The following is a 57,671-nucleotide window of genomic DNA, read 5'->3' as shown; positions in this document are numbered from 1 at the left end:
GCCTTATGTCCCGTTGCTTTTTTTCCATCTTCATGACACGATTCTGTGATTTGAAGCGTATGAATGGTAGAGCCAAGGAGGCTGAGAACGTGCGAAAAGAAAGTAATGGTAACTGGTATACAGCTCGTCTTCGTGTACGTTATCAGGAGAGCGACCAGATGGGGGTTGTCTATCATGCGAACTACCTGAACTGGTTCGAGATCGGCCGTACCGAGATGATTCGCCAAATGGGGTATACATATCGTAAAATGGAAGAACAGGCACTGTTGCTTCCTGTAACCGGTCTGGATGTGAAGTATCATAAACCGGCGCGTTACGATGACGAGATCATCATTTTCACTCGAATCACTGCTTTTAGCGGCTTGCGCCTGAATTACGAGTACGACATAAGACGTATGTCTGAGGAAGATGATGCTTCACTCGCTGTCGGTGAACGGGTGTGGGCACATGATGAATCACTCCCAGGTGAACGATTGGTGACGGGATCTACCCAGCATGTGTGGGTGAATACAGACTGGAAGCCGGTTAGACTGGATAAAGTCGCTTCAGAGCTATACAGCGCGCTTGAAAAGGTGTGGTTCTCAGGAAAGGAGTAACATATCAATGCGAAAATGGATGTGGGCTTTACTTTTATTAATTCCGGTAATTGAGCTGTTTGGTTTCATTCTGATGAGTGATTGGATCGGGGCCGGAAAAACATTGCTTCTTATGATTCTCACGTCCTTGATTGGTATAGCCATGTTGCAGTTTGAAGGGCGTAAGGTATTGATGGACGCCAAACAGGAGATGGAACGCGGCAAGGTGCCTGGGCGGAAAATGGTCGATGGTCTTTTCGTTTTTGTCGGCGGATTCTTGCTGTTGATCCCTGGTTTTGTGACCGATCTCATCGGTTTTACGTTAGTATTTCCGTTAACACGTCCAGTTTATCGGTTATTCTTCCTGGGCTGGTTGGAGAAAAAGATGAGAAACGGCAGCATTACATTTTATCGCCGTCCGAAATAGGAGAGCATCTATCTCGTTTAAACCAAAAGTCTCCGTTCTGCAGACACCTTCTGCTTGGAACGGAGACTTTTTTGCATTAGTTTAACTGGAAAAGGATTGTGATTAATGCTCTTCAATCAGACTCATCGGACTCTGCCATTAATGATATAGGTCCTGAGGTCACGAAGTACATTGGCACGGTTAAAGGCATCGAGAATCACAAGACTCACCGGACCGATAATGAGGCCTAGCACACCAAATAGCTTCAAGCCAACAAACATGCCTACTAACGTTGCGAGTGGGTCTAGCCCCACACTACTGGCAAGAACTTTCGGTTCAATGATCTGCCGGGCAATAAGCAAGATAAGATAGATCACACTAATACCGATGCCAAGATAGATATCCCCGTTCATGAACAAATACGCCGCCCAAGGTACCATGACCAGACCGACACCAAGATAGGGGAGCAGGTCGACCAGACCAATCAGCAGAGCGATCGTGAACGCTGACTTGACTTGAAGGATAAGCAACCCAATCATGACGAACAGCGCTGTAATCGAGATCATGATCAGCTGTGCGCGTACATAACCAAAGAGGGCTTTTTTGAGATCATTCCAGATATCAGAGATCGGTTTGCGAACTGCAGACGGAACCCAACCAGAGACGGTAATGCTATGACGCGTCCAGCCTTTGCTAATGAAGAAGGTAGATAGCAACACCACAATGAGAACTGCACCCATATTAGGTAGCGAGGTCAGCAGGTTTAAAATCAGGTTGAAAAACCCAGTAACAAGGTCACTTACCGCTGTTCCGACGGTCTCTGTTGTTTTGCTGATGTTACTGTTAATGGTTTCTTGATAATTCGGGTTTTCTTTGTAAAAATCGTTAATCTGCGCTATCAAACTTTGGATCGTATCGTTCTGCGTCCAGCGTACAAACGTTTCTTTGATTTCGTCCACATGCAGATCGAAACTGGTGGTTAGTGAAATGACTTCTTTAACCATACGAGTAACAGCCGCAGATAAAATTACAGCGATTGCCCCAAAATACAATAGAAGTGATAAGGTAACCGCGAGCCAGCGTGGAAAACGGAGCCTGTTCTGGAGCAACTTTACGAGCGGATTCATCGCGTAGGCAATAATCCAGGCAATAACAAAAGGATATAACAGCGGGAACAACAGATATACGGCTACGGCGATCAGAAAGGTAGCTACAATAACCCACAGACCGCGAAGCAGACGTTTGAGAATGATTCGATCCAAGGTTCAACTCCCCTTTATTCAATCAAGAGCTTATCTTATTAATATAGAGCAATCGTAAGCTTTTGAAACGCCAAAAAGAACAGTCTCCAACCGTGTGCCGGAATCCTGCTTAGCACATCGTCTGCCTAAAGTATGCCTGAGGTTTACAAATTATAGCAATAGATTTTGTGACTATATTTTGGTTTGATTTCTCTAATGACATAAATTGTTTAGTACACATTAAATCCCAACCCTGCTTGTGTAAAGGTTTTCAAAAATGCTTTATCGGTCCGATAAATATGTTTGATGTGCGAATGAACTCTCATCATGTTCACATAAACGACAAAATCCAGTATGATGATATAAGTAAATACCGATTGACAGATAAGAAAACCGAATTTTGACAACTTAGGTCATTTTTAAAATGAAACGGTTTACAAAAGAGGTTAGGTGCACTTTGGCACTGATATGACTTAGAATGATTTCTGATTTCGCTTATTAAAGGAGAGATGTAATATGACAGCTACCAAAGGTCTGGAAGGCATCGTTGCAACAACCTCTTCGATCAGCTCTATTGTAGACGGTGTGCTTACATACCGTGGATACGATATCGATGATTTGGCTGAACATGCAAGTTTTGAAGAAGTTGCTTATTTGCTCTGGTTTGGCAAATTGCCAACAGCAGATGAATTGAAGTCACTTCGTAAAAGTCTGAGCGATTACGCGCCGATTCCAAACGAATTGATCGCCCAAATCAAGTTGTATCCAAAACACATCAGCACGATGGCAGCTCTACGCTCTGCAGTCTCCGCGCTTGCGCTTTATGATGAGCAAGCCGACGAGATGACAGAGGCTGCGAATGAAAACAAAGCGGTGAAGTTGCAAGCGCAATTGCCAACCATTGTAGCGGCAATCTCACGTATTCGTAAGGGGCAAGAGCCTGTGGCTCCAAAAGAAGGCGCTTCCATCGCTGAGAACTTTTTATACATGATGACAGGAGAAGAGCCGTCCGAAACCGCGGTAAAAGCACTTGATCAGGCACTTGTTCTGCATGCAGATCACGAGCTGAATGCTTCGACGTTTGCTGCCCGCGTTACGGTAGCGACCCTGTCTGATATTTACTCAGGCGTAACTTCTGCGATCGGTGCACTCAAAGGGCCTTTGCATGGTGGTGCAAACGAAGCTGTTATGAAAATGCTGGACGAGATCGGTACACCGGATCGTCTGGAAGCGGCTATTCAGGAAAAACTGAATAACCGTGAGAAAATCATGGGCTTTGGACACCGCGTGTACAAAAATGGTGACCCACGTGCAAAGCATTTGCAGAAGATGTCCAAAGAACTGGGTGAGATGAACAACGATACCCGTTTGTATGAGATGTCCGTGAAGATTGAAGAAATCGTGACAGGCCAAAAAGGTTTGAAGCCAAATGTCGATTTCTATTCCGCTTCCGTATACACTCAACTGAAGATTGATCAGGAATTGTTCACACCGATCTTTGCGATCAGCCGTGTGTCCGGTTGGACAGCGCATATTCTGGAGCAACTTGCAGATAACCGCATTATCCGTCCGCGTGCCGAGTACACGGGCCCAACAGATCAGAAATACGTTTCCATCGATCTTCGCTAAACTTTAGCAAAAACAGTATAATCATATAGATGAGGTGAGGGGCTTGTGAATGCGAGGCTATACTGCCGAGTAGAGACAGCCCTTCCTTCCTGCAAAAATGTGGTATGCTTCATACTGTGAAACCAAAACTTAGGAGGAATTGTAATTATGAAATTGGAAAAATTTGCACTCCCAACTGAAGGCGAAAAAATTCAAATTGACAACGGTACGCTTCAAGTACCTAATAATCCAATCATTCCATTCATCGAAGGTGACGGTACAGGCCGTGACATCTGGAAAGCTTCTGTACGTGTTCTGGATGCAGCAGTAGAAAAAGCATATAACGGTACTAAAAAAATTGCTTGGTATGAAGTGTTTGCTGGTGAGAAAGCATTCAATACATACGGAGAGTGGTTGCCGAACGATACGCTCGAAGCGATTCGTGAGTACATCGTAGCCATCAAAGGACCTCTGACTACGCCAATCGGCGGCGGTATCCGTTCCCTGAACGTGGCACTTCGTCAAGAGCTTGACCTGTACACTTGCCTGCGTCCTGTACGTTATTTCAATGGGGTACCTTCCCCGGTTAAACGTCCTGAGCTGGTTGACATGGTTATTTTCCGTGAAAACACAGAGGACATCTATGCAGGTATCGAGTACGCTGAAGGTTCTGAAGAAGTGAAAAAAATGATCCAGTTCTTGCAACAGGAAATGGGTGTTAACAAAATTCGCTTCCCTGAAACTTCCGGTATCGGTATCAAACCTGTATCTGAGGAAGGTTCGAAACGTTTGGTTCGTGCAGCGGTACAATATGCTGTTGACCATAACCGCAAAACCGTTACTTTGGTACACAAAGGTAATATCATGAAATTCACTGAAGGTGCCTTCAAAAACTGGGGTTACGAAGTGGCTGAAGCAGAATTTGGCGACAAAGTATTCACTTGGGCACAATACGATGTGATCAAAGAAAAAGACGGTACAGATGCAGCTAATGCAGCGCAAAAAGCAGCTGAAGATGCTGGCAAAATCATCGTAAAAGATGCCATTGCTGATATCGCTCTGCAACAAGTATTGACTCGTCCGGGTGAATTCGACGTGATCGCTACATTGAACCTGAACGGTGACTATCTGTCCGATGCTCTCGCAGCGCAAGTTGGCGGAATTGGTATCGCACCTGGTGCGAACATCAACTATGTAACTGGACATGCTATCTTCGAAGCAACACACGGTACTGCACCTAAATACGCAGATAAAGATGTCGTGAACCCTGGTTCCGTAATCCTCTCCGGCGTAATGTTGCTTGAGCACCTGGGCTGGCAAGAAGCGGCTAACCTGATCTACAAAGGCATGGAAACATCCATCAACAATAAAACGGTAACGTATGACTTTGCACGTCTGATGGACGGCGCAACAGAAGTGAAATGTTCCGAATTCGCTGATCAAATCATTAGCAACCTGTAACAAAAACCTGTAAGGGGAGATGTGAATCGTGACTATTCAGCGCAAAAAAATCACAGTCGTTGGTGCCGGTTTTACCGGTGCTACAACTGCACTGATGCTTGCCCAGAAGGAACTCGGGGATGTTGTTCTGGTTGATATTCCTCAACTGGAGAATCCGACCAAGGGTAAAGCACTCGATCTGCTGGAGGCTAGCCCTGTGCAAGGGTTCGACAGTCATATCGTGGGAACTTCCAACTACGAGGATACAGCTGGTTCAGACATTGTGATCATTACAGCCGGAATTGCCCGCAAACCGGGCATGAGCCGTGACGATCTGGTGAATACGAATGCAGGTATCGTGAAGTCCGTGTGTGAAAATGTGAAAACATATTGCCCTGAGTCCATTGTCATTATTCTGAGCAACCCGGTAGATGCAATGACGTATGCAGCGTATCAGACACTCGGTTTTCCGAAAAACCGCGTGATCGGACAGTCGGGTGTTCTCGACACTGCCCGATACTGTACGTTCATTGCGCAGGAGTTAAATGTATCCGTAGAGGATGTACGTGGCTTTGTGCTGGGTGGTCATGGTGACGATATGGTACCGCTCGTTCGTTATTCGAGTGTAGGCGGTATTCCAATCGATACCCTGATTCCAGCAGATCGCATTGATGCGATTGTGCAACGTACCCGTGTAGGCGGCGGTGAGATTGTTAACCTGCTGGGTAATGGCAGTGCATACTATGCTCCGGCAGCTTCACTGGTCCAGATGACGGAGGCCATTTTGAAGGACAAAAAACGCATTATTCCGGTTATTGCTTATCTTGAAGGTGAGTATGGATATCAGGATCTCTTCCTCGGTGTGCCAACCGTTCTGGGAGGCAACGGAATTGAGAAGATTTTCGAACTGGAGTTGACAGCCGAAGAAAAAGCAGCGCTTGATACGTCTGCAGATTCGGTGCGTAACGTCATTTCAATCGTTAATATTTAAGTTTTGAAGACTTTTTGAACATGAAAAGTGAGAAAACCTCCGTAAATACGGAGGTTTTCTTTTCTTTGGATAAGTTCCCCAGTATAATAAAATGTGATATACAGCACAGCGAATATGTTGAGGAGGATGAAAATTTTGACAATGATTATGTATTTGCTCCATATCGTCGGAGCACTGGCCATGGGATTTTATCTGATTTTGCCATTCGTGGTAGGTAAAATTCGCACATTGAGCTTGCCAGCACAGGAGGGAGCATTCGCGTCACTTCGTTCCTTAAACAAAGTTGCACAGTATGCGCTTGTTATTCAGCTTCTTACAGGTGGTTATCTGATGACAAAGGGAGATTACTCCCACATCTGGATGGCTGTTGTCGTAGTAATTCTTCTCGCGATTGCAGCCATTGGCGGAATTATGGGTAAACCGTTACGTCTTGCCGCAGAAGGCGTGAAAAGTAATAAGGATGTAACACCATACCAAAGCAAAATTCGTACGTTCAGCACGTTGCTTGCCGTGTTCTTACTCATCATGGTGTACCTGATGGTGGACAGATCCATTTTCTAATAGAAGAATAAGAGGCTTCAGGGTCTAATGTTGATTCTCAAACGATAACTATGAGTATAAGGTGAAGCGTTTGCACATGTTCAGGACAAGGGGTAGCGCTAAAAGCTATTGCTAATGAAACATGTACGCTTTTAACCATGTGGCGTGAGTAACGCCGGGTTCTATTGAATCAAACCGCACAGATATACAAACAAACAGACAGCCTACAAAGGCTGTCTGTTTGCTTTGTGATCTTTTATTCAATGACTGCCGGGAACCTGAATACCCCGCAACTCATCATTAGCTAACACCAGAACCATGAACTCGTACTGCATTTCGGCCATTCCGTTTGGACTCATACAGGGCGTGATCGGCGTCACGTAGCAAAGATTCCAGGGTATCCGACTCGCCAACCGTTTGGGAGACACCAAAGCTGGCGGTGACCGGAATGGACTTGCCCTCTAGGTTGAGCGGTTGATTTAACAAAGCCATTCGCAACTGCTCTGCAAGAGTATATGCTTCCTGGAGTACCATGTTCGGCAAAGCGATAACAAATTCCTCTCCGCCGTAACGGGCGAATAACATTTCACTGTTTAAATAACGATTGCACACGGATACAACATGAACGATGGCTTGGTCACCCGCATCATGACCGTACGTGTCGTTGATACGCTTGAAATGGTCAATGTCAAACAAGATAAAAGAGATGGGGTGAAAATTAAGCCGGGCTTCTTGAAGCCATTCTCTTCCTTTGTTCAAAAATTGAGTCCGATTGTATATTTTGGTTAAACCATCGAAATAAGCTAGTTGTTTCAATTGTTCTTGTAAAAAACGTTGTTCGGTAATGTCGATTAGCATAATGAGAATACCGACAACTTGAGGATTTTTGTTAAATACATAAGACGTCCTGACTTGGTAACAGACGGTTTCTCCGTTTAATTGCCAGTACAAGTCGGTTTGCAGCCCTTCTCTTTCATATTCAACGGGAAAGGTCTCTCCTGCAAGACGAAGCCAGATGTCATTCAAGGGTTGCCCAACCATCGATGTTTCAATCTCAGGTAACATCAGTCTTAGGGATCTGTTGAAATCGACAAGACGATAGGAACTATCCAGCACAAGAACCCCTTCGCGCATACTTTCAAAAATACTTTCTTTGGCGATCGGTACAATGGTTAACAGTCTGGAGGACAGAATAGCCCAGATATACATAGCCGATGTAACACACATCAGTACGGGAACTGGGTCGAGGCCAAACGGAGTCACGCCAAGTAAGTACACAAATGCAGCAACCATCGGAATAATCTGCGACACAATTAACGTAAGCAGTTGACGACGGTACATCTTTTTGGTGTGACGCCATTGCCCAATTAAGATAAGGCCAGCACATAAAAGGCAGGAGAACGTAAATGCACCATGGACAACATACCATTGACCAATATCCATCGCCATGACGGGGACTGTGCTATCCTCACGTAACCATACTCTTTTGTAATAGAGATGATGCCAATCATTCGTAGCAACCAGAAAGACGGTAATGGAAGGAATGATGAATAAGGCTGACGTCAGCCATTTAGACAACTTTTTTCCAGTGTAATGAATCATGAGAAGCAGGCCAAGCGGTGCAGAGATCGGCATACCAATATATTGGACGATATTCCAGAACTTCATCTGTTCCAGTGTATTACTGGCGAGGCCGATGGCATATCCGAAGGTATATACGGACAGGGAAGCCGTGTACAGGATAAAGATGTTGGCGTTTGGAAAATGGGCTCTTCTGAAGTACGTATACATACACAGAAACAGATTCAGCACGGCTGACGTGGTCACAAGTGTAATGTAAGTAGTAATATGCGATTCCATGTTCAGATCTCCATGTCAAATTAGATTGTTGTCGTATTGAAGCAAATGAGATGATGCTGCTAATCACGCTAGGTGACTAAAAAAAGATGAATATAATCTCCACACTGTACATTGTACATCAGCCCTATCTGCTTAGGAACACCATTTGTATGATGAAACAGGTCAATTTCGAAAAAAATTCGAATATTCACAAATGCAGATGGTGACGAAATACAAAGTTTGGATTTCCATATATGTGGTAAATAAGGAATGACAGTAATTATGAGGGTTCGCATTGCTGTCCAGTAGAAGAATAATCTGGTCGGTTCATGCCATCCTACAGAATGAGACTAATGAGAGTTATGACGAATGAGAGACAAGGAAGCATGTTATTTGTGTCCAAGTCTTCTTAAAATCAAACATGTTCATTTTGAAAGGAGAAGGTACAATGTCAAGCACTACCCAGCAAAAACAACAAACGATGCCTGCACAACATCAGGATCAGCGTCCGGGGATTGAATCCAAGATGAATCCCAAGCCTGAATTCGAGAGGGCGCAGTATAAGGCAGCCGGCAAACTATTGGACAAAGTGGCTTTGATTACGGGAGGAGACAGCGGGATTGGACGGGCTGTTGCTGTGACCTATGCCAAGGAAGGCGCCGATGTGGCGATTGTATATCTGAGTGAGCATGAGGACGCCAAGGAAACGAAACGTCAGGTGGAGCAGGAAGGGCGCAAGTGTGTGCTTATCGCAGGTGACATCGGTGATGTGAATTTTGCGAAGAAAAGCGTTCAACAAACGGTCGATGAACTTGGCAAACTCGACATTGTGGTTAACAATGCGGCTGAGCAACATCCGCAACAAAACCTGGAGGATATTACGCCAGAGCAACTGGAAAAAACATTCCGTACCAACATCTTTGGTATGTTTTATGTTACACAGGCGGCTATGCCACATCTGAAACAAGGTAGCACCATCATTAACACAACATCGATAACCGCTTATCGGGGAAGCCCGACGTTACTGGATTATTCGTCGACTAAAGGGGCAATTACATCCTTCACCCGTTCATTGTCGATGAATCTGATTGAAAAGGGGATTCGTGTGAACGCCGTAGCTCCTGGTCCGATCTGGACACCCTTGATTCCTTCGACATTTGATGAGAAAAAAGTAAGTGAATTCGGAGCCACGCAACCGATGAAACGTCCAGGGCAGCCGGATGAATTGGCACCAGCTTATGTGTACCTCGCTTCTGATGACTCTTCTTATGTCAGCGGACAGGTGATGCATGTGAACGGCGGCGAAGTCGTTAACGGCTAGGTGATGCACCGGGCAAATGGCATTGCGGAACGGGCGAGGATAGTCGCTGTTTTGAGAAGAGAAAGACGGGACGCTAAAGCATAGTGGCGTCCCGTCTTTCTTTATATATTTTTTTCAAATAAGAAGAGGGTTTCGAACAGGGGAGGCAGGTTGAAGTCCTATCTATTGTAAGATGTGATTTACAAAAGTCTGTATCTGCGTTGATATATTTATGATACCTTATACAGGTCTGACTTTAAAGCAATGGGGTGAGTCAGAGGGGAAGAAGGCAGATTTATTGCTCATTTTACATGGAAAGATATCTCATTAGATGTGATATGATAAACCGGATAACATATTCGGGAGGCACTCATATGAAGATTAGCAAACAAGAGGCATCACATTATATATGGGGAGCTCAGTGTGATGGTTGGCATCTGGTTCAGGGAGAGACACTTAGTGTGATTCATGAGCGAATGCCCGCAGGCACGACAGAAACAAGGCATGTACATGTGAAGAGTCGCCAATTCTTTTTTGTTCTTAGCGGTGAGGCTTGTATGGAGCTGAATGGAGAGACCTATGTACTGGAAACACATGAAGGCATCGAAATCCCGCCGGGAGCACCCCATCAGATGCAAAATCGAGGTGCACAAGATGTGGAATTTCTAGTTATATCACATCCAACGACACGCGGTGACCGTAACGAACTAAATGGATAAATAATGGTTTGTTTTCATCATTTGAATTTAATATTAACTTATTTACATATGGACGAAGAGTGCAGAAAAAACCTGAAGATAACAGGGATTGGAAGGTTATTCTGTCATCAGAGTGGTTATGTAAATTGTCTTGTTGTTCAACGGACTAAAATATAACAGAAGGAAGAGATTAATGAGACCGTTTCGCATTCGCCTCGCTCTAATCATGATGGTACTCATTGGCGTATCCGTCATTGTAGCCGGATATACGATGGGCAGAGTTTTCAAGACTACTCATATCGCCGCACTGGAACAAACGATGGTGCGTGAAATTAATTTGTTAAAAGCGACATTCCCTTTTCATGATGCTTCCAATCCGACATCAGCGGAAACTCGGAAATATTACTCGGACCGAGCGCTGGAACTGGATCGTCTAACAGACTCGCGAGTAACTTTTATCAATAAAGACGGTATCGTCATTGGCGATTCCGAGAGTGATCCTGCAACGATGGATAATCACTTGAATCGGGAAGAGATTAGGACGGCTAACGAAAATGCTTTCGGACAGTCCATCCGATATAGTGCAACGTTAGGGCAGGACATGCTGTATGTCGCGTTGCCTGTTAATTCGGATCAAAGTGACATGATTGAGATACCAAGTGGCAAATTTGACGGTTATATTCGGTTGTCTATGAGTTTGCAAGCGGTGGATCAAGGACTGCAACGCGGATGGATGATTATGTTTGCTGCGCTGGGCCTGCTTTTTCTCATTGTGGCATTTGTCAGTTACCGGGTAGCTAGAGGTCTAACGTCGCCCATCGAGCATATCACCAAAGTGGCACACCGGATTACAAAGCTGGAGTATGATGCGAGAGTAAAAGTTACACGCAGGGACGAGATCGGCCAGCTGGGTCTGGCGATTAACGGCATGGCAGATAGTCTGCAGTCCCAGCTCAAAACGATTCGGGACAATGAAGCATTGCTTCAAAGTGTGTTGGCGAATATGACGGGTGGGATCGTCATGATTGATGCAACGCAATCGATTGCACTGGTTAATCGGGAAGCAGAGCGTATGCTCGGTATTCAGGCCGTGAAGGTTACAGGAAGACCTTACACGGAACTCAAGCGGCATTACGAGCTGACACGCACGATTGAAGAGAGCGTAGCTAATCAGGAACGGATGCACGAAGAAGTAAGTGTATTTAACCCGGAAGAACGGTTGATAAGGCTGGATGGTGTACCGATGTCAGAAGACAATGGCGGATATCGGGGAATGTTATTCCTGCTACAGGATGTAACTGCGATTCGCAGATTGGAATCCATGCGTAGCGAGTTTGTGGCCAATGTCTCTCATGAACTCAAGACACCTGTTGCAGCAGTGAAGGGATTTGCAGAAACCTTACTAAGCGGCGGTGTACAGGATAAGGAAACGGAACGTTCTTTCCTGCAGATTATTTATGATGAAGGTGATCGACTAAACCGCTTGATTGGAGATATTCTGGAGTTGTCCAAGATTGAATCGAAACGTGCACCGCTGGAATGTTCACCAGTGCATGTGCATTCCTTCTTCGAAATGGTGCTTGGAACTTTGTCCAAGGTAGCGGAGAAAAAGCAGATTCGTCTGGAAATGAATGTACCGGAGGAACTGTATATTGAAGCGGATGAGGATAAAATGAAGCAGATTTTCATTAATCTGTTATCCAACGGCATTAACTATACACCTGAGGGTGGAAGGGTGAAACTCCAGGTGAAGATGGATCAGACGAGTGAGGAAGAGCAGGTGGTTTTCTCGGTGTCCGACACAGGAATTGGTATTCCCAAGAAGGATTTGCCGCGAATCTTTGAACGTTTCTACCGTGTAGACAAAGGCCGATCACGGAATTCGGGAGGAACAGGACTTGGACTCTCTATCGTTAAACACCTGGTGGAGCTTCATCATGGTAAATTGTCGGTCGAAAGTGAACTAGGGATGGGAAGCACCTTCCGGGTAATCCTGCCTTTAATTCAAGAAGAAGAAGTCTAGTTTTACTTTGGAAAGAAAAAGGTAGGCTTAGAGAAGCAAAATGTAAAATGAGCCATTTGCTTTACACAGCGTTAACAAATTAGTGCTATGATAGAAAAAGTGTTGTGGCAACAGACAACCTATGAAGAGAGAAGGGGTATCATGGCACAGCGTTTGCTGGTTATTGAAGATGAACCGACATTATCGAGATTACTTACGTATAACCTGACACAGGAAGGTTATGACGTAACGGCAGAGGATCATGGGTCAGCAGGATATGACCGGGCCTTGTCTCAGGATTTCGATTTGATTCTACTGGATCTGATGCTGCCAGGCATGAATGGTCTGGATATTTTGAACAAACTGCGTATTCAGGGAGTAAGCACTCCTGTCATTATTCTTACCGCCAAGAACGGTGAAGCCGAGGTTGTGCAAGGGCTGAAATCGGGTGCAGATGATTACATTACGAAACCGTTTGGTGTATCCGAGCTTTTGGCACGTGTAGATGCGGTACTCAGACGTTATTCGAATGGCGACGATTTACCGCAGCCTGAGGATAAAGACGGCTCACGTATTATTCTTGGTGAACTTGAAATTTATCCGTTGAAGTATGAAGTGACTTTGGGAGGACAATCGATCAGCCTGCGTCCGAAGGAGTTCGAAGTCCTGTTATATCTCGCTAAAAAGCCTGGCGTGGTGCTCACCCGGGATGACCTTATGAATGCCGTATGGGGTTTTGATTATATCGGAGGTCAGCGGACCGTGGATGTGCACGTCAGTTCATTACGTAAAAAGCTGGAGCTTGACCCTGAATCCGTTCATATCGATTCCATCCGCGGTGTAGGTTATAAATTGGTTGTCAAAAGAAAAACTCCCCATCATTCTAGTTAAATGATCGGGGAGTTTTATTTTACCTCCTTTTTACACAAAGAAAGATTTTTCTTCATTTATGTGGAGTAGGATGAGGTTATCCAAGTGATACTTTGTACCTAAAAACCCACCTTAGGGCGGAGCTAACACGTAAAGGAGAATGTGTAATTATGCCCATGTTGTTAGAGGCTAGACCTGAGAAACTGGATGTCAGTTTACAAAAAGGGGAAGAAACATCGTTCGTGCCGGAGTTGGAATCGAACGAATCAACAAGTGAAGTTCAGGAGGAACATGCCGTTTCTTTGACTGAATATTTCCGTCAGGTGCCTATAGCTAGGGGAGATACTACTTGCGGAGAGGCTGCGGCGATGTTAAGTGATGGACTGGAGCATCCATGTATTGTGCTCTGTAATGAACACATGAAACCGATAGGATTATTGATGCGTGAGAGCTTGTATCGTTTACTGAACGGAAGGTTCGCAGCGGACTTATTTTATCGTAAACCGATTATGAATGTAGCTAACGCATCACCGGTTATTGTAGATATACATATGGAACCCGCCGCTATTATTGACGCCGCGCTTCGGCGGGACGAGGATCATTTTTATGACTGCCTGCTCGTAACGGAACAGGATCGCTTGCTTGGTGTACTCACGATTCGTGATGTGATGTCGCTTTCTCGTAAACTTCAGCAGAAGGCATCCGCAGATCGCATATGCACCGTGACGGAGAGTGGACAGGAAATTTCACGCATTCATGCGGCTGTAACCAAACTGGTTCAAGCGGCGAATCAGACCGTACAGGAAGCAGGGCAAGTTATCCTCTTGTCCAATGAGGGAGAAGGGCGTCTGCGTCAAGTTGAGTCTTCCTACCTTCAGGTTCATGAGCATATGGGGGATCAGGGCAAACACGCAAGTCAGATGCTCGAATCCATCAAAACGGGTGCAGGCATGGCGCGTTCCATTCGAACGCTGGCGGATCAGAGCGGGTTGCTGGCACTGAATGCATCGATAGAGGCTGCGCATGCCGGAGAATACGGCCGGGGGTTCCAGATTGTTGCCGGAGAGATCCGGGCACTTGCCAAACAGACACGAGAAGTGGCTGGAAACATGACCGTATTGCTTCAGGATATTGAAAGTTTAACCCAGCAGACCGTATCCCTCATTCAGGCGAGTGGTACTGAAATCGATGAGAGTGCGCAGTATGTGCAGGAAGGTGCGGCAGCGTTTGGGAAGTTAAATCATGCAGTAAAAGCTTTGTCCTGCATCGTGGAGACCATTGCTGCTGAAGGCGGGGAAGCTGGCAGGGTCGCAGAGAATATCCAGTTGAAGCTGAAGGCCATGATTACGGATCATTCCGAGCTGTGAACTAAAGCACAACCGAGGCACAGCGTATAACGGAAATCGCGCAGATCAAAAAAGAGAGACCTGGGACGTTGATATAACGGACTAGGTCTTCTTCAGGTGTTTTTACATTCCGTTAACATGAAGGTGGTACTGTTTTTACAATGTTACGTTAGGATATTAAAGATGACTGTGCTGATTGGTAGAGAATATGAACGCCGGTCTCAACGTAAAGGGAATCCGATGATCCCTGCAACGAAGGAGAAGTGAGCATCCATGAAAGACCTCATTCACATTGATGGACTTAATTTATACTATGATACGCATCACGCGCTTAAAAATATATCGATGGATCTGCCGGAGAAAACCGTCACAGCGTTTATCGGGCCGTCAGGCTGCGGTAAATCGACATTGCTCCGTACGTTGAACCGGATGAATGACATGATCCCGGGTGTTCGTGTGGAAGGACAAGTTATGCTGAACGGTTCAGATATTTACAGTAATGAAATTGAAGTGGAGACGCTGCGCAAACGGGTAGGAATGGTATTCCAACAGCCGAATCCTTTTCCAAAATCGATCTATGACAACGTGGCGTACGGACCACGTCTGCACGGCGTAACCCAAAAAGCAGAACTGGATAAACTCGTCGAACAGAGTCTGGTTCATGCGGCATTGTGGGATGAAGTGAAGGATGTGCTGAAAAAATCGGCGTTAAGCCTGTCTGGTGGACAGCAACAACGTCTGTGCATCGCACGTGCACTGGCTGTACAGCCGGATGTGTTGTTGATGGACGAAGCAACTTCGGCGCTGGACCCGATCTCCACGCTGAAAATCGAGGAATTGGTCAAAGAGTTGCATCATAAATATACCATCGTCATGGTTACTCACAACATGCATCAGGCAGCACGAGTATCTGGACGAACGGTATTTTTCCTGAATGGTGAGGTGGTGGAGGCAGCTGATACGGAGACGTTATTCTCCACACCGCAAGATTCCCGGACCGAGGACTATATATCCGGTCGGTTTGGTTAAGGCGAGCTGAACAGGATGATCCCGGCTTACCCGGAGATGATGGAGAAGGAGGACATGAAATCTATGATTCGCAGAAAAGAATTTGATCAAGAGCTGGAAGAACTGCGCTCCCTGCTGAAACAAATGGGGGAACATGTAGGAAATGCCTTGGACGGTGCGATTGAGAGTTTGCAGACATTGAATGTAGAAAAAGCTCAGATCATCATTAAGAATGATGCGAATCTCAATGCCCTTGAGGACAAAATCATGGAGCTGGGCTCCAAGCTTATTATCACACAGCAGCCCGTTGCGAAGGATTTAAGACGCATTATCGTGGCCTTCAAAATCTCTAGTGACTTGGAGCGTATGGGCGATCTGGCCCTCGACGTGGCAAAGGTAACGATCCGTATGGAAGGTCAAGAGCTGATCAAGCCGCTGGTGGATATTCCACGTATGGCGGAAGTGGTGAAATCCATGATTGATGAGTCCATTGAGTCCTATTTGAAAGAAAATACCGATCTGGCCTATAAAATGGCACAAACCGATGATCAAGTCGATCAGTTGTACAGCAATATGATTCGTGACCTCTACACATTAATGACTGAACATCCAACGAATGCATCTCAGGCTATGTTGCTCTTGATGGTTGGGCGTTACATTGAACGTATTGGTGATCATGCGACCAACATCGGTGAGAGCACGGTGTATCTGGTGACAGGTCAGCGTCCGGACCTGAACCAGTAAGTTGTTCTGGGCAGGCTATGCTGCACAAGCGAGGAATATTAGACATACAAGATAAAATAATATGATCGAAATGGAGAACTTTCTTCCGGCTGGCCTGTGCACAGGCTGACTGGGAAGGAGGTTCTTTTTTTGCGGAAGAAATGTGGTGAAAAGGGGTGTGAAGTTTTTTTGATGTAGGTGGCAGGTATGGTATCATGAGAGTAGGTATGTAAGTACAGTCTGACCATATGATACGCGAGGTGCTGGAATGGACAAGTTTATTCTTATAGATGGAAATAGCATTATTTATCGGGCATTTTTTGCAATGCCACCCCTGACCAATTCGAAAGGTCTGCACACCAATGCGGTATACGGCTTTACGACGATGTTGCTTCGTTTGTTGGAAGAACACAAGCCTACACACGTGATGGTGGCGTTTGATGCGGGCAAAGTGACGTTCCGTCATGAAGGGTACCAGGAATACAAGGGTGGACGGGAAAAAACACCACCGGAGTTGTCCGAACAGTTCCCATTGCTTAAAGAGTTATTGCAAGGCCTCGGGATCGCGCAGTTTGAACTGGCTGGTTTCGAGGCGGATGATATTATCGGAACACTGACCAAACGCGCGGATGATGCAGGCAGACAGGTTCTCGTTGTATCGGGTGACAAGGATATGTTGCAACTTGCTTCCGAGCATGTACATATCGGGCTGACGCGTAAAGGGGTTACGGAGATTGAACTGTACGACCCGGCTCAGATTAAGGAACGTTACGGTCTGACACCACTACAGATTATTGATCTGAAAGGTCTGATGGGCGATGCTTCCGATAATATTCCGGGTATTCCGGGTGTTGGGGAGAAAACGGCGCTGAAGCTGCTGCATCAGTTTGGATCGGTCGAAGAGGTGCTGAACGGTACGGGTGAACTGAAAGGCAAGATGAAGGAAAAGATTGAAACCCATGCCGAAGATGCACGCATGAGTAAACAGCTGGCGACGATTCACCGTGAGGTTCCGCTCGAGCAGACGTGGGATGATATGCAGTTTGATGGATTGAAAGAAGCGAGTGCAGGGCCTGCACTGGCTAAGCTGGAGTTTAAGTCATTGCTGGAGCGTTTGTCCTTTAGCGGTAGCGTGGCTTCCGAGCAAGAGGCTGTTCCAGCGGCTGAGGTTGAATCTACGATTGCAACAGAAGATAACATAGCTGATCTGATGGATATGTTGGATTCGATCGATGTGCTGCATGTGGAAACGCATGGTGACAATCCGCATCAGGCGAAGCTTGTTGGTCTTGCTGTAGGCGCCGGGGAGAAATATACGTTCATATCTCCGGAATTGCTACAGTCTGAAGCGGCCTCTCCTGTACGGGAATGGCTTGCAAGTGCCGACCAGCCGAAGCGTGGATATGATCTGCATCGCGTGGATTTGGCTTTGCATGCACATGGCATTGAATTCGCAGGTGCATCATTTGATGTGCAGCTTGCTGCTTATTTGCTTGACCCGACCGAGTCGAATCAGACAATCAGCGGGCTGACGTCCAAGTATGGGCTGCCTTCACTGGTTGAAGACGATAGCGTTCTGGGGAAAGGGGCTAAATACAGAGTACCAGAGGCGGATGTTTTGGGCGATTTCTTATGCCGGAAAGCCGCTGCGCTGGCCGCGATTATCCCCCTTCAGGAACAAGCGCTGGAGAGCGATGAGATGAATTCGCTGTTCCATGAGCTCGAAATGCCGTTATCCCGTATTCTTGCCGACATGGAGAAGCAGGGAATCAAGGCGAACACAGAAGACTTACAAGCCCTTGGTCGTGAATTTGAAGGACAGATCGGCAAGCTGATGGCGGAAATCTACAAGTTGTCCGGTACGGAGTTTAATCTGAACTCACCTAGACAACTCGGCGAGATTTTGTTTGACAAGCTGGGCCTGCCTGTCGTGAAGAAAACAAAAACAGGCTACTCCACTGACGCTGAAGTGCTGGAAAAGCTGGCTCCTTATAACGACGTGGTGCAGCATATTTTGCAATATCGCCAGCTTGCCAAGTTGCAATCCACTTATGTGGAAGGTTTGCTGAAAGAGATATCCGACCGGGATGGCAAGGTGCATACGTTCTATCGTCAAACCATTGCAGCAACAGGACGACTGAGTAGCCAGTTCCCGAACTTGCAGAACATTCCGATTCGTATGGAAGAAGGACGCAAAATTCGTAAGGTTTTTGTACCGTCCGAGCCGGGTTGGTCTATTCTCGCAGCCGACTACTCTCAGATTGAACTGCGTGTACTGGCACATATTTCAGATGATGAACGTCTGAAGGAAGCTTTTGTACATGATATGGATATCCATACGAAGACCGCCTCCGATGTATTCGGCGTGAAGCCGGAGGATGTAGACAGCGATATGCGTCGTTCTGCGAAGGCGGTTAACTTCGGAATCGTATACGGAATCAGTGATTATGGTCTATCGCAAAACTTGAACATTACGCGGAAAGAAGCGGCACAGTTCATCGATCAGTATTTTGAGATATTCCAGGGTGTGCGCCGGTATATGGATGATATTGTGAAGGATGCACGCCGGGACGGTTATGTGAAAACGATGCTGGAACGCCGTCGTTATCTGCCCGAAATCAACGCGAGTAATTTCAATCTACGCTCCTTCGCGGAACGTACCGCGATGAACACACCGATCCAAGGTACTGCGGCTGATATCATTAAGCTGGCGATGGTACAGATGGACGAGGCGTTGCGCGAACGTAAGCTACAGAGTCGTATGTTACTTCAGGTACACGATGAGCTCGTGTTTGAAGTGCCGGCGGATGAACTGGAGCTGATGAAGGAGCTTGTGCCTTCGGTGATGGAAAAGGCGCTTCCGCTGTCGGTGCCGCTCAAAGCTGAGGTTAGCTTTGGTGAGAACTGGTATGAAGCAAAATAGATAAGAAAGGGTCCCGCTGAGCGTCATCTTCCGTTATAATATAAGGGAGGTGAGAACATCATGCCGGAACTACCGGAAGTCGAAACAGTCAGAAGAACGTTGAATCAACTTATTGTAGGTAAAACGATTGATCATGTTACCGTTAATTTGCCGCGGATTATTCAGCGGCCTGACGATATAGAAGCATTTGCATTGGAACTGGCAGGACATACCGTGATTGGTGTAGAGCGCCGGGGCAAGTTTTTACGGATTTTGCTGGACGGGCTTGTGCTGGTCTCCCATCTGCGGATGGAGGGACGTTATGGTGTGTATCATCAGCACGAAGAGGTGGAGAAACACACTCATGTCATCTTCCACTTCAATGATGGCACGGAATTGCGATACAAGGATGTTCGTCAGTTTGGAACGATGCATCTGTTCAGCGCAGGTGAAGAGCTGGTTTCGAAACCGCTCATGAAGCTTGGACTGGAACCACTGGATGAAGCTTTTACCGTGGACGCATTCCGCGCTGCAGTGGGGAAACGTACGACCAAAATTAAAGCTGTATTGCTGAATCAGGCATATGTGGTTGGCATCGGGAATATTTATGTGGACGAGGCTCTCTTCCGTGCAGGTATACATCCCGAGACGATTGCGAAGACGCTGACCGAAGCACAGCTGAAGGTTTTGCATGAAGCCATTGTGGCTACGCTGCAGGATGCCGTGAATGCAGGAGGTTCCTCGATCAAGTCATATGTTAATGGGCAAGGCGAGATGGGCATGTTCCAGCATCAGCTGAAAATTTATGGCCGTAAAGCGGAGCCTTGCCATACCTGCGGCACATTGATTGAAAAAAGTGTCGTTGGTGGACGTGGGACGCATTTTTGCCCGAATTGTCAACGACTTTGATCTCCCGAACCAGAACTGAATCAATGAAATGATGAAATCATAGCACCCTTGGATTCCTCCCTCCATATACTGATATGGCAGAAATAAGCGGGCATATACCCATACTGACATCATCAGTTGGCACGTACCGCACAGGGGAGGAATCCGGGGTGCTGCATCATTTTATTTCATTACTGGCGCTTGCTTTTGCAGTGAGTTTAGATGGTTTTGGAGTTGGAATTACATATGGACTTCGGAGGACCAAGATTCCGCTCTTATCCATTGCTATTATTTCGCTTTGTTCGGGATTGGTAATCGCGTTATCTATGCAGGTTGGTGTGCTCTTATCTCATGTTGTGTCCCCAGAAGTAGCTTCAATTGTGGGGGCTGTCATTCTCATTGTGATTGGTGCGTGGTCGCTTTTGCAACTGATCAGGCGGCGGGGCAAAGAACGTGAGGAAGCTGAGAGTGAATTGGTGCAGGAGAGATTGCTTCAAGAAAAGGGAACAACGGAATCGGGGCTTTCATCCAGAAGCAAGAATCAATTAATGGTTCTGGAAGTGCAACCATCGCCAACGGATGGTTCGGTGGAGCGCATGGTATTTACACTGGAATTGCGCAAGCTGGGTGTGGTTATTCAAATTTTGCGCAGCCCGTCCAAGGCGGACATGGATAACTCAGGCAGTATCTCCGCACAGGAAGCGATGTGGCTCGGAATTGCGCTGTCACTGGATGCCTTTGGTGCAGGTCTGGGTGCGGCATTGCTTGGATTTCCTACGCTGTGGACAGCACTGGTGATTGCTTTGTTTAGTGGGGCGTTTCTGTCACTTGGCATGAAGGTAGGATTACGGTTTGCAGCACAGCGCTGGATGCAGAAACTCTCAGTTCTGCCGGCCCTGCTGTTAATGATTATGGGAATATTCAAGTTGTTTTGAGGAGTAATAAAGCTGTTATGAGGTGAGACGATGAATATAGGCTTAACGGGCGGAATCGCAACAGGCAAAAGCAGTGTTTCCGCCTATCTGGCCAGTAAGGGAGCGCTGCTCATCGATGCAGATGTTATTGCCCGGGAAGTTATGTTGCCTGGGCATCCCGTTTTGGCTGCCGCTGTTCAGCGGTTTGGACAAGCTATCTTGAATGAGGACGGAACACTGGATCGGAAAAAGTTAGGGAGTATTGTTTTTCAGCACCCTGAGGAACGTAAAGCGCTTGAGGCCATCACTCATCCGGCGATCCGGAAGGAAATGCGTGAGAGAGCGGCTGCATACGAATTGAAACATCCGGACAAGCTGGTGGTGTCGGATATTCCGTTGCTGTACGAGTCCGGTCTTGAGGAAGGTTTTACGGAAGTTATGGTCGTATATGTACCTAGAGCAGTACAACTGGAGAGACTGATGAATCGGGATCAAATGACCCAGGCTGACGCCGAAGCGCGCATTGCGGCTCAGATGGATATTGAACGCAAAAAAGAGCGGGCAGATATCGTTATTGATAACAGCGGATCATGGGCTCAGACGGAGAAGCAGCTTGAATCATTTTTAACTCATAAGGGTTTATTATGAAAATATTGCGTAAAAAACGTGTACTGCTGATCATGTTTGTTTCCTTTGTACTTGTGTTATTTCTAAATACGAACTGGATGGCCTGGTTTTATCCGATTGAGTATAAGGAAGAGATTCGGGCGCAATCCCAGAGCTATGAGGTTGATCCGTTTCTGATCGCCTCGATTATTAAGGTGGAGACCAATTTCAAAACAAGCAAAGAATCCAAGCGGGGTGCGATCGGACTGATGCAGCTCATGCCGGATACGGCGAACTGGATTTTGGAACAAGCCAAAATTCCGGATACTTCGCTTGATGAATTGAAACATGAACCCGGGCGAAATATTCAACTGGGGACATGGTATCTGCGTAATCTGTCTGACCAGTTCGGTGGCAATGAAATTGTGATGATTGCAGCCTATAATGCAGGACCGGGGAAGGTCAGCAGCTGGTTGAAAAATGGTGTATGGGATGGCACGCTTGAAACGGTGAAGGATATTCCTTTTGGCGAGACACGCCACTATGTACAACGGGTTATTTACTATTATAATCAGTATGTGAAGATCTACGATACGTTCTAGAGCGATTGCTGGGAAAAAGATAAGGAGAAGCACGGAGCAGACCGGTAGTGTACCGGCCGCCCCATGCTCCTCTGTGTAACGTATTACGATGCAGATAATTATTGGTATTGACCTGCCAATTGCTGTTCTGCAATTGTTACCAGACGCTTCGTGATGTATCCACCGATCGAACCGTTCTCGTAAGAAGTCATGTTACCTTGGTACCCATCTTGTGGGATGCTGATTCCGAGTTCTTGAGCTACTTCATATTTCATTTGCTCCAGGGCTGCGGAAGCTTTAGTTACAACCAAGTTGTTGGAATTACCGTTGCTTTGTGCCATTGCTGTTCACCTCCTCGCGGGTTGGTAAAAGTATTATGTGTCGCGAATGCGATTTTCATTACAAGATATGCTCAGGGAATATGTGGTAAAAAGTAAAAGTGGGAAGTGATCTTAGTTGAAATGTCCTTATTGTGGTTATTTAGGTACCAAAGTGTTGGACTCCAGACCAGCGAATGAATCGAAATCCATCCGCCGCCGCCGCGAATGTGAGCAGTGCGCGAGAAGATTTACAACCTTTGAAATGATTGAAGAAACACCGTTGATCGTCATTAAGAAGGACGGTAGCCGGGAAGAGTTCAGCCGTGACAAAATTCTCCGTGGTTTGATCCGTGCGTGTGAGAAGCGTCCGGTCTCTGTAGAAACGCTGGAGATGATGGTATCTGAAGTGGAGAAGTCACTGCGTAACACAGCAGAAGCTGAGGTAGAGAGCCGTCAGATCGGCGAGCTGTTAATGGAGCAGCTGTTTCCGGTTGATGAAGTGGCGTACGTGCGATTTGCTTCTGTGTACCGCCAGTTCAAAGACATTAACATGTTCATGAAAGAACTGAAATCACTGTTGTCCAAAGAAGACCTGGAGGACTAATGTAGTGGGGGAAAAGGAGAAGAGCAATCCGGAGCTGCATCTGGTATATGCCATGCCGTGTGTGCCCGTAACATGAATGTTCTTCTCCATAGATTTCGGTGCTTCAGAAGGGTATTGACAGTCCAGAAGGGATTTTATATGATATAGAAGTCGCCTGTAAAATGAGTTTTTAGCAGTGCTGGACAAGATGTAACATCATATCCTGGGGCCTTAGCTCAGCTGGGAGAGCGCATCGCTGGCAGCGATGAGGTCAGGGGTTCGATCCCCCTAGGCTCCATACTTGTAGAGAACCCGCTGATACAGCGGGTTCTTTCGTTTGTCTAGACGTTGACTGTGCGTGGACAATTCGCAGATCTGCGCTCCACGCATCGCAGATATACGCGCCTAATCCCTCGTTTTCTTACCGTACTTATTATCGAAGGAGACGGTATGGAATGGATAAACGTAAAGGAAGAACAATTAAGAGTGAGCGCACATCAACGCGCTTGCAGTACTCGTTAGACTACTTGTTCGATTATTATTACCAGGCGAAGAAGTCGGAAGGGCGAGCGGAGAATACGCTAAAGACATACGTACAAAATTACAATTACTTCTGCGAATTTCTGGATGAGCGTAAGATCATTCGTGACAGCCGGAATATCAACGTTGAGGTAGGGCGTGACTACATAAATTTGGTTACGGGATGAAAAACGGAGGTTTAGCGATAACTGTAACGTTCCGGAATCTGTTCGCACTGTTGGACTTCTTCCGAAATCAATTAACGTACGCATTAAGAATATGAAGACGATGTTTAAGGTTTTATAAGAAGAGGAAGTAATTGAAGCAGATTCGTTTACGTATCTAAAGAACGTACAGGACATTGCGAAAGATATTGAGGTACTTACCGCGGAGGAAATGAACAACCTACTCAAAGCGCCAAACCAGCGCAAATACAGCGACTTCCGTGATTTCGTAGTCATAAATCTCCTGATCGACGGGATGTTACGTGTAGACGAGACGTTAACATTGCGCATGACAGACGTAGACTTTATCGCATGCTGTGCAACTTTACAACGGGAAGTGACCAAGACGCGTAAGCCTCGAATTGTACCGATCACAAAACGAACAGCTAAGCTGATGCAAGAATTAATCCGCGAATCAACGGAATTTGTGAGTGAATATATCTATTCCTAAACAACTATGGTGAATGCTTGGGGCCTAACCATTTTCGGCATGAATTAAAGAAATACGCAGATCATGCTGGAATTGAGAAACACATTTATCCGCATTTGTTGAGGTATGCTGGGGCGAAATTCTTTCTTGAGTAGAGCGGGTCACAGCATCATCTGTAGGTTATTTTGGGGCACGCCGATGGTCGGATGACCGCTCACTATACACATCTGTCTGTTAAAAACGTGAGGAAGAATTACGACGTCCATTAAACGCGGTTTTCGGTAAGCTAGAGAAGTTAAGTAGAATAAAACGATAATACGATGTAAAGCCGCCGGATAGCTCACTGCAGCAGTTCGGCATTCCTTCTATTTTGCACTATTATATATACGTTTAGTTTCGTTATTTCCAGGCAGATACCCCTTGAGTCCAAATTTTTGCCTCTTTAGGCTTTCCGTAAAATTACCGTGAAATTAGCACATTTAAACGTCGGCCCTAACAAATACCCTCGTGCTATTTGAACAACTAAATCTACGGAGATCTCACGGCGATGATTATGAGGGGGCATGGGGAGATCAGAGGAGAGTATATCGAAAGAAAAACTTAAAATGCGAACGTATGTTTTTTGTTGCGGTAACCGATGGAAATGATATAATAGTTAAATCGTGGTAAGGTTTGAGGAGGGAGGTGTAACCCTCTATGACGATGGAAGCGATTATAACTTTAGTTTTTGTAGCAATGACTTTTGTAGTAAATTTGTTTAATGCATTCATCAATCTTATAAATATAAAGAAAAAGTAGTCGCCCCCCGCCAAGGTTACGACTACTCATTTTGAAGATGTACTACTTTTTTTAAAAATTCGAAACCTTATCACGATAACTGACGAAAAGTCTGAAATATTGTATTTTAGACTGATTGTCAATCATGATTTACATTTTAGTTTATTTTACACCTGTGAGTCAAATGGTTCAAGTATTATATTTGTGTAATTAAAAAAACCCGCATCGGAGACTGTTTCTGATAGTGGGTTTTTTGTCGTTTTTGGGTATCGACAAATTTGAGGGAGTGAGATTTGCGGAGTAGTATTTCGGTCACTAGCACGGTTAACATACGGGAGTACATCGCCGCAACCGTTAATTACGGGTATCTGTGTACTTACGATGGTGTGTTCGCCCGCTATAAATGTCGCGGATATGCGGATAAGGTGGACCATATTTGAGGTAGATGCGAGCATAGTTATGCGGAGATATCTCGTGTTGAGTACAGAAGCGAGTCCATTTGCGAAGGTAACTTTGAAGTAAAAAGAGAAAAGACTTAGCTTGGAATTTTTACGAGTTCTCGTGGTCAATAAGAGGTAATGAATAATTTGTTCGCTAATAACTGATACTGGAATTTAATTGAATTTAAGAAGGAGTGTTTGAGTTAAATGAATAATTTACAGATTAGTCTCTCACAGACCACACTAAATACTTTTTTGAAAAAAAGCCTCTCTCTAGTCAGGCAGTCTGAACCAATTTCTAATGTTATTGTTGAAAAAAACGGAGTGAAGGTTACTGCAAATATCCAGTTAAAATCCATTGAAGTAGATGATTTAAATTTAGCTGAACCGAATAAAGTAAGTTTAAATAATGTTAAACTGAGTTTTGAGCTGTTGAATGTAGTCGTGGAAGTAGATATTAAACGCATTCATGACTCAATTAAGGTTTTAAATTTACCTGGCGATCGTTTAGATGTAGAAATAAGCTGGGACTTTTTTGAGGGAGAACCAGATATAAAACTAACTTTGGGAATTGAGGATTACTTTAGCCCTCAGTTTACCGCTGAAATGAATTTTTCCATAAATGGGCTAGATGTTATGGTTGGCTTAAGTAATTTTAATGTCCATAGTTTGAACATAGCAAGTAATCTTGGAGAAAAAATAGAAGATCAAATTATTAATGAAGTAAAACAAATTATAAAGGAAAAAATAGGTGAATGGGCTGATAAAGTCCTCGATTTTATAGGTGATTTGGCTCGTTTTTTACCTGTCGATAATATGGCAAGCTGGATCGTAGTTGAACTATCTGAAAGTGAAGTGTTTAAACACTTGGTAGAAAAAGCTGTCAAAGACAATGTAAAAGAAGAGAAGGTTTACACAATACCAAATAAGTTTGAGTTAGGGAAAGATCAAACGAAAGTTAATGTTTCTCTTGCTGATGAAAATACAGCTTCAGTGCATGTGGAAAACGGTACTTTAATTGGTTTAGTTAACTTCAAAGACATTTAAAAATAACGACTGCAAACCTTCCTATAGTTGCAGTCGTTATTTTTCGTAAGAATCCCCTTACAAACACCTTGCCATTTCCGTCCAGGTACGTTCCCCTTACCAAAGCCTAAACACACTGATTCCACAGTAAAACCACGTATGGAGGAGAACGCGAAGTTGCGTTCTCCAACAAAAAGAAAGAGACGCATGAACAGACGTTAAACATAATACCAAGTAGGCCAAAAGATACGTGATCGACCGTTTGGTCACAGTGCTGATCTTACTGTTCAAGATGTAGTAATTGATTACACTACGGGTGAATGGTTATGTGTATCTTGCTCCTGTGACGTTGGACAACGCGGATAGAGATTACCTACGTGATCATTTTAGGGAGTAAGAAAGGCAAAGATGGGAATGGCCGCGTCTTATATAAAGTAAATACGCAATGAAAAGGCGCAGTTCTCACGGGAGTATCCGTTGAGGGCTACGTCCTTTCATTACGTTTATAAGAAGAACGCGCAGATAAATTGAATTGAAAAGAAAATAAAGTATTGCCAAATGTATACAGAATGATACTATTGGTTTTATACAATAGTTTTAAGAGACTAATTAGAGGTGCGATTTATTATGATAATTGAAAGTCACATTAAGGAAGGACTAAGCAGAGCTTACGTTATAGCGGTGGCTCATAAGGCCGGGATGAATTTCTCTAAACCTGATTTTGATTACGGCTTCGATGGGACATTCAGGGATACACGTAACTATAACGGACGATACTGTGATACGGGGTTTTGCATAGACATTCAACTTAAAGCTACTGAAAATGTTGTAATGGAAGAAGATTACATAAAATATGATTTAGAAGTTAAGAATTATAATGATCTAGTTCTAAAAGATGTGGGTAGTCCGCGTATATTAGTACTGTACGTTCTTCCTCCTGAGCAAGATGAATGGTTGAACGTGTCAGAGTTTGGAACAACACTTAAAAACTGCGCTTGGTGGTGTTCTTTAAAAGGGATGGAACCAACTACAAACTCAAGCAGGGTACGTATAAAAGTCCCTAAGTCCCAATTATTAACGGAAGTTTCTTTAAAATCATTAATGAATAAAGTAAAAATGGGTGAAGAGATATGCAATCTAACCTGATAAAACTTAACTCGCTGACGAATTACTTGCTAAGTAGGAATTGGACTTGGAATAAAGTTTTTCCAAATAAAAAACTTAAAGTTTTTAATAAATTTGTTGATGAGCATAGCGATCCCTTAACCATTGTTATACCTTCAAATGAAACATTTCAAGACTATATACCAAGGGTTCAATCAGTGGTAGAAACTTTAGCTGCTTTTGAAGGTGTGAGCAAAGAACAAGTAATAAGAGATATAACCTCTATGGATATCGATAAGCTTGAAATAAGAGTTGTTTCCACATTTGCAGAAGATGGATCGATTCCTCTAAGTTATGCATCTAATTTAATTGATGGTTTAAAAAACCTAATTGTTTCCGCAGCCTATTCAGAAGAGAACCCTAAGCGTTCTTTTAAAAGACCGTCTCAAAAGGCATTAAGTTATAGTGATTCATTTAAATTAGGTCAGACAGCAGTGGGTAGTTATGTTGTCACAGTTGAATCGGGTCCTTTATTAGATGATCATGTCGAAATGGTAATCGATAATCATGTAGCGAGAACAGAACCCTTCTCGAGAAGGGTAATGAGAAGGATTCACAAAGCTATGCATCAGATAGAGTCGTTCAATAAAGAAAACTATAAATTGTCAGACCTTATCAATGAAGGATACAACGATGGATTGAACGCAAACATTTGTGAAGCCTTACTTTCACTTTACTTCAAAGAAAAACCGGTCAAGCTCGAGTCTAGGATTAACTACTCATGGATAGTTGAAGTGGAGGGGGAGACACTCCCCGACCTTATTATATTAGATAACGATGATTACCATTCAATTAAAGTCATAGCCGAGGCATTACGGAACGAAGAGCCTGAAAGTCTTGTTATTGAAGGGACAATATCAAGACTCTCGATTAGTTCTGGTAGTCAATACGGCATAATAAACGTTAGCGCGACTTATGAAAACAAAAAACATAGTGTTAAAATCGCTCTCGAAGAAGAAGACTATAAGCTAGCTTGTGATGCGCATAAAAACAACAAAAGAGTTAGGGTTACTGGTAAAATGGATTCGTCAGGAAGGACATGGGAGATTATAGACTTGGAGGGCTTTGATATTCTTATGGATTAAAAGTTCGTTTATGACGTTTTTCTTGCTGCCAATATCAACAAGCAGTCTGAAAATATCTCCCTATAATGCGTAGTTTATTTGTTTATTTGGAACCCCGTTTAATAAAATTGCACAGCCTCCTTCGTCATGGAGACCAAGTGTGTGTGGAAACGCGCCAGACTCTCACTTGTGCGGCCCTGTAGCCGTTGCCACATCTTATATGTAAAATAAACAGCGAAATAAAAGCAACCCTATGGACTCTCGCAGTTATGCGCCCCTAAACTGTATAACAAGGTAATCGGTAAGGGATAGCGCGTGGTTTTCGGAACCTGCTGGCCGGATAACACGCTTATTTTACGGGGGTAGTCTAGCGTTGACTGAACGTAGGACAGTGCGGAGACAATTGCTCCACTGGGAGCGATGAGGTCAGAGGCTGTGATCCCCTCAGGTTTCATAAGAGAGTTATAGAAAACGGCAGAGATGCCGTTTTTTTGTTGGAATCAATTGTCTCTGGTGTCACAGAAGGAAAATTGGTTTCTCTGTGGCTGATAACGAATGTAGGCAATTGACACATGTAGAATTCCTAATATGATGATATGGGGGAGGGGATGTTATGCCAAAAAAAGATAATATGTTAGCCATCCTATGGATGTTGAATTCGGGAGAGAAATGGACTGCAAAGCAAATATCTGAAAAGTTAGAAGTGAATATAAGAACCGTTTATCGGTACATTGATGCACTGTGTTCTAGTGGAGTGCCGATCATATCCGACGCAGGTCATCATGGTGGATATAGTCTGCTGAATCATTTTATCAGAGCGCCTCTGCTATTTGATATGGAAGAAAAAAAGACACTTCTTCATGCTGCTGTTTTTGCAAAAGAAGCCGGATATCCATTGAGTGAGACATTAGAGAATGCGACAGCCAAGTTGAAAATGTATTCGAATGAGCAACAGGAGAGCACACTAAATCATCAATTAACTGGATTTGAAGTGATAAACCGTATGGTCAGCCCTTCGAGTCAGCTCGTATTAGCGGATTTAGAGCATGCTGTAGAACAGGGAATATCTGTAGAGATAGATTACCGTACAAACCATGAAGAGAAGCCAAAGAACAGGATGATAGATCCCTATGGGATCGTTTACTGGAACAATAAATGGTATACAGTTGCATTTTGCCACCGAAGAAATGAAATACGAAGTTTCCGGGTAGATCGGATTTTAATGATCAAGCGTACTCAACTAATCTTTACACGTCCTGAGGCTTTTTCTAGCCGTGACTTTTTTATGAAAAACCTGTTACCTGATCTTGTGGGGAAGGAAGGGTTAATTTCTTTAAGGATCGAAGGCAGGCCGGAAGCGTTAGACGAACTAAGCATGCATTGGTTTTTCGGTCATCATCTGCAAGAGCGAACATCTAATCAAGCCATCTTTTTATTTGAGGAAAAATCCATTCATAATTCTGTCCCTTATTTTCTTCTATCCTATGGTAAATCCATTCGAATCATCGAACCCCAGAGTGTGAAAGACAGACTTGTGGCTATTGCAGCAGAGTTAATGGAATATTATCAACAATAATAGCTTCACTGACAGCGGATGTCAGTGAAGCTATTTTATAATGAGATAGTCAGTGATTATTGATGGATTGTAGTCCTTGATAGATAAGAAAAGGGGAGAAATTCAAAATGAAAAACACATTATATCTTTATGTTTTTGACAGCATGTCCGATTGGGAGATAGGTTATTTAACTGCTGAGCTAAACTCAGGAAGATACTTTAGAAAGGGACTGGCTCCAGTACAAATCGTTACTGTTGGGCTCGAAAAGACTCAAGTAATTACAATGGGTGGGTTGAAAATAACACCTGATATTACAGTGGATGAGTGCAACATTACAAGCGTAGATGCATTGATTTTACCTGGGGGAAACACATGGACAGAGGATATTCACAGGCCCATATTAAAATTTGCCGAGATGTGTTTACAGGAAGGGATCGTAGTTGGAGCGATTTGCGGAGCTTCCATAGGACTTGCTCAAGCAGGCATGTTAGATTCCCGCTCGCATACAAGCAATGATCTGGCGTATCTTAAAATGATTTGTCCGTCTTACACAGGCGAAGAATATTACAAATTGGACGTTGCTGTTACGGATGGAAAACTGATCACCGCTTCCGGAGTAGCTCCACTTGAATTTTCTGTTCATGTTTTAGGAGCGCTAGATGTATTTTCTCCAGAAACATTAGATGCATGGTATCGTCTTAATAAAACTCATGAACCTCAATATTTCTACGCGTTAATGAATTCAATCCAATGACCGCTCCGTTCAAGAGAAACGCCATCACTTCAATGTGATGGCGTTTTTTGATGGAATGCTCCGTAAGTCTGTCTTCTTATCGGAAGTGAAAGAAAAGACGTTTTCTAAAATGGTCCTCTACAACGGAGGACTTTAGGTATGTTGCTTAGCCAGAAGGAGCGTATCATCCTGTACACGCTTTCAATTATGCGAGTGTTCGATGAACCTTACAAAGAGAGTAGCTGCTTCGGAGCGGGTAGCAGTGGCTTTAGGAGCAAAGAGATTGTCCGAATTGCCTAATACAATACCGTTGCTCCGCATCACCTTAACGGCCTCCAATGCCCATGAGCTGATCTCACTCTCGTCCGTGAAGGACTTAGACTGGCTTTCAGGTATTTGATAGCCCTTGTACTGCATGTAGTTGTAAAGGATCACTAACATCTGCTCGCGAGTCATCGGAGAATTAGGGTCAAACAGATTGGCGTTTAAACCGTTGACTATGCCTTTTTCTGCCGCCCACTCGACTGCCGCCGTGTACCATTGTCCGTCCGTCACGTCGCTATAGCGGGAACTCGCAGAGTCGGTTTGTTTTACGTTCTCCAGATTGGCTAGTATCTGCACGAACATTGCACGTGTCATTCCGGTGCTAGGTGAGAACGATGTAGAAGTCGTGCCGTTGAAAAGGTTGTATGTGTAAGCGGAATTTACGTAACTGTAGAACCAGTCATCCATGCTGGTATCCCTAAAAGGATTACCTGATTGCACGAGGAAGCCCAGTGAGGTGGCATCATTGAATGCAAGCACCGTAGCCTCACGAATGTTTAGCGACAAGCCGTTGTTTAAATCGACTCTTGCTCCGTCCGGACCTATCACTATCGTGCCGTCGCCACGTATTTTCGAGCCTTCATGGACATGCATTTGATTGTCATTTGGCAGGTTCACGTTGGCTACTTTGCCACCCACAGTGACCGTACCGTCGTTCTCGATTGTCGATCCACCAGAAATGGTCACTGTGCCTTTGCTGCTGGGTAGCGTCACTTGGGCGATCTTGTCCGCCGGAATAGTCACCTTACCGTTAGAGTCTATCGTTGTACCCTCTGGTACCGTGATCTCGATCTCGCCTTTGGTTGAAATCTTGCCGCCACCGGGCAGGGTGGTAATTCCATTTTTGTCCGTGACAGCGGGTTTATCCTTCGGTGTAGTCAGGGTGTAGTTCGAATTTGATGTTCCGTTATCTGTCCCGGTGCCCGTACTGTCGGAGTTGCTTGTGTTACCAATGTTGCTTGTATTACCGGTGTTGCCCGTACTGCCAGTATTACCGGAAGTTCCACCAGAACTAGGCACGGTAGGAGTTGTCGCCGCTGTTGGCATGGCCGTCACACTGATCTCTGCTCCATCGCCCTTCGCGTTCAACGCGATGATCTTGAAGCTGTAGCTTTGGCCGTTTGTCAGGTTATTGAAGGTATATTTGGTCTCCGCCGCATCCAATGTGACTGGCGGTACGTTGCCATACCATACCTTATAGCCTAATATCGCGCTACCACCGTTGTCAGCAGGAGCAGACCAGCTCAAGGTGACCCGTCCGTCACCTACTGTCGCCTTGAGTCCACTCGGCGCACCGGGCGCGGCCGGTTTTCTTTGTGCGAACATCCAATCAAAGACATCTGTGTAGTCATTGTTCCAGGCCGGCAAGTTAGAGGATTGTGCCGTGGGAGCTATACTCCAAGTTCCCATCGTTATCTCGTTGTAGAGAACCGCCGCTTCAACTTCATGCGCTATATAATCAGCGAGAACAGGTGTGTTGGCAGGATTAGGTCTCAGATTAGGCTGATCAAATTGATTGTAAGGCCACGTAAGTACCTCATTACTCTCAAAGCGTGAAGCCCTTGCGTTAATCATTTTCGGCATATTGGTATTGATGAAATTATTGAGGTTAGTCTGGTAGCCACCAACATTATGAGCATTTAAAAACATCCAATAGGCCAAGTTATTGTGTGCCTCATTGGAGTTAGCGTTCGGTGAACCGCTTACCGGGGCCATCGGTGCGGCGGCAGCGAAGAAGCCGGGATAGCTGTTCACTAAGTTGTTCGTATACTGTCCGCCCCAGGAGAAGCCTGCTGCGTAAACACGGTTAGGATCTACTTCGCCGCTGGCGATCAGGGTGTCAATGACCTTCTTAACATTCTGTGTGGAGGGAACAGAAACGCCATTATAGGAAATATTCAGGATATGGCTGGCGTACTTTTCAGGATTCTGGGCCATTTTTTTCATTAGAGCGACGGAGCCGTTGGCAGATTTCATGGCCGCTTTTTGGTCTGCCGCAGCGTTTGTGCCGCCGCGTGACATGCCGTGGGTGTACACATATAACGGCAATCCTTTCATCACGTTACCGTCTTCATCCTTATGAAGGTAGAGCGAGCGATTGACCGAATGATCCGTGAAGGTTGTGAACTTATCAAGGATGGCATTCACAACTTTTTCTTGCTCAAAAACCACGTTGTGAAGTGCATTCCCCTCTGTCAGCACGATCTCACCCTTTGGGCTGAGGGTGTAAACCTGCTTTGTTGAGTTACTGCTGCCGTCCAGTGTTGTATTGCCGCCGCTTTCTGAATAAAACTCAGACTCAACGACGATGTAACGCCCGCTCGCCAGTCCGTCCTGATAATCTGGTGAATTGCTAACCGGCCCCACATAGCCGCGTACCTTCGGTTCATCATTAGCATATACCCTTGTGATCTTGCGTGGTCCTTCTAAGGTAACCGCTTCACCATTCAGGGTGGTGTTCCTAACCGATAAGGCGAACAAGTCCGGATTAAGCGCGGAGCCTAACGCCGCCTTTCCCTCGCCTAAATCAATGATAACAGCCGTTGTGTACTCGCCACTGGCAAAGTTGTCATTCCATACGATAAAGGGAAGTACCCCTGCGTCCGGATCGTTCTTGAATGTCACATGAATGGTATGGTTAGCCTCAATATTCGAAAAGGTATAAGAGCCAGAAGATAGAGTCACAATCTCGCCATCTACCGTTACCGTATCCACAACTTTACCGGAATCGGGGGTAAACGTTATTTCTTTGTTAGAGCCTCGATCTACTCTAAACACATCGCCGGGTGGGTTCGACATGATTGAGCCGCCCGGTCCGGCAGTGGCTGTAATGGATAATCTGGTGTCTAATTCATTGGCTGGGATGAGCTGCAGGCTGTCTGTAAATGAATCAGAGCTAGTATAAGCCGCGTCGGGTACTCCAAAAGAGGAAACGACTTCATAGCGGTCACCGCCGTTTTCCGTTGAGTTATTGATGTAGACCTCAAAGGTAAGCTTTCCCTCCTGTAAGGTCAAGTTTCTTTTGGGTATTCTCATCTCCACGATATATCCAGTTTCCGTAATCTGGGTCCATGCAGCTCTGCCTGGAGCAGCCTGCCCCGAAAACACACCCGTCGTGCTGACACGCCATTGATTAGAGCCACTGGTTCCGGTACCAACATAAAACTCCAGGCTGTCGTACCGGTGATCTCCGCCTGCTCCCTGATATAGATTACTGTCATTCACAACTACGCGGGCATACAGGTAGTCGTGATCCCAGAGGATTCTGGCTGTGCCCGTGGCATGGGGTCTTGGGTCGGTGGGCACCGTGCTTTTGTTGATGTGATGTTCCATGGTTTGGCTCCAGAGTGGGTCGTTTGACCCGAGTTCGGGAGTGCCAAAAATGGCGGCCTTTGTTTCATTTGTTACTGCTGAGCTCTCAATGTTGTCACTGTCGGCAGCGTAGCTCGTAGGCATTAGCGAGGCCACCATTACCAAGCAACAAAGGAACGCGAGCATTTTTCTAAATCGTTTTGGCATAGATGCAATCCTCCTTATTTTTTGATCCGGTGCGCTCATGGTTTACTCGCATCCGTATTTGGAAGCGTTATCAAGTTTACAAGCGCCCAACTATATATATTATGTTTATCTAGAGTTAAATCCTTTATTTTCAATGTAGAGTATATATTGGAATAAAAACGATTGATTCGAGGAATAGGGACAATGCTTCAATCCACATCAAATTTCAAATTGAAATAAAAAAGTCCACGTTATTAACATGATAGTACATTGAATTGAAATATCGGAACAAGTAATATGAAAAAATGTAAGCGTATTCATTTTGGGGTGGTTCTCTAGTTTCTTGAGTGAAGGGGTCTTGGTTTGAAAGCGAGCTATGGTTTTGTGTGCTTCTGAATATTCAATGAGGGGAAGAATGCTATGCGAAAGCGAATGACAAACATCACTTTGGTTTTACTGTTGACCTTCAGTAGCTGTTTTAGTTTTGGTATGCCATTTAAAAATCAAGCTTCAGCTGACCCAATTACACCAACGATGTTGGCGCATTATCCATTGCTTGAAGATGTGTTGGATACATCAGGTAATGGCAAGCATGGGACGGCTGTAGGCAATATCACGTATGCCGAGGGTCTTACTCTGCCTGGAGGGACCGATAGTACTACGAACTACGTGCAACTTCCTACGGGTTTGTTCGACCATCAAGAAAACACAACGATCTCCGTATGGATGAAGAGTAACACTGGACGTGGGAACTACGCAGCCTTATTCTACGGTACGCCAGCGGCTGAAAATAAGTTGCCAACGAATTACTGGCTGTTTAATCCATCCAATCCAAGTGGTGAGTTTAAGTCCGTATTTACAGATGGCAATAATGTTGACCAGCCTTGGACGACGGAGGTAGGCGTATCAGGCCCTTCTACTTCACAGTATGAAGGTCAATGGGTTCACTATACAACGGTCATCACAGAAAGCTCTATTACAGGTTACATTAACGGAGTAAGTATAGGCACCGTCTCCAAAGAGAAAACAACAGCAAGCTTTGGTACGGATTTGCAAGCTTACATCGGTCGCTCTAATTATTTAGGGGATGCTACTTTTGCGGGTAGCTTTCAAGATTTGAGAATTTACGGAGAGGCACTAAGTAGTGATGATATCGCTGGAGTATATCAACAATCGCTCGATGAAAAGCAAGTTCAACAAAGCAAAAAAGAGCTAACGTTAGGTGACCTATCTGCCGTTACCGAATCTCTTGAACTTCCTTCTGTCAATAAATATGGCGCATCGATAGTATGGACTTCCAGTGATGAAAGTGCAATTAGCCCAACGGGGGAAGTGTTTTTACGAGAAATGGAGCAACAAGTGACGTTAACGGCAACCATTTCTTTAGGTGAGAGCCAAGCAACGAAGGCGTTTATCGTCACCTTGTTGCCTAAGGATGACTCTATTGAACAAGTTACTGTTAAAGGTGTATCTCTTAATGAATCTACACTTCGTTTATCAGTAGGGGACAGCGAGACACTCGTGGCTACAATTTCACCTGGGAATGCAACCAATAAAAAAGTTACCTGGACATCGAGTGATTCCAGTGTAGCGAATGTCGATTCGGCGGGTAACGTTACAGCGGTTAGTGAAGGGACAGCCACCATTACGGTACAAACGAAAGATGGAGATTTTACAGCTGTATCCGCTATTAACGTTCAAGCCAAGTCGCAAAATGATGATCTGATTCTTCATTACAACATGAAAACCACTGCAGAAGTAGATGGTCAACTCGTACTGAAGGATGTCGCCAACAAACAAGTTACATTTGATGGAATACTTAAAAATGCAAATAATGGACAATTCATTTCTAACAGTGAGGTTGGTTTTATTTCCTTCAATGGTGGGAGCTCAACATCGAATAGTGGATACGTTGAGATTCCTAAGGGCTCCAATGGACTAGATCTATTACAAGGTCTGAATGAGATTACCGTATCTTCCATCGTGAACTGGACGAATGATGGTACGAATCGCTGGTTTTTCGGTCTGGGTACAGTGTTAACACCGGAAACAAACAAGTATTTTTTTGTAACTCCACGTCACGGTAGCGGAGCGGGCAATATGATTGCTACAGGTATTTCTAGAAATGGCTGGCCGAACGAAGCGTTAGTGACAGGTAGCGCAAACTCAAACCTGATCGCTGGACAGTGGAAGCATCTAACGGTGTCCTTCTCTGAAGCCAGCAACACGATCACATTATTTGTGGATGGAGTCAAGGTTACTTCAGGTAATGCGAAGGGACTAAAGCTGTCAGACATCATTAATCCAGATTCTACGTTCTCTGGATTTATCGGCAAGTCCATCTTCGCGAACGATCCATATCTTCAAGGAAGCATAGCTGATTTCCGAGTATATGACCGTGCGTTGACGGAGCAAGAAGTGGGCGAGTTATATCAACAAGAAGCCGTAACTCACATCTCGAAAATACGTCAGCTTACTGTTGATGATGCAGCGAATCAACTTAGCATAGATCGTTACTTGGACGAGGCAGATCAGAGTGCGGATAAAATAACGAAAAATGTTACCTTACCAACAAGCGGTAAAAACGGTGTAAGTATCACATGGAGTTCCAGTCAGCCTACAGTTATTTCTAACAGTGGCGCTGTACAACGTCCAAATGCTCAGTCAAGCGATGTTCAAGCAGAGCTAACGGCTACATTAACGTATCAAGGCGTATCTACATCGGCTGTATTCCCTGTTACGATCTTGAAGCAATTTGATGACCAGCAAAAGGTTGATCTGGATGCTGAACAATTAGAGATCTACAACGCAGACAATGTTAAAGGAAATTTGCGTCTTGTGACTAAGGGTGAACAAGGCTCCACCATTACGTGGATGTCTAGCAGACCTACCGTTGTTAAAGGCACGGCTGAAGCGGCTAGTAATGCTACACAGTTAGGGTGGGTAAGCCGCCAAGCTACGGAGGTACCCGTTAAGTTAACAGCCACAATTACAAATGGCTCAGCTTCTAAAGAGCGTACGTTTGATCTTACCGTTAAAAAAGCAGCTGCGCCAGTACAGCTTGATGCGTACTTCTTTGCGTACTTTACAGGTGAATATGAGGGTGGTGAAGAAATTTCCTTCGCTACGGCTGAAGATCCATTGTACTGGAAAGCGTTGAACAATGGGAAGTCGATCCTTCAATCGAATATGGGTGAAAAGGGACTTCGTGATCCATTCGTTATTCGTTCAGCAGAAGGTGATAAATTCTATATGCTGGCAACCGATTTGAAAATGGGTGAAAGTACGAATTTCGACCAGGCTCAAATTACGGGCAGTCATTACATGATGATCTGGGAGTCGGAGGATCTCGTCAACTGGAGCGAGCAACGAATGGTCAAGGTTGCTCCCAAGACAGGAGGAAATACGTGGGCGCCAGAAGCGATCTATGATCCTGCAACTGGAGAGTATATCGTATTTTGGGCATCATCGATGAAAAATACAGAGACATACGGTGATTATAACGGGAGACCGGCAGGTCAGTATAATGTGATGTATTATGCAACAACACGAGATTTCTATAACTTTTCAGAGCCAAAGGTCATGATTGATGAGTCACTTCCAATCATTGATACGACGTTTATTGAGCATAATGATATGTTGTATCGATTTACCAAATCAGAAGTCAATACCAAAGTGTATGTGGAGAAAGCACCAAATTTCTACTATGACAAGGACGGTATTGCTGCCAATGGCCTTCAATACGACGCTGTTCCGGGTACACGTGATAACAAACTTGGCTTGATTGGAAAAAATGGAAACAACGAAGGACAAACCATATTTAAGGACATTCATCAAGACAAGTGGTATCTGTTCCTGGATTCATGGCCCTATCATGTACGATATACAACCGATTTGGATAGTAGCACGCAATATATAAACAATGTATTAAGTAGTGATCAATATGCACTTCCGCCAGGACCAAGGCACGGAACGGTGATCCCAATCTCACGTGCGGAGTATAATGCTTTGCAAGAGAAATATGCTTTGAAGGGACCCGCACCATCACCAGACCCGGTTGTACATTACTCATTTGATGCAAATACAGTGAACGGTACAACGTTGAACGACATTTCGGGGAATGGCCATCACGCAACACTGGTAGGTGGAGCAACGGTTAATGAAGAGGATCACATCGGTAAAAAGGGCGCTTCGCTAGAGCTTAATGGGTCTACAGGATATGTGAAACTGCCAGATAACCTGATTCAATCTTTGAATCTGGAGAAGGCTACGTTCTCTACATGGGTTCAAATGGACAAAAATCAAGCCAATCAGAGAATATTTGATTTTGCTTCCGAAACAGGCAGACAGGTTAACCGCAATACCATGTACCTGAGTACACAAGGTGATACAGGTAGTCTGGAGTTCGCTGTCGTAACCCCTTTTACAGAGAAATTTAGCAATGACAGCACGAAACTCGGGTCAGATTACAAATATGCATTGCGAAATGCTGGACTATTACCAACGAAGACTTGGCAGCATGTTGCCGTTACTATGGATGAATTTGAGGCAGTACTGTATGTGAATGGGCATGAGGTTAAACGCAGCTCGACATTTAATGTTGAGCCCAGAATGTTACTGGAAACAACGATGAATTACATTGGTAAATCAAGAAATAGCTCTGATCGTCTGTTTGATGGTAAATTGGATGATTTCCGTATTTATAATCGTGCATTATCCGTTCGGGAGATTGCAGCATTAGCGGACGAAGACGTTACTCCTCCAGTAGATCAGCCATCTGGGGCTGAGCTCATTCTGCACTACGATATGAATGATATCGATCGTGCGACTGCGACGGTTATTGATCAAACAGGTAACTTCAACGGGAAATGGATGAATCCGTCTAAGGCAGAATGGATTCGTACAGATGATGCTGGTGTGCTGAGCTTTAATGGAGGAAGAACGGACTCCTATGTAGAGCTACCACCAGGAATTCTCGATGGATTAACGGATATCACCGTTTCATCGATTGTGAACTGGAGCGGTAAAAACGCTGCGGAATGGTTGTACGCACTAGGAAGACCGAATAATAACACGCACTATACGTATTTCACACCGCGCTATAATGCTAACGGGCTAGCCCGTTTAGGCATCGCGACGAATGCCTGGAATAATGAGTCTTCAACTTCTACCACGGGTTTAAAGAATAATGAATGGAAAGTAGTTACGACGGTTGTTTCAGGCAAGGAGGGTACACTAACCATTTATATTGATGGTATTGCTGTTGCATCAGGATCAACGAATGGAATGACGCTAGAACAAATAAAAAATACTTCTGGCAGCAGTGGAACCATCGGTAAGTCATTCTATACAGCTGATCCATACTTCGGCGGGTTGATTGCAGACTTCCAAATCTATGATGGTGCTATGACTGCGGCCGATATTACAATCCTTAAGGCTCGTGCGGATCAGAAGATTGCTTCAATGAAGGGCATGCTTGTATCGGCTGCGACAGAGAAATTAACAATCGATGAACTGCTTGCTTCGAATACATCCAAAGATGCGATTACAAGCAATGTAACCTTGCCAACATCAGGTGCTTATGGCACAACAATAAGCTGGACAACGGATAAGAGCAATGTGATCTCAACTACAGGTGTCGTGACTAGACCAGATAACGCAACTGGTGATCAAGTTGTAACGTTAACAGCGGTATTTACTGATGGTACAGAGACAACGAACAAAACCTTTACGTTGATGGTTAAAGCATTGCCGAGCGATGCCAGTGCTGTAGATGAAGCAAAAGCGGCACTAATTGTTCATAACATTCAGGATGTAAGAGGTCATCTCTCCTTACCGGCATCTGGATTATATGGATCAACGATTACTTGGGCTTCCGCTCAACCAAATGTCGTGTCGATGACTGGGGAAGTGCAACGTCCTGCACATAGTCGTGGAGATGTAGACGTGAAGCTTACAGCTACGATTACATTAAACTCAGCATCCGCTACGAAGGAGTTTATTGCGAAGGTCAAGGAACTGCCTGCTGAGGAAAAATATGCAGGATACTTCTTCACCTATTTCACTGGGGAAGGTACTTCAACAGGTGAGCAAGTTTATTTTGCACTAAGTAACGGTAATGATCCGTTAAGCTGGCGAGAATTGAATGAGGGTAAACCTGTACTGACCTCTACCTTAGGAGAGAAGGGAGTACGTGATCCATTCATTATTCGTTCGCCTGAAGGCGACAAGTTCTACATGATCGCCACCGATCTGAAAATCAACGGTAATGGTAACTGGGGCAGAGCACAGACGTGGGGTAGCCGTTCCATTATGGTGTGGGAATCGAGTGATCTCGTCAACTGGACAGATCAACGCATGGTAGAGGTTGCACCGGAAGAAGCGGGTAATACCTGGGCACCAGAAATCATGTACGACAAGACAACAGGTGAATATATCGTATTTTGGGCATCAAGAATGTTTGATGATGCATCCCATACCGGTAACGCTTATCAAAAAATGATGTATAGCAAGACAAGAGATTTCTATACGTTTACTGAACCGAAAGTATATTTGGATTATGGGTATTCCATCATTGATACCACAATGATTGAACATGATGGAAAAGTGTATCGTTTTACGAAGGATGAACGAGACAACGGAGTTACTGCTCCATTTGGCAAGATGATTTTCCAGGAGATGGGTGACTCGATCTTAGATCCAACCTTCAAGATGATTAATCAAGGTGTGGGTAACATGAAATGGGTTGAGGGGCCAACCATCTTCAAATCGAATACAGATGAAAAATGGTATTTATTCGTGGATGAGTTTGGTGGAAGAGGTTATATTCCATTCGAGACAACCAATCTTGCATCAGGCGAGTGGACATTATCTTCGAACTACAACTTACCCGCTAGTCCACGTCACGGAACGGTCATTCCGATTACACAAAGTGAGTATGATGCACTCAGTGGGAAGAGGGTACCCGTTAGCGGAATTAGCTTGGACAAAACGACATTGTCCATCGTAGAAGGTCAATCAGGACAATTAACAGCTACGATCACACCGGCAAATGCAACGAAACAGGCAGTAAAATGGAGCTCAAGTAATCCAGCTGTAGCGACTGTAAGTGCGACAGGTCGAGTAACAGCGGTGGCACCAGGAACAGCAAGCATTACAGTAACTACAGTAGATGGTGGTATATCATCCAGCGCTACAGTAACGGTGACACCACATGCACCAAGCAGTGGTAATGGAGATGGTGGCGGTAGTGGTAGTGTCGGTAACATCCCTGCACCTACAGTACCACCAGCTTCTACAGGTGGAAGTGAACCGGTGGTGATGGGCAACGGTCAGATAAACATTAAGCCAGTTGTTAATGAGAACGGTGCTTCTATAGTGAAGCTAAGTCCTGATACAGTGAAGCGTGCACTTGATCAAACGACAGGTGATAAGCTACAGGTACAACTTGAAGGAGATCAAAGCTTGAACGAGTTAAGCGTTGAGTTAGCGGTAGATCCCCGCTTAACAAGTGCAACTTCTAAGGTAGATCACATCGAGATTAACACAGGATCAGCAGTCGTAACGTTGGCTACCGAACGGCTTGGAACAGAAACAAGCGCAGGGAAAACGTTAGGATTGTCGATCAAGAAAATAGCGGCTAATCAACTGCCGGTTGGCACACAAGCTAGGATGAATGGTGAGGTTGTATATGATATCAAACTAACGATAGATGGTACGAAGCTTACGGCGTTTGATGGTAGAGATGATCTTGTGATTGCATTGCCATATACGCTGAAGGCTTCTGAGAATCCAAACAACATCATCGTCTACGACGTGAAGGACAACGGAGAGCTAAGAGTCATGATGAATGGTAAATACAATGCAGGAACAGGTCAAGTAGAGTTCAAACCAACGGATCTAAGTAAGTATACGGTAGCGTATGTTGCAACGAGCTTTCAGGATGTGACCCAAGGCTGGACGAAAGATGCGATCTCGGCATTGGGAGCAAGAGGAATCGTAAAGGGTGTGGGCGATGGCGAGTTTAATCCGAAAGGTCAGGTGACAAGAGCAGAATTCATCACGATGCTGATGAATGTGTTGGAGTTATCGGATGAGAGCGAGGCGGCAAGCTTCAGCGATGTGAAACAAGGAGAATGGTACCATGGAAATATCGCAATCGCGCAGAAGCTGGGGATTGTGAACGGGAAACCAGATGGTAGTTTCGGAGTTCATGAGAAGATTACGCGTGAAGATATAGCCGTTATGGTATACAAGGCGATCCAATTGAAGCAACTAAAATTACCAGATCGTGAATCTAGATCTTTTAAGGATAAAGCAAACATTGCAAACTATGCGAAGCAAGCTGTAGAGACAATACAAGGAGCAGGCATCATAAACGGTGTAGGTAACGATGAGTTTGCACCGAAGAAAACGGCTAACCGTGACGAAGCAGCCGTGATGATCTATAATTTATGGAATTTGATGTAAGCTTGTTAAATATAGGGTATCTACGTGGAGTCAAGACGAAGCGGTTAACCTACTAGGCTCCCAAATAAAAGGAACGCCATCACAATACGTGATGGCGTTTTTGATATAAAAATGGGAACTTAGAGTAGTGTACAAGTATCAACGAGTTTTCATCCCTTATTCGGAGGTACGCGCTTTTTGCCTTGTTTCAATTAAAGTGAATACTTCATCCATGTCGAGAGAAAACATATTGCTTTCATTTGTTACTGGCTGGAAGTAGAATTCAAGTTTTTCTTTGCTGAACTGGTTCTCCAGTTCTGTCCACTGTTCCGTAGATAATAAGAGATATGCTAACGTGTCGTTGCCTAAAGACTCCATAAACCATCGAATCTGATATCGGGGAGCAATCATTTCCTGCATCGCCCGAATCGCGCTGTCTCGATCAGTCCGATCATCGGCGAACGGAATTGTATGCTTTCGATCGTTCGAACTTAACACAATATCAACGCCTCTCGGCTTGTCGATGTCGATGATCTCACACTTGATCTGATCGGATTCCGGCAGTTGACCGTTGAAGTATTGGATGATGTCCCCCTCGTCTTCTCTCCAATCAATCCAGATTAATGGCTCGTGCTCAAAAAATTGTTCAACGACGTCTTCATCAGAAGAATGTTGCAAGACATGGATAATTGGTTGCAGCGTACTCATGATCATCCCATCCCTTATTCGAAGTTTATATATACTCTATATTATCTTATAGGGTGGGCAGGTCTGAATAGGGCAACGGACATACTTCTTTTCGGAGATAGGACCATTTCTCATCATTTAATTCGATGCTATGCTAGTATGGAGTTATGTTTTTAGTTTTCTTAAGTATAGAGATAGGTCAATTATACATATGGAGGTAATACAGTTTGAGTACTCACTATTATTTCAGTTGGTTTAATGATGTTTTTCCAGAGAAACTGGTCGAACGATTGCAAGAGGATATCACAGATAGAAAATCGCTTGTGATGATCAGCGCTAAGCCGTCTGATTATGAAGGAGAGCAAGTGAACTTTGAGGATATTACGGAATGGACCTGGTTAACTCAGGCTAACCTGATTTTTGATGAATATCACTTCATTGATTATCGTATGCAGAAAGAAGAGGCTCATCAGTTGATTCGGAACGCGTCTGTCATTTTTATGTGTGGAGGATATCCTGTTCAGCAGCATGAGTTTTTGGCGGAATATGAACTATCCGATATGATTAAGAACAGTAATGCCATTATCATCGGTGCTAGTGCAGGTGCATTAAATATGGCTGCAAAATGGATATCTTCGAGTTACGATACCCCTAAGGCTGAAACAACGACGATTTATGAGGGTTTGAGCTTTGATCATTTTGCGTATGAATCTCATTCTAGGCGCGACTATGGCGTGTTTGTTAAAGGATACCTGTTTCCACTATCTGAACAGATGAATGTGTATGCGGCAGAGCAGGAGAGTGCTATTCGTGTAAAGGATGGTAAGCTTGATATCTTAGGCCCTGTATATTTAATTTCCGGATCTAAGATCCAGAAATTGATTGAAACACTCTGAGAATCGCCTGAACAATCTCTTCATTCATTAACTGGATAGTGGCTGGATTCTTCCCCGTAGACTTTTGGTGTAGGCCATGTTTCCATCGGTCGTGATGACGGCGGCTTCGATATGTTTCATTTGATTCACTTTATGAATAATGGAGGCCGCATCTAACCCGAATAATTCTGTCGTATAGATGTCACAGTCGAGTGATCTATCCGCAATAATGGTCAAAGAAGCGACATTACTTACGATGGGATAACCTGTTTTGCTACTAAAGATATGATGGTACTGCTGTCCTTTCTTTTGTAAAACACGCTCGTATATGCCTGAGGTAACGACGGATTGCTCCCTGATACTGACGAGTGCTGCTGCATTGCCTCTGGGTAAAAAGGGATTCTGTATTCCCACATTCCAGTGACTCGAACCCGAAGGGGAGTCCCCATGAACAAGCACATTTCCGCCCATATCGACCATAGCTGAGATTACTCCGTTTTTCTTGAAGAAGGCCATCACCTGATCGGCAAAATAACCTTTAGCGATGGCTCCCAGGTCGATCTCCATCCCCTTTTTTAATAAATGTACGGTCTGGTGCTCATCATTGAGCTGTATATGTTCAGGCTTTAAGAGCGCCAGTACCTTCTTAATCTCTGCATCCTCTGGCACCTGTGCCTCGCGGAAACCGATTCTCCACAATTTGATCAACGGGCCAATCGCAATATTTAAAAAAGAATCTTCCTCCAGGCTATGTTCTTTGCCTATCTTGATGAGATCATACAGCTCCCTGTCGACTTGAAGCGGTTGGGAGGCGGCTTCTTGCTTCAACATCGCGAGCTGTGAGTGATCACTGTTGGCGCTAAACACTTTCTCGTAACGGAACAGCATATTCTCTGCTTCCTGCGCGAGCTCTTCTGCATCCTCCCCCTCGATAAATAGAGAAATCTTAGTTCCCATGAGAGGGATCATTTTCGTAAAAGTATTCATGCGGATCTCCTCCTACACTGCACATTGTTGTCCATGATTCAGAAATGTATGGATAAGGTCATGATCCACATTAGACAGCTTTCTTTCGCTATGATGTGCTATAAAATAGTCCAGACTCATCTTATCAATCGGGATCGGATAGATGTTGTATTCCGAAGCAGACTCGTCAATTCGGACACTTTCGGGAATGATCGTCAGGCCCATATTTTGTTTGGCAAGCTTCAACACTGTGTGAATTTCGTTGCTTTCCATCACGATGCTTGGTTGTATTTTGTGCACACTAAGTAATTGATCGATCTGTTTACGGACGGCAGAGCCTTTGGACGTTAAAACGAGCTGTTGACTCAGAATGGTAGCAATATCAAACGTACCCTCCGGGATGACGGCAACATTTCTTTGATACAGTTCACAGCCGTGCGGGATAACTGCCCGGTAGCTATGCTTGCCCCAACTAAATGCGTTTAGATTTGGAGAAATACTACTCGAATTTTGTCCAATCCAGAAGTCCAATTCAACATTTTGCAGCCGTTTTTCATTTTTTTCAGGCAGATCCTCTACTAGATTAATCTTATAAGCAGGATGAAGCTTTAAAAATGCAGGTAAAAAAAGGGGTATCAAATAAGAACCCAGGCTAGGCAGAATTCCGATTCGTAACACTTTGTTGCCGATATCTGATGCATATGAGATTTCTTTCATGAGCTTGGCATAGCTATGTTCGAGAGAAGTTAAATACTGATAATAGATTTTTCCCTGCTCGGTTAATCGATACGGAAGTTTGTTGCGAGTGATCAGCTCACAATCCAACTGGCTTTCGACTTTTTTGATGACCTTGGTCAGATAGGGCTGAGAAATATACAGTGATTGGGCGGCTTTGCTAAAGTTACTGTATTTCAAAAGGCTGTCGATGTAACACAAGATATCCTGTGATTCTAATTTAGACATGTCCCTCACCCTTTGTGAAAAAAATAACAAACTTTGAATTTGAGCTGATTATAACAAATTGGTTATCAAACTGCAATGAATAACTATTAGATCAATCTTCCATTCCTATGTTAGAGTTATGCCGAAAGATCGAGTCTGACTTTGACGAACATTATTTTCGAATGACAGAAAGGGGATTACCATGAATTATTTAGCTATCGTGGGTACCAATTCGGATGAATCAACGAACCGTACTCTGCTTCAATTTATGCAAAAGCATTTTGCAGATGAGGCTCAGATTGACTTGTTTGAAATTAAGGATCTACCTGCTTTTATTGAAAAAGATGAAATAGAAGATGCTGAAGTTGACATTCCTGTGAAGGTGCAAGATTTACTGGATCAGATTTCCAAAGCTAAGGGCATTATTATTGCTACTCCGGAGTACGACCATGCGATCCCTGCTGTGTTGAAAAGTGCGCTGGAATGGGTCAGTTATACCACTCAAACCTTAAAGGACAAACCTGTTCTGATCGTAGGTGCTTCCCACGGCTCGCTGGGTTCTTCCAGAGCGCAAGCGCATCTCAGACAAATTCTGGATTCACCTGAGCTTGGCGCGAGATTAATGCCTAGCAGCGAGTTTCTTTTGGGAAAATCGCAGAGTGCATTTGATCACAGTGGTAGCCTGATCAGTGCAGAGAAAGTAGCGGAGCTTGAAGAGATTTTCAGGGAGTTTGTTTTGTTTACGGAGATCACGACGGAACTGTTGTCCAAAAGAACGTTGAAGCAAAAAACGAAAAAATTTTCCTGGCAAGAGTAGGAGGCTGACAACAATGAAAATCATAGCAATCGTGGGCACCAATGCAAAAAAATCGTATAATCGCAAGTTGCTTCAGTTCATGCAAAAACAATTTGAGTCCAGAGCAGCCATTGAAATTCTCGATATTACAGATGTGCCGATGTTTAATCAATCCGATAACCAGACGAACAGTGCCATTATACAATCGTTTAATGAGAAAATTATCGCAAGTGATGGCGTCATCATTGCAACTCCAGAATATAATCATTCCATCCCTTCATCCCTTAAGAGCCTGCTCGAATGGCTTAGCTTTGAAATCCATCCGCTGGCTGGGAAGCCCGTTATGATCATTGGAGCGTCACAGGGAACACAAGGTTCATCTCGTGCCCAGTTGCATCTTCGTCAAATTCTGGATGCACCGGGTGTTGAAGCTAATGTGATGCCAGGGTATGAGTTTTTGCTGGGGAGTGCACATAAAGCGTTTGACGAAGCAGGCAACCTGAATCATGAAGGAACGATTGATTTCTTGGAAGTATGTTTCCTGCGTTTCCTTCGTTTTGCGAAAATATCCAATCAGCTCAACGAGGAAGAAGAGTTCACCTATAAACCGGGTGTGTATGAGATCAATGCCATTGGTCACAGCGGGAATCTTCCAATGAAGGTATCCTTTAGTGAGAATCGGATTGAGAGCATCGACATCGATTCCAAGGGGGAAACCGAGGGTATCGCCGATGTTGTTTTTGTAAGAATCCCGAATAAAATTATTGAAGGACAGACACTCAATGTGGATGCTCTCTCCGGTGCTTCTGAAACGAGTAACGCGGTCATAAACGGTGTTGCCAAAGCAGTTAAGCTTGCCGGAGTGAATCCAGATATCCTGAAAAGACGTGCAAAACCTGCCAGCAGCCAGATGAAGGATGATGAGGAATATACTTGTGACGTGGTCGTTGTAGGGGGAGGCGGCGCGGGTTTAAGTGCTGCTGCAACAGCTTTACAACACGGTGCAAGTGCGATTGTTCTGGAGAAATATCCAGCCGTAGGGGGCAACACGATCCGTTCGGGTGGTCCTGTTAATGCAGCTGATCCTCTATGGCAACAACAGTTTAATGAGAACCCAGGTGAAAGGCAGACCATTGAAAATTTATTAAGTACGGATGAGGGCTTAATTCATCCCGAATATATAGATGATTTCCAAGCTCTTAAAGAAGAGTTTACAGCATATCAGGAAAAGTTCGGAACACAAAAGGCGTATTTATTCGACTCTCCGCTACTTCACAGAATGCAAACGTATTTCGGAGGCAAACGAACGGACTTGAATGGCAATACGATCTATGGACAGTATGATTTGGTCAAAGTACTTACAGACCGGGCCTTGGAAAGTGTGCAGTGGCTTGAAGATATCGGGGTCGAATATGATAAGAGCATTGTATTTGCTCCAGTGGGTGCCCTGTGGCGACGTGGTCATAAACCTGTCAAAAGTTATGGTTCTGCCTTTATCATTGCACTTAGCAAGTATGTAGAAGAAAATGGCGGACAAATTATTACAGATAGTCCGGTTAAACAGCTAATCATCGAAGATGGAAAAATAGCAGGTGTTATTGCAACTGGAGTCAACGGACAGAAAATCACCGTTCATGCGAAAGCCGTTGTGCTTGCTAGTGGTGGTTTTGGTGCAAATACACAGATGCTCAAGGAATATAACACGTACTGGAGCCACATCGATGATGATATCAAAACGACGAATTCCTACGCGATGACAGGGGATGGAATATCGCTTGGCAAGAGTGCAGGCGCGGCATTAACAGGCATGGGTTTCACACAAATGATGCCTGTAGCCGATCCAGAGACTGGCGAACTGTTCAGTGGACTGCAAGTACCACCTGAGAACTTTGTCATTGTTAACAAAAAAGGTGAGCGTTTCGTTAATGAATTTTCTGGACGGGATGTCTTGACTAAAGCGGCCATCGAACAGGGAAGTTTATTTTATCTAATCGCTGACGACGAGATTAAGAAAACCGCAGCGAATACCAGCCAGGAGAAGATAGATCGGCAGGTTGAAGCGGGGACTCTGTTTAAAGCGGATACGATTGAAGAACTGGCAGTAAAAGTGGGCATGGACCCTCAGGTACTCAGAACGACAATTGATAAGTATAACTCTTATGTGGATGCGGGCTTTGATCCCGAATTCCATAAGGATACGTTTAGTTTAAAAGTAGAAAAAGGGCCATTTTACGCTACGCCTAGAAAGCCTGCGGTTCACCATACGATGGGTGGCATCAAGATTGATACCCAAACCCGTGTATTGAATGAGAACGGCCAGCCGATTGCCCATCTATATGCTGCTGGAGAAGTGGCAGGGGGTATTCACGCAGGTAACCGTTTGGGCGGTAATGCCTTGACAGACATCTTTACGTTTGGACGAATTGCGGGTATAACGGCTGTTGAAGAAATGAATCTTGTGGGCAATGTGAAAATAGAACGCTAGAGGTATAAATCCATCCGTAAACCACTTCATTTTGAAGTGGTTTATTTGCTGTTTTTTCACGCTAAAAGAATAAAAAATCCGATTGGGGAAAATATATCCTTACATTGAATTTTGCTACTAGGCTGTACATTGAACGAATAAACTATTTTTCCTATTTAAGGAGCGTTCAGATGGTCGACGTTTTGGATTACCGAACGATGCCCTTCAGCACCGTGCTTTCGGAGAATGTGGACATTGTCCAAACGATATACAACCATTCCACAGATATCAAAACCAGAACATTTCCGCTTGCGGGCAGCAGAGAAGCGTTTATGTTGTTTATTGACGGAATGGTCAATGAATCGTTGCTGGATCTGCATGTTTTGGCCCCGCTCTTACAAGCCCGCACGGACAAATCTCAGATTGACTTCGCATACATAGGTTCTATTGTGACCACAAGTCAGCTCACCATCGTGACAAGCTTTGAGGATTTGTTAAACCATATCGCTAACGGTTGTGTCGCATTGCTTGTAGATCAACTGCCGTTTGGTATTGCCATTGGGGTAGCTGGTTGGCAGCAAAGGGGCATTGAGGAGCCAGCAGCAGAATCGATTATTCGCGGGCCAAGGGAAGGTTTTACAGAGACACTCAGTGTAAACACTTCGATGCTACGCCGCAAAATTAAAGACCCTTCTCTAAAATTAGATCCGTTTCAGGTTGGGCGATATACAAAAACGTCGGTCCTTGTTGTTCATATTGACGGCATTGCTAGCCATGCATTAGTTGAAGAGGTTCACAGCCGCATCAAGAGAATTGATATTGACGGTGTGCTGGAAAGTGGTTATATCGAGGGATTGATCGAGGATCACCCCTATTCTCCGTTCCCGCAGATTCAAGTTACAGAGCGACCGGATGTAGTCAGCGCTTCTCTCCTTGAAGGAAAAATCGGCATTATGGTGGATGGCACACCATTCTGTCTCATTGCCCCGACGACTTTCTTTGCGATGTTACAATCACCGGAAGACTATTACCAACGTTATGTCATAAGCAGTTTCATTCGCTGGCTGCGATTTTTGTTCCTGATTATTTCGCTGGTGCTGCCTTCTCTTTACGTAGCCATTTTAACATTTCACCAGGAAATGGTGCCCACCTCATTGTTGCTTAGTATCGCGAAGTCACGGGAAGAGATTCCGTTTCCTGCGTTGATTGAAGCGTTGCTCATGGAGGTTTCCTTCGAGGCACTGCGAGAAGCTGGCGTACGTTTGCCCAAACAGGTCGGCTCCGCCGTCAGTATCGTTGGCGCGCTTGTTATTGGACAGGCAGCGACCTCAGCTGGTCTTGTTTCTTCCCCAATGGTTATGGTGGTTGCCATTACCGGTATCGCATCTTTTTTGCTGCCACAATATAGCGCGGGTATCGCTATTCGTCTGTTACGTTTTCCGATTATGTTTCTGTCAGGAATGTTTGGACTGCTCGGTCTGATGCTTGGCGTCATCGCCATCATTATTCATCTATGTTCCTTACGCTCGCTCGGTGTTCCCTATCTTCAGCCCCTTGCGCCAATGAAGTGGAGCGAAATGCTCGACAGCTTCATGGTGTCGCCAATATGGGCTAATCTCAAGAGACCAAGTTTGACAGGGCGAAAAAATGCAATTCGGCAACCCTCCAATAACCGTCCGGATCAAGAGGATGAAGGAGCCTCGCCATGAAGCCGTCGATGCGTTATTTTTGTCTAACGTTGGTTGTTCTATTATTCTTTCCGCTGCTGGCTGGATGTTGGGATCGTAAGGAGATCAATGATCTTGCGCTTGTAACGGGTGTAGCCATTGATAAGGCAAGTGACAACTCGATTGAAGTCAGTGTCCAGATATTTATCCCACAAGGTTCAACACAGAGCAGTCAGTCTGGAGGAGAAGCAACGGGTGGAAGTGGCACAACGTTTGTGCAATCCGCTCAAGGTGTCAATATAGTAGATGCTCTAGCCCAATTGCAGATGAAGTTTTCGCGCAAAATTTTCTGGGGGCATTCCGAAGTCTATTTATTTGGTGCAGAAAAGGTAGAGCAGGGCTTAAAGGATGATTTAGACTTCCTCATGCGGGATTCCGAGCCGCGCGAGCGCGCTTTTACTTTTGTAACTAAGGGAAAGGCCAGAGAAGTATTAGAAAAACATTCGATTCTGGAACGAAATACGTCTGAAGTTTTGCGTGAGATGGCCGTCAACAAAACGAGCATCAACTCGTCGATGGCACATTTAATGGAGATGCTGGAGGATGAGAGTAGAGCGGCTTTACTCCCTTGGGTCGAGATATTACAAGCTCCGGGACAAGATGACCCATCCAAAGGCATTGGTTACATTAACGGAACAGCGATCATGCACAACCATAAGTTGGTAGGTGTAGCGGATAACCGAATCACTCGTGGTATCTTGTGGGCTGTAGATGAGATGAATAATGCGATCATTACGATTCGTCCAGATCACACGAAGGGGACCTTGTCGGTGCAACTATTGAGGAACCGATCCAAGATTACACCCATGTACAAGAACGGGGAATGGTCTCTCAGAATCGATGTGGATTGCAAAAATCAGTTGATTCAGAACACAACGGAGATTAACATCGACCAGAGCAGTGATAGCTTGGCGAATATTGAAAAACAACTGGAAGAAAATATAGAAGAGCGTATTCACCTGGCGATCCATGAAGCTAAAACCAAATATAAAGCGGATATTTTTAATTTTGCTGGTGCATTTCACCGTAAATATCCCGTTTTGTGGAAAAAACATGAGAAGGAATGGGACACTATTTTTCCAGAACTCAAAATTACAGTAAATGCACAAGCGGATATTTTGCGTCCAGGCATGTTCAATACCCAACAGAAACAATAGGGAGAGGAGTGTCTTCATGTACAAGGAAAAAATCAGTGGTAATCAGGTTTTTTGGCTGATTTCCACGATGCAGATTGGTATGACCATCCTGCTTACGATTAATCCGTCCATTGCTGTTGCCAAGCAGGATGCCTGGATTTCCATATTACTCTCCAGTATGTTTTCCGTAGGACTTGCCTATGTGCTGACACGTATAAGCATTATGTATCCCAATGAGTCTCTTATCAGCTATGCACCTAAAATTATGGGCAAGTTTCTAGGGCATGTGATTATTTTGATCTATGTATTATATTGGTTTACGGTGCTAGGGATTATCTTGCGACAGTACGGCGATTTTATGATTGGCACCATCCTTCAATTGACGCCAGTCATCATCCCTATTATCGGCATGCTTATTGTTGCGGCTTATGTAACGTATGCGGGTATCGAGGTCTTGGCCAGATGCAGCGAGGTACTGGGCCCTCTCATCTTGCTTGGTATTATGGTGCCCTTGCTCCTCAATATTTCCCAAATCCAACTTGATAACCTGCAACCGATTATTATGGACAATACGTTTTCCGTGTTGCTTAAGGGAGCATTGCCAACAGCCTCATTCCTAGGCGATAATATATTGCTCATGATGATTCTCCCCTTTGTGGCTGATCCACGAAAAGGGGTGAGGGGTGCTCTTTTAGGTTCTGTTGTAGCTGGTCTCTTCACGTTACTTTCAGCGATGCAATGTATTGCTATCTTTGGTTATTCTACGGCATCCAGACAGACCTATCCGTTTCTTAATCTGGTACGTTTTATTTCCTTTGGTTTCCTGCAAAATCTCGATGCGATCGTCGTTGCGATCTGGATCATGGGGATTTTTATTAAGGTGTCTTTATATCTGTTTGCAGCATCTTACGGGACTGCCCAGTGGCTAGGGGTTAAACGTTGGCGGAGCTTCATCTTTATCGCATCTCCAATTGCCATCATACTATCTATGCTGCCACGGAACTTTGTGGATAGCTCTATTCTTTTTCCGAAGCTTGTAGCCGTACCGTTTAACCTGCCCGTTGTTTTTATTCTACTTCCTCTGTTGTTGTGGATTGTGGCAATGATTCGTAACAGGCAGAACAAGGGGGTGTGAGAGGATATAAATGGAGTTCCCCCTGAAATAATCATCGTGATGATGCTGTAGTGTATCCGATGGATCGCAGGGGGATTTGGTTTGGAAAATATGATTATGGTGTAGCCTGTTCAGCAGTTGCAGGTGCCGTGGTTTTGCGAACAAGTCCCGGAAGTGATCTCAAATAGAAGAAACTAACGGCGACTGTGCATATAGCGAGTGTCAGATGAAGCCATGTCACATTGATCCACACAGGGAAAGCCAAGCTGATCGTTCCGAGTGCCAGAGAATGGCCCAGCATCATAACGGGTTCAATGAGTGAATTCACACGTCCCATATTCTGAGGCGGAACAAGTTCCGGAAGCCAGCTACCAAGTGCAATGTTGATAGGAGCAATGGCGATCCCTGCCAGCAGAATAATAACGAAATAAAGCTCCACACGAGGTACGAGGCCCAATCCTGCCAGGAACAGGCTTGCTAGAAATAGACAAGTGATCAGAATGGGTGTTCTTGTGTAACGCCGAATCAGAATGGGACCCAAAATACTGCCGATCAAGAAACCAATCCCCATAAAGACAGTGACAAGGGATGAATGGACAACATACTGATCCGGGCTAAGTTTGTACTTCATTGAAAAGATTGGAAGGACGGAAAAAACTCCGTTAACTATACCAAAAAACATGAATCCACTAATTAAAATCAGCAGAAGCCGGTTATGTATAATATATTGAAGCCCCTGCCAGAAGTCTTTGATGACAAGAGAAAATCGCAGATCACGTACACGGTTTTTTCCGTTCGGCATGCGTGCCTGTTCGGGAAATTTGGCCCAGGCGAGAAGGAAACCAGATAACAGGAAGCTGCACAAATCCACGATAATAGCTCCCTCGATACCAATGAAATGGTATGCCGTTGCTCCCAGACTCAGTCCAAAAAGCATAAATACACCTGAGATGATCTGAATAAGTCCAGATGCGTGAACGTACTGATCTTGACCGATGCTACCTTGGAGAAGTCCCATTTCGGCCGGTCCGAAAAACTTGGAAATGGAACTACGCAGAAAAAGAATCAGAAAGCACATAAACAACACGTCATAGTGAACAAAAAGTAGCAATAACAAGGTTAACAAAGCTCTGATCCAGTCACTGTATGTAGCAATATGTTTACGATCAAAACGGTCTGCAACGACTCCAACAATCCAGAAAACGGCTAAGGTTGGAAGTGAATACATAAGCTCTGCCATACTGGCTAAAGACGGCTGGTTGCTGAAACGATCCACCATATAATAAGCGAAAGCCATATTTCCAACGACATTTCCCAGCTGCGAAGTGAAGGTTGCCAGAAAGAGTTTCAAGAAAGTTGGATTACGGAAAAGTTCCTGCATTAGTTTTCCTCCGAATGGTCAGGTTCGTGAATCATTACGGGGTGTAACAGTGTTTTCAGATACGCGAGCAACGCCTCAAACTGCATGCTTGTTTTAGCCTTTTCGGTACCTACCGTGATGGAGTGTGTCATAATTCCTTCCTGATACGATGCAACGAGTCTGGAAATGTCCATCACGTCCATGTCAGTCGAGAATTCTCCTCGCTCTACGCCAATCCGAATTAAGGTTGCGAACTGTGCAACACCCGAATTGTAGCGCTCAATCAGTAAGTTCCGGCGCTCTTCATCGCGTGAGCCAATCAGAGAGTATTCATAGAAAGCAGATTGTAGTCCCGCATTTGGGAAACGAAGCAGATCCTCTAATTGCTGCGTATAGAGATCCTGGATAATTTTCCAGATGGATGACGAAGAGTGAATCAATGTTTCGATGTGTTCTTTGTACCGCATATCTTGCCAATGAAGCAGTGCCTCGAAGATTTCTTCTTTGCTTTGATAATATAGATAGATCCAGCCTCTGCTCATACCGGCCTCTTCGACGATATCTTTTAGCGTTGTTGCCCCATAACCCTTGTATTCAAATGCACGTTTCGCTGCTTCAAGAATTTGCAAAGTCCTTAGTTCCTTCTGATCGTCGGATAACTTTGGAGACATCGGATCAATTCCTCCTTTTCTTAAAAATGAATCACGATTTATTATAATATAAATGACATGTGGTTCATTTTGCAATGGGTAAAAAAAATAAATTGATCTGTTTAAGGCAGTGTTGATATAATGTGTTCAAATGTAAAGAAATTGTATTATAATCCTTAAATTTCAATTATGATTAGATGATTAAAGCATGTAACAACCTAAATTGAACATCGAATATTGTCGAATATCTGGTTCTGAGGGGGATGTTATGCATACGGCACTGCTGTTTCCAGGTCAGGGATCGCAATATATAGGCATGGGACAAGAGCTGTTTTCCAGTTCCATAGTAGCCAAAAGAACGTTTGAAGAGGCCTCAGAGATCTTGGGATACAGCGTATCGAACCTTTGTTTTCAAGGAAGTTTGGCAGAGCTAACCCGGACCGATTACGCACAGCCGTGTATTTTGACGGTTAGCATCGCTGCCTTTCGTGTGTTAATGGAGAGAATGGAACGTGAGCCAGTCTATCTGGCAGGGCACAGTCTTGGAGAAATTACGGCGCTTACTGCTTCGGGAGCATTACATTTTGCAGATGCCATTCGCCTTGTCCGTTATAGAGGCATGTTGATGCGAGATGCCCAGAAGAATAAAGCTGGCTCCATGATGGCTATCTATGGGCTTGCTTCTCAAGTCATTGAGAAGGAATGCCTAGAGCCTGAATATCGAGGCTTGGTGGTCATTTCCAATCTGAACTCCAGTCGCCAAACTGTCGTTTCCGGTCAAGTGAATGCGCTTACAAAGATAAAAGAACGCTTTATTGACTTAGGAGGTCATGTTACATCGCTCCAGGTGGGCGGTGCCTTCCATAGCCCATTCATGAAGAATGCGGCCATGCAATTGTATGATGAACTTGGTCGTATCCCTTTTCATTCCATGCGCTATTCCGTGCTTTCCAATGTTACAGCACTTCCTTATCCTTCAGTGACTTGCATCCCCTCTTTTTTGTCGGAACAAATGGTAGAAAGAGTCCGCTGGCAGGGGTGTGTGCAATTCCTAATGGAGAGGCAGGTTAACAACCTGATCGAGGTTGGACCAGGCAGCGTGTTAAGTAATATGTTGCGGAGAGAGAAGCTTGATGCATGTATGATCCAGTCTATAGACACAAAGGAGAATCTGCAGAAGCTGATAAATGAGAGGATGCCTAAGGGGACGGGAGCAGTCTCCTATGCCCGTTATTTAAAGGCGGCACTTTGCGCCAAAAACTACAATATTCACGGGGAAACTTCGGATTATCTGGAAGAGGTCGCGGGGCCGTTTCGGGAACTGGAGCAACTTGCTAGGGCAGGCGATGTTGCAGGCGGTAATGCTAAAG

43 protein-coding genes and 1 tRNA gene (1 of these 44 only partly in view) are annotated in these 57,671 nt (G+C 44.7%); 35 read left to right on the top strand and 9 right to left on the bottom strand.

The features are described from left to right. Positions 1-89 precede the first annotated feature (89 nt). On the top strand, positions 90-596 hold the full coding sequence (locus tag J2T16_RS08450) for an acyl-CoA thioesterase (protein ID WP_373323200.1): 507 nt from the start codon (positions 90-92) through the stop codon (positions 594-596). A 1-nt stretch (position 597) separates the two neighbouring features. After that, on the top strand, positions 598-1,002 hold the full coding sequence (locus J2T16_RS08445; protein ID WP_090920522.1) for an FxsA family protein: 405 nt from the start codon (positions 598-600) through the stop codon (positions 1,000-1,002). 122 nt (positions 1,003-1,124) lie between these two features. On the opposite strand, the gene ytvI is transcribed toward J2T16_RS08445, so the two are convergent. Beyond that, positions 1,125-2,243 carry a sporulation integral membrane protein YtvI gene (gene ytvI, locus J2T16_RS08440; RefSeq protein WP_090920232.1) on the bottom strand — a complete coding sequence of 373 codons (1,119 nt, stop codon included), beginning with the start codon at positions 2,241-2,243 and terminating at the stop codon, positions 1,125-1,127. A 495-nt stretch (positions 2,244-2,738) separates the two neighbouring features. Here ytvI and citZ point away from each other — a divergent pair, with 495 nt between their 5' ends. The 4 genes from citZ to J2T16_RS08420 all read left to right on the top strand — a co-directional run bounded on the left by citZ (position 2,739) and on the right by J2T16_RS08420 (position 6,822). Further along, positions 2,739-3,851, top strand: coding sequence for a citrate synthase (citZ, locus tag J2T16_RS08435; protein ID WP_221786458.1), 1,113 nt, complete (start codon positions 2,739-2,741; stop codon positions 3,849-3,851). A 147-nt stretch (positions 3,852-3,998) separates the two neighbouring features. Continuing rightward, on the top strand, positions 3,999-5,291 hold the full coding sequence (gene icd, locus J2T16_RS08430; RefSeq protein WP_154958182.1) for an NADP-dependent isocitrate dehydrogenase: 1,293 nt from the start codon (positions 3,999-4,001) through the stop codon (positions 5,289-5,291). 28 nt (positions 5,292-5,319) lie between these two features. Then, on the top strand, positions 5,320-6,261 hold the full coding sequence (mdh, locus tag J2T16_RS08425; RefSeq protein WP_090920243.1) for a malate dehydrogenase: 942 nt from the start codon (positions 5,320-5,322) through the stop codon (positions 6,259-6,261). Positions 6,262-6,396: 135 nt separating this feature from the next. After that, complete coding sequence (locus J2T16_RS08420) at positions 6,397-6,822, top strand: hypothetical protein (RefSeq protein WP_154983046.1); 426 nt, start codon at positions 6,397-6,399, stop codon at positions 6,820-6,822. A 279-nt stretch (positions 6,823-7,101) separates the two neighbouring features. On the opposite strand, the gene J2T16_RS08415 is transcribed toward J2T16_RS08420, so the two are convergent. After that, positions 7,102-8,661, bottom strand: coding sequence for a histidine kinase N-terminal 7TM domain-containing diguanylate cyclase (locus J2T16_RS08415; RefSeq protein ID WP_499018120.1), 1,560 nt, complete (start codon positions 8,659-8,661; stop codon positions 7,102-7,104). 427 nt (positions 8,662-9,088) lie between these two features. On the opposite strand from J2T16_RS08415, the gene J2T16_RS08410 reads away from it, so the two are divergent. The 12 genes from J2T16_RS08410 (at position 9,089) to J2T16_RS08355 (ending at position 22,499) form a co-directional block, all read left to right on the top strand. Beyond that, positions 9,089-9,961 (top strand): SDR family oxidoreductase, encoded by an 873-nt coding sequence (locus J2T16_RS08410; protein ID WP_221786460.1) that lies wholly within the window; start codon positions 9,089-9,091, stop codon positions 9,959-9,961. Between the two features lie 353 nt (positions 9,962-10,314). Next, positions 10,315-10,659, top strand: coding sequence for a cupin domain-containing protein (locus tag J2T16_RS08405; RefSeq protein WP_221786461.1), 345 nt, complete (start codon positions 10,315-10,317; stop codon positions 10,657-10,659). A gap of 172 nt (positions 10,660-10,831) precedes the next feature. Continuing rightward, a complete protein-coding gene (pnpS, locus tag J2T16_RS08400) occupies positions 10,832-12,661 on the top strand; it encodes a two-component system histidine kinase PnpS (protein ID WP_499018119.1) in 1,830 nt (609 codons plus the stop codon). Positions 12,662-12,802: 141 nt separating this feature from the next. Continuing rightward, on the top strand, positions 12,803-13,531 hold the full coding sequence (locus tag J2T16_RS08395) for a response regulator transcription factor (RefSeq protein ID WP_090920260.1): 729 nt from the start codon (positions 12,803-12,805) through the stop codon (positions 13,529-13,531). Positions 13,532-13,680: 149 nt separating this feature from the next. Further along, complete coding sequence (locus J2T16_RS08390) at positions 13,681-14,877, top strand: methyl-accepting chemotaxis protein (protein ID WP_499018118.1); 1,197 nt, start codon at positions 13,681-13,683, stop codon at positions 14,875-14,877. Positions 14,878-15,129: 252 nt separating this feature from the next. Continuing rightward, complete coding sequence (pstB, locus tag J2T16_RS08385; RefSeq protein ID WP_090920265.1) at positions 15,130-15,885, top strand: phosphate ABC transporter ATP-binding protein PstB; 756 nt, start codon at positions 15,130-15,132, stop codon at positions 15,883-15,885. A 63-nt stretch (positions 15,886-15,948) separates the two neighbouring features. Continuing rightward, complete coding sequence (phoU, locus tag J2T16_RS08380; protein ID WP_090920525.1) at positions 15,949-16,608, top strand: phosphate signaling complex protein PhoU; 660 nt, start codon at positions 15,949-15,951, stop codon at positions 16,606-16,608. A gap of 247 nt (positions 16,609-16,855) precedes the next feature. Then, positions 16,856-19,510, top strand: coding sequence for a DNA polymerase I (gene polA / locus J2T16_RS08375; protein ID WP_336122245.1), 2,655 nt, complete (start codon positions 16,856-16,858; stop codon positions 19,508-19,510). Between the two features lie 60 nt (positions 19,511-19,570). Next, positions 19,571-20,398 carry a DNA-formamidopyrimidine glycosylase gene (gene mutM, locus J2T16_RS08370; RefSeq protein ID WP_308722103.1) on the top strand — a complete coding sequence of 276 codons (828 nt, stop codon included), beginning with the start codon at positions 19,571-19,573 and terminating at the stop codon, positions 20,396-20,398. A gap of 149 nt (positions 20,399-20,547) precedes the next feature. Beyond that, positions 20,548-21,312: an MntP/YtaF family protein gene (locus J2T16_RS08365; RefSeq protein WP_186811653.1), complete on the top strand. Its 765-nt coding sequence runs from the start codon at positions 20,548-20,550 to the stop codon at positions 21,310-21,312. Positions 21,313-21,342: 30 nt separating this feature from the next. Next, positions 21,343-21,939 (top strand): dephospho-CoA kinase, encoded by a 597-nt coding sequence (gene coaE, locus J2T16_RS08360; RefSeq protein WP_336122246.1) that lies wholly within the window; start codon positions 21,343-21,345, stop codon positions 21,937-21,939. After that, complete coding sequence (locus tag J2T16_RS08355) at positions 21,936-22,499, top strand: lytic transglycosylase domain-containing protein (protein ID WP_336122247.1); 564 nt, start codon at positions 21,936-21,938, stop codon at positions 22,497-22,499. Before coaE ends, J2T16_RS08355 begins: the two co-directional genes overlap by 4 nt. 98 nt (positions 22,500-22,597) lie before the next feature. On the opposite strand, the gene J2T16_RS08350 is transcribed toward J2T16_RS08355, so the two are convergent. Beyond that, positions 22,598-22,819, bottom strand: coding sequence for an alpha/beta-type small acid-soluble spore protein (locus tag J2T16_RS08350; protein WP_017689472.1), 222 nt, complete (start codon positions 22,817-22,819; stop codon positions 22,598-22,600). Positions 22,820-22,934: 115 nt separating this feature from the next. On the opposite strand from J2T16_RS08350, the gene nrdR reads away from it, so the two are divergent. The 9 genes from nrdR to J2T16_RS08305 all read left to right on the top strand — a co-directional run bounded on the left by nrdR (position 22,935) and on the right by J2T16_RS08305 (position 31,335). Then, a complete protein-coding gene (nrdR, locus tag J2T16_RS08345; protein WP_090920285.1) occupies positions 22,935-23,402 on the top strand; it encodes a transcriptional regulator NrdR in 468 nt (155 codons plus the stop codon). Positions 23,403-23,606: 204 nt separating this feature from the next. Further along, positions 23,607-23,679, top strand: a tRNA-Ala gene (locus J2T16_RS08340). 157 nt (positions 23,680-23,836) lie between these two features. Next, a complete protein-coding gene (locus J2T16_RS08335) occupies positions 23,837-24,088 on the top strand; it encodes a hypothetical protein (protein WP_221786466.1) in 252 nt (83 codons plus the stop codon). Positions 24,089-24,218: 130 nt separating this feature from the next. Beyond that, positions 24,219-24,575, top strand: a complete 357-nt coding sequence (locus J2T16_RS08330; RefSeq protein WP_499018197.1) for a tyrosine-type recombinase/integrase — start codon at positions 24,219-24,221, stop codon at positions 24,573-24,575. A 1,403-nt stretch (positions 24,576-25,978) separates the two neighbouring features. Continuing rightward, positions 25,979-26,818, top strand: coding sequence for a hypothetical protein (locus J2T16_RS08325; RefSeq protein ID WP_221786468.1), 840 nt, complete (start codon positions 25,979-25,981; stop codon positions 26,816-26,818). A gap of 606 nt (positions 26,819-27,424) precedes the next feature. Beyond that, positions 27,425-27,943 carry a DUF4365 domain-containing protein gene (locus tag J2T16_RS08320; protein WP_221786469.1) on the top strand — a complete coding sequence of 173 codons (519 nt, stop codon included), beginning with the start codon at positions 27,425-27,427 and terminating at the stop codon, positions 27,941-27,943. Further along, positions 27,928-29,046, top strand: coding sequence for a hypothetical protein (locus tag J2T16_RS08315; RefSeq protein WP_221786470.1), 1,119 nt, complete (start codon positions 27,928-27,930; stop codon positions 29,044-29,046). The genes J2T16_RS08320 and J2T16_RS08315 overlap by 16 nt, the downstream gene beginning before the upstream one ends. A gap of 592 nt (positions 29,047-29,638) precedes the next feature. Beyond that, a complete protein-coding gene (locus J2T16_RS08310; protein WP_221786471.1) occupies positions 29,639-30,601 on the top strand; it encodes a helix-turn-helix transcriptional regulator in 963 nt (320 codons plus the stop codon). A gap of 107 nt (positions 30,602-30,708) precedes the next feature. Beyond that, positions 30,709-31,335, top strand: coding sequence for a type 1 glutamine amidotransferase family protein (locus tag J2T16_RS08305; RefSeq protein ID WP_221786472.1), 627 nt, complete (start codon positions 30,709-30,711; stop codon positions 31,333-31,335). Positions 31,336-31,515: 180 nt separating this feature from the next. Here the strand turns inward: J2T16_RS08305 and J2T16_RS08300 are convergent, their stop codons facing one another. After that, complete coding sequence (locus J2T16_RS08300) at positions 31,516-35,157, bottom strand: S-layer homology domain-containing protein (RefSeq protein WP_499018116.1); 3,642 nt, start codon at positions 35,155-35,157, stop codon at positions 31,516-31,518. 411 nt (positions 35,158-35,568) lie between these two features. Here J2T16_RS08300 and J2T16_RS08295 point away from each other — a divergent pair, with 411 nt between their 5' ends. Next, a complete protein-coding gene (locus J2T16_RS08295; RefSeq protein WP_499018115.1) occupies positions 35,569-43,605 on the top strand; it encodes an immunoglobulin-like domain-containing protein in 8,037 nt (2,678 codons plus the stop codon). A gap of 156 nt (positions 43,606-43,761) precedes the next feature. Here the strand turns inward: J2T16_RS08295 and J2T16_RS08290 are convergent, their stop codons facing one another. Then, positions 43,762-44,292, bottom strand: coding sequence for a hypothetical protein (locus tag J2T16_RS08290; protein ID WP_221786475.1), 531 nt, complete (start codon positions 44,290-44,292; stop codon positions 43,762-43,764). Positions 44,293-44,498: 206 nt separating this feature from the next. Between J2T16_RS08290 and J2T16_RS08285 the strand changes: the two genes are divergently transcribed. Then, positions 44,499-45,167 (top strand): Type 1 glutamine amidotransferase-like domain-containing protein, encoded by a 669-nt coding sequence (locus J2T16_RS08285; RefSeq protein WP_221786476.1) that lies wholly within the window; start codon positions 44,499-44,501, stop codon positions 45,165-45,167. A gap of 27 nt (positions 45,168-45,194) precedes the next feature. Here J2T16_RS08285 and J2T16_RS08280 read toward each other — a convergent pair whose 3' ends face one another. Together J2T16_RS08280 and J2T16_RS08275 are read right to left on the bottom strand one after the other, a co-directional pair. After that, positions 45,195-46,133, bottom strand: coding sequence for an FAD:protein FMN transferase (locus J2T16_RS08280; protein WP_221786477.1), 939 nt, complete (start codon positions 46,131-46,133; stop codon positions 45,195-45,197). 12 nt (positions 46,134-46,145) lie between these two features. Beyond that, positions 46,146-47,075 carry a LysR family transcriptional regulator gene (locus J2T16_RS08275; RefSeq protein ID WP_499018113.1) on the bottom strand — a complete coding sequence of 310 codons (930 nt, stop codon included), beginning with the start codon at positions 47,073-47,075 and terminating at the stop codon, positions 46,146-46,148. Positions 47,076-47,256: 181 nt separating this feature from the next. On the opposite strand from J2T16_RS08275, the gene J2T16_RS08270 reads away from it, so the two are divergent. The 5 genes from J2T16_RS08270 to J2T16_RS08250 all read left to right on the top strand — a co-directional run bounded on the left by J2T16_RS08270 (position 47,257) and on the right by J2T16_RS08250 (position 54,312). Then, positions 47,257-47,871, top strand: coding sequence for an NADPH-dependent FMN reductase (locus J2T16_RS08270; RefSeq protein WP_221786479.1), 615 nt, complete (start codon positions 47,257-47,259; stop codon positions 47,869-47,871). Positions 47,872-47,884: 13 nt separating this feature from the next. Beyond that, the gene (locus tag J2T16_RS08265; RefSeq protein ID WP_499018112.1) at positions 47,885-50,335 is read left to right on the top strand and encodes a flavocytochrome c; all 2,451 of its coding nucleotides are present in this window, start codon (positions 47,885-47,887) and stop codon (positions 50,333-50,335) included. A 170-nt stretch (positions 50,336-50,505) separates the two neighbouring features. Beyond that, a complete protein-coding gene (locus J2T16_RS08260) occupies positions 50,506-52,023 on the top strand; it encodes a spore germination protein (RefSeq protein WP_154886699.1) in 1,518 nt (505 codons plus the stop codon). Then, complete coding sequence (locus J2T16_RS08255) at positions 52,020-53,198, top strand: Ger(x)C family spore germination protein (RefSeq protein ID WP_499018110.1); 1,179 nt, start codon at positions 52,020-52,022, stop codon at positions 53,196-53,198. Before J2T16_RS08260 ends, J2T16_RS08255 begins: the two co-directional genes overlap by 4 nt. 16 nt (positions 53,199-53,214) lie before the next feature. Next, positions 53,215-54,312: a GerAB/ArcD/ProY family transporter gene (locus tag J2T16_RS08250; protein ID WP_221786483.1), complete on the top strand. Its 1,098-nt coding sequence runs from the start codon at positions 53,215-53,217 to the stop codon at positions 54,310-54,312. A gap of 94 nt (positions 54,313-54,406) precedes the next feature. Here J2T16_RS08250 and J2T16_RS08245 read toward each other — a convergent pair whose 3' ends face one another. Both J2T16_RS08245 and J2T16_RS08240 read right to left on the bottom strand, forming a co-directional pair. Beyond that, positions 54,407-55,672 (bottom strand): MFS transporter, encoded by a 1,266-nt coding sequence (locus J2T16_RS08245; RefSeq protein ID WP_154983060.1) that lies wholly within the window; start codon positions 55,670-55,672, stop codon positions 54,407-54,409. After that, positions 55,672-56,322: a TetR/AcrR family transcriptional regulator gene (locus J2T16_RS08240; protein WP_154886691.1), complete on the bottom strand. Its 651-nt coding sequence runs from the start codon at positions 56,320-56,322 to the stop codon at positions 55,672-55,674. Before J2T16_RS08240 ends, J2T16_RS08245 begins: the two co-directional genes overlap by 1 nt. Positions 56,323-56,569: 247 nt before the next feature. On the opposite strand from J2T16_RS08240, the gene fabD reads away from it, so the two are divergent. Continuing rightward, on the top strand, positions 56,570-57,671 hold the 5' portion of the coding sequence (gene fabD / locus J2T16_RS08235; RefSeq protein ID WP_499018109.1) for an ACP S-malonyltransferase. It continues 107 nt past the right edge of the window; the window shows 1,102 of its 1,209 coding nt (coding positions 1-1,102); it begins with the start codon at positions 56,570-56,572; the stop codon falls past the right edge of the window.

This window comes from Paenibacillus intestini (assembly GCF_030803945.1).
In the GTDB taxonomy this organism is placed as follows: Bacteria; Bacillota; Bacilli; order Paenibacillales; family Paenibacillaceae; genus Paenibacillus; species Paenibacillus polysaccharolyticus.
This window is presented reverse-complemented; position numbering and strand designations above follow the sequence as displayed.

Bases quoted from the DNA above. Each gene is read 5' to 3' on its own strand.
- J2T16_RS08320 (WP_221786469.1), top strand. From the start codon at position 27,425: ATGATAATTGAAAGTCACATTAAGGAAGGACTAAGCAGAGCTTACGTT.
- icd (WP_154958182.1), top strand. From the start codon at position 3,999: ATGAAATTGGAAAAATTTGCACTCCCAACTGAAGGCGAAAAAATTCAA.
- J2T16_RS08290 (WP_221786475.1), bottom strand. From the start codon at position 44,292: ATGAGTACGCTGCAACCAATTATCCATGTCTTGCAACATTCTTCTGAT.
- J2T16_RS08410 (WP_221786460.1), top strand. From the start codon at position 9,089: ATGTCAAGCACTACCCAGCAAAAACAACAAACGATGCCTGCACAACAT.
- polA (WP_336122245.1), top strand. From the start codon at position 16,856: ATGGACAAGTTTATTCTTATAGATGGAAATAGCATTATTTATCGGGCA.
- J2T16_RS08265 (WP_499018112.1), top strand. From the start codon at position 47,885: ATGAAAATCATAGCAATCGTGGGCACCAATGCAAAAAAATCGTATAAT.
- J2T16_RS08260 (WP_154886699.1), top strand. From the start codon at position 50,506: ATGGTCGACGTTTTGGATTACCGAACGATGCCCTTCAGCACCGTGCTT.
- J2T16_RS08275 (WP_499018113.1), bottom strand. From the start codon at position 47,075: ATGTCTAAATTAGAATCACAGGATATCTTGTGTTACATCGACAGCCTT.
- phoU (WP_090920525.1), top strand. From the start codon at position 15,949: ATGATTCGCAGAAAAGAATTTGATCAAGAGCTGGAAGAACTGCGCTCC.
- citZ (WP_221786458.1), top strand. From the start codon at position 2,739: ATGACAGCTACCAAAGGTCTGGAAGGCATCGTTGCAACAACCTCTTCG.
- J2T16_RS08390 (WP_499018118.1), top strand. From the start codon at position 13,681: ATGCCCATGTTGTTAGAGGCTAGACCTGAGAAACTGGATGTCAGTTTA.
- J2T16_RS08315 (WP_221786470.1), top strand. From the start codon at position 27,928: ATGCAATCTAACCTGATAAAACTTAACTCGCTGACGAATTACTTGCTA.
- J2T16_RS08300 (WP_499018116.1), bottom strand. From the start codon at position 35,157: ATGCCAAAACGATTTAGAAAAATGCTCGCGTTCCTTTGTTGCTTGGTA.
- J2T16_RS08280 (WP_221786477.1), bottom strand. From the start codon at position 46,133: ATGAATACTTTTACGAAAATGATCCCTCTCATGGGAACTAAGATTTCT.
- J2T16_RS08245 (WP_154983060.1), bottom strand. From the start codon at position 55,672: ATGCAGGAACTTTTCCGTAATCCAACTTTCTTGAAACTCTTTCTGGCA.
- J2T16_RS08405 (WP_221786461.1), top strand. From the start codon at position 10,315: ATGAAGATTAGCAAACAAGAGGCATCACATTATATATGGGGAGCTCAG.
- J2T16_RS08350 (WP_017689472.1), bottom strand. From the start codon at position 22,819: ATGGCACAAAGCAACGGTAATTCCAACAACTTGGTTGTAACTAAAGCT.
- J2T16_RS08355 (WP_336122247.1), top strand. From the start codon at position 21,936: ATGAAAATATTGCGTAAAAAACGTGTACTGCTGATCATGTTTGTTTCC.
- J2T16_RS08395 (WP_090920260.1), top strand. From the start codon at position 12,803: ATGGCACAGCGTTTGCTGGTTATTGAAGATGAACCGACATTATCGAGA.
- J2T16_RS08250 (WP_221786483.1), top strand. From the start codon at position 53,215: ATGTACAAGGAAAAAATCAGTGGTAATCAGGTTTTTTGGCTGATTTCC.
- J2T16_RS08325 (WP_221786468.1), top strand. From the start codon at position 25,979: ATGAATAATTTACAGATTAGTCTCTCACAGACCACACTAAATACTTTT.
- pnpS (WP_499018119.1), top strand. From the start codon at position 10,832: ATGAGACCGTTTCGCATTCGCCTCGCTCTAATCATGATGGTACTCATT.
- J2T16_RS08255 (WP_499018110.1), top strand. From the start codon at position 52,020: ATGAAGCCGTCGATGCGTTATTTTTGTCTAACGTTGGTTGTTCTATTA.
- J2T16_RS08310 (WP_221786471.1), top strand. From the start codon at position 29,639: ATGCCAAAAAAAGATAATATGTTAGCCATCCTATGGATGTTGAATTCG.
- J2T16_RS08305 (WP_221786472.1), top strand. From the start codon at position 30,709: ATGAAAAACACATTATATCTTTATGTTTTTGACAGCATGTCCGATTGG.
- J2T16_RS08240 (WP_154886691.1), bottom strand. From the start codon at position 56,322: ATGTCTCCAAAGTTATCCGACGATCAGAAGGAACTAAGGACTTTGCAA.
- J2T16_RS08335 (WP_221786466.1), top strand. From the start codon at position 23,837: ATGGATAAACGTAAAGGAAGAACAATTAAGAGTGAGCGCACATCAACG.
- J2T16_RS08415 (WP_499018120.1), bottom strand. From the start codon at position 8,661: ATGGAATCGCATATTACTACTTACATTACACTTGTGACCACGTCAGCC.
- coaE (WP_336122246.1), top strand. From the start codon at position 21,343: ATGAATATAGGCTTAACGGGCGGAATCGCAACAGGCAAAAGCAGTGTT.
- mutM (WP_308722103.1), top strand. From the start codon at position 19,571: ATGCCGGAACTACCGGAAGTCGAAACAGTCAGAAGAACGTTGAATCAA.
- J2T16_RS08295 (WP_499018115.1), top strand. From the start codon at position 35,569: ATGACAAACATCACTTTGGTTTTACTGTTGACCTTCAGTAGCTGTTTT.
- J2T16_RS08270 (WP_221786479.1), top strand. From the start codon at position 47,257: ATGAATTATTTAGCTATCGTGGGTACCAATTCGGATGAATCAACGAAC.
- pstB (WP_090920265.1), top strand. From the start codon at position 15,130: ATGAAAGACCTCATTCACATTGATGGACTTAATTTATACTATGATACG.